Raw genomic sequence first — 57671 nt, 5'->3', positions numbered from 1 at the left:
TCGGTGTCGACCGCCTGGAGGACACCATCGGCGGGCAGTTGGCCAACCTGCTCGCCGAGGGCCCGACCGGCCGCCGGGTGCACCTGTCCAGTGTCGGTGTCTCCGGGTCCCGCTCGACGGACCTCGCCACCCAGGTGGCCCGGGCCCTGCTCGGTGAGCGGCCGGACGTGGCGTTGATCCTGATCGGCGCCAACGACGCCACCGGGTTGCGCCGACCCTCCGACGCGGCGGCCTATCTCGGCGCTGCTGTGCACCGGCTGCGCGAAGCGCGCGTCGAGGTGGTGGTGGGCACCTGCCCCGACCTCGGCGCGGTGCGTGCGATAGCGCCTCCGCTGCGCCAGGTGGTCGGCTGGTCCGGGCGTCGGGTGGCCCGCGCGCAGACCACGGCCGTGCTGGAGGCGGGCGGCTCGGTGGTCGACCTGGCCACCGAGACCGGGCCGGTGTTCCGGGCCGACGCCGGGACGCTGTGCCAGGACGGCTTCCACCCCTCCGCCGACGGCTACCGGGTGTGGGCGCACGCTCTGCTGCCCGCCATCGTCGCCGCGGCGGCGGCCACGACCCGGCGCTAGATCGTCCCCGGCCAGGGTGACATTTCCCGCCGCGCCGGCTTCTTCCGCGCCATGTTACCGGCGGGTTAACGTTGGTCCATGCCGATTGAGTCGTCCCGCGACGCCGTCATCGTCGCCACCGCCCGCTCCCCCATCGGCCGGGCGCACAAGGGGTCCCTGCGCGACGTCCGCTCCGACGACCTCGCCGCGACCATCGTCCAGGCCGCGCTGGACAAGATCCCCGCTCTCGATCCGACCACGATCGACGACCTCTACCTCGGGTGCGGCCTGCCCGGCGGCGAGCAGGGCTTCAACATGGCCCGGGTGGTGTCGACCCTCCTCGGTCTGGACACTGTTCCCGGCGCCACGCTGACCCGCTACTGCGCCTCCTCGTTGCAGACCACCCGGATGGCGATGCACGCGATTCGGGCCGGCGAGGGCGACGTGTTCGTCTCCGCCGGGGTGGAAATGGTTTCCCGCTACGCCCGGGGCAGCTCCGACGGGCTGCCGCCCGAGGCGCAGGCAGTGGTCGGCGGCGGCTGGGAGAACCCCCGCTTCGGGTCGGCCGGCGAGCGCTCGAAGCGCCGCGCGCAGGGCGGCGCCGAGGTGTGGACCGACCCGCGTGAGGCCGGCGAGCTGCCCGACATCTACCTGACCATGGGGCAGACCGCGGAGAACCTGGCCCAGGTGCACGACGTCACCCGCGCCGACATGGACGAGTTCGGCGTACGCAGCCAGAACCTCGCCGAGAAGGCCATCGCCGACGGTTTCTGGGCCCGGGAGATCACCCCGGTCACCACGCCGGACGGCACCGTGGTGAGCACCGACGACGGGCCCCGGGCCGGCGTCACCCTCGACGCGGTCTCCGGCCTGAAGCCGGTGTTCCGCCCGGACGGTCGGATCACCGCTGGCAACTGCTGCCCGCTCAACGACGGTGCGGCCGCCGTGGTGGTGATGAGCGCCCAGCGGGCCGAGGAGCTCGGGCTCACCCCGCTGGCCCGGATCGTCTCGACCGGCGTGACCGCGCTGTCGCCGGAGATCATGGGTCTCGGGCCGGTCGAGGCGTCCCGGCAGGCGCTGCGCCGAGCCGGCATGACCATCGACGACGTCGACCTCGTCGAGATCAACGAGGCGTTCGCCGCGCAGGTCATCCCCTCCTACCGCCAGCTGGGCATCCCGGAGGAGAAGCTGAACGTGATGGGCGGGGCCATCGCGGTCGGCCACCCGTTCGGCATGACCGGCGCCCGGATCACCGGCACCCTGCTCAACGCGCTGGAGTGGCACGACAAGACCATCGGCCTGGAAACCATGTGCGTGGGCGGTGGCCAGGGCATGGCCATGGTGCTGGAACGGCTCAGCTGAGCCGAGCCGCCCTCAGAGCGCGCCGCGGGTCGCCGTCACCTCGGCGGCGGCCCGGGTCAGCGCCTCGGCCCCCGGGTCGGCGGCCAGCAGGTCCGCCGCGACAACCCGCAACTGGTCGGGCAGAGCCAGGTCGTTGTCGAGCCGGGGCACCACCCGACGGGGCTCCCCCTCGGCGTCGGCGGCCAGGTTGGCGATCTCCTGCACCAGACGGTGCACCAGGTCGGCGCGGGACACGTTGCCGGCGGTCGCGGCCGCCGCCCACCGGGGCTGCTGCCAGTGCGCGATCTGACGGACCAGCAACTGCACGGCCTTGTCCAACTCCGCTGCGCTCATCGCCGCCGAGTCTACGGCCGACAACGACCGCGCCGGGTCGGGCCGGTCAGCGGCGCAGGTAACTGAGCAGCCGCAGCAGCTGCCAGTAGAGGAAGACCAACCCGGTGAGCAGGCCGAACGCGCTCAGCCACGCGTACCGACGGGCTCGACCGTCGCGCACCGACCGCTCGACCAGATCGAAGTCGAGGATGAAGCTGAACGCCCCGGCGATGATGGCCACCACCGAGAAGGCGTACGGCAGCCAGCCGACCTCCCCGCTGACGCTGTAGACCGCCAGGCCCGATCGCCCGGTGATCAGGTACGACACCAGGTTGACCACGCTGAGCACGGCGATGCCGAGCAGGGTGCCGGTCACCAGGCGGGCCAGCCGGGGCGTCGCCCGGATCACCCGGGCCCGGTAGAGCGCCGCCATGCCGAGGAAGACGCCGAAGGTGCCGGCCACCGCCTGCACCACGATGCCCGGATAGACCTGCTCGAAGGTGCGGCTCGCCACCCCCAGCAGCAGCCCCTGGAGGATGGCGTAGCCGACGATCGGCACCGGATTGGTGATTCTTCGCAACGAGATGACCAGGACCAGCGCGATCGAGGCGAGCGCACTGCCGGCCAGCGCGGCGCCCAGCCACACCGCGTCGGGGATCACCGCCCAGGACACCGCCGCGGCCGCGCCGGTCACCAGCAGCAACCCGACGGTACGGACCACCACGTCGTCGACGGTCATCGGCTCGACGTCACGGGCGCCGAGCACCCGGGCCTCCACCCGGCCGGTCTCGTCCAGCCGGTTGAGCACCGGGTTGTTGCTGCGCACCGCCGCCTCCTTCGCCCGCGTACCCCCCACGTCACTCTGCCCCGGGCGGACCGGCGGCGGCGGGCAAACGGCGCGGACGACGGCGCCCGCCCCCACCGGAGTGGGGACGGGCGCCGGTCGGCAGTGCGGACGAGGTCAGTCGTCGCCCTGGAAGTAGCTCAGCAGGCGCAGGATCTCGATGTAGAGCCAGACCAGGCTGACCAGGATGCCGAACGCGGCCACCCAGGAGTAGCGCTGGGGCAGGCCCATCCGGACGCCGTCCTCGATCTCCTTGAAGCTGAGCACGAAGCTCAGCGAGGCGACCACGATGCAGACCAGGCTGAAGCCGATGGCGAGCGGGCTGCCGTCGCGCAGGCCGGTGTTGACGCCGAACAGCGCCAGCACCAGGTTGATCATCATGACGGCGAAGAGGCCGACCATCACGGCGATCATGCCCTTGACGAAGGCCGGGGTGGCCCGGATGACCTTCGCCCGGTAGAGCATCGCCATCAGGAAGAAGATGCCGAAGCTGGCTGCCGCGGCCTGGAGCACGATGCCGTCGTAGGCCGTCTCGAACGCCTTGCTGACCATGCCGACGAAAACACCCTCGACGACCGCGTACGCGATCACGAGCGCCGGGTTGGCCATCCGGGAGAACGAGATGATCAAGCCGAGGACCAGGCCGACCACCGCCGCGCCGATCCAGGCGGTACCGACCAGCGCGTCGGGCACGAGCACCCAGGCGGCCGCGGCGGTGATGCCGAGAATGCCGAGTAGAGCGACCGTCTTGACGACCACGTCGTCGACGGTCATCGGCGCCACGGTCGGCGGCGCGGCCGGGTAGTCGGCCTGGGACGGGTACTGCTGGGGAATGCCGGGCTGTCCGTACGGCCCGGCCGGGGCGTACCCGGCGGAGCGCTCCCGCTCGGCCGCTTGGCCGAGCCGGGCGAGCACCGGGTTCGAGGTCTTCACTGTCTGGCCTCCCTCAGGGGGTCGTTTGCACGTGAACGTGCCCTCCAAGAGTAAACGGCAGAGCCAAGTCCTGGAGATCACGAATGAGAATGTGTGAGTCGACCGGTGCCCGGGGCGGGGGTCGAACCCGCACGCCTTTCGGCAGCCGCTTTTAAGGCGGCCGTGTCTGCCTTTCCACCACCCGGGCGAGTGGCACCGGCGCGCCGACACGCCTGGTGCAGTGTCACCGTAGCCGGTCTACGGTGACCCGGCGTACCCCGCCAGCCTGGCCACATTAGGGTCGATGCCGTGAGCAGCGCAGCCCCCACGGCCCCCGACGCCGCGCCTGAGCAGGCATTCCGCCTCGCCGATCAGGTCAACCGCCGACCCCGGGCCACCCGGCTGCTGGCCGCCGTCCGCCGCCACCGGGCGGACCTGCTGGCCGCTCTGATCTTCGCCGTGCTGGCCGGCTGGCTCACCCACGGGCTGTGGCCCGACCCGGGTGGCCGCATCCTGGCGCTCAACCCGGAGGACCAGGCCCTCTACGAGTGGTTCCTGGCGGTGGACGCCCGCGCCCTGCTCGGCGACTTCGACCTGCTCACCGGCCGGCTCAACGCCCCCGACGGCGTCAACCTGATGGCCAACACCACGGTGATCGCCCTCGGCGTCCTCTTCGCGCCGGTCACCCTGCTGCTGGGTGCACCGGTCACCTTCGCGCTGCTCGCCGCCGCCAACCTCGCCGGCACCGCACTCGCCTGGTACCTGCTCTTCCACCGGACGCTGCGCGTCCGCCGGGTGGCCGCCGCACTCGGCGGCGGGCTGTGCGGATTCGGACCCGGCATGGTCTCGCAGACCAACAGCCACCTGCACATGACCGCCCAGTGGCTGGTGCCGGTGATCGTCTGGCTGGTGGTCCGGCTGTTGCGGGCGGCCGACCCGGGGCCCGGCACCCCCGACGAGGCCGGCCGTACCCGAGCCACCGGCCCGGACCGCCGTCGACTCCTCACCTCCGCGGCGGGGCTGGCCGGCGCGGTCAGCGCGCAGGTCTTCATCGGCGAGGAGGTGCTCTTCCTCGCCGCGATCACGCTGCTGGTGATGGCGATCAGCTACGCCGTGGCCGACCGGGACCGGGCCCGCCGGGCGCTCCCCGGGTTCGCCGGCGGGTTGGCGATCGCCGCCGGGCTCGCCCTGCTGGTGCTCGGCTATCCGCTGTGGTTCCAGTTCGCCGGGCCACAGGGAGTCGCCGACGGGATGTTCACCCCGGCCTACTTCTCCGCCGACCTGAGCAGTTGGTGGACGCTCTCCCCACTGTCGGTGGCCGGCAGCGACGAATCCGCCCGGCTGACCACCGGCCCCGCCGAGTACAACACCTTCCTCGGCTGGCCACTGCTGCTGGCCGCCGCGGTCTGCGCGATCTGGGCCGGGCGACGCCGGCTGGTCTTCGCCTGCGTCGTGGCGGGCCTGGTGATGGGGGCGCTCTCGCTCGGCCCGGAGGTGGTGCTCGGCGGCACCAGGACGGCGATCCCCGGTCCGTATGCCCTGATCGGAGGGCTGCCGGTGGTGGACGGGGCGTTGCCGATGCGGTTCGCGCTGGCGTTGCTGCCGATCGTCGCGACGCTGCTGGTGCTCGCTGTCGACCGGGCCCTGCGCAGCTCCGGTCGGGCACGACGACTGGTGCCCCTGGCCGTCGGCGTGGCCCTGCTGCCGATCTTCCCGACGCCCCTGCCGACCGCCGGACGACCCGCCGTGCCGGAATTCATCACCGGTGGCCACTGGCGGCAGTGCGTGACGCCGGGCGGGGTGCTGGTCCCGGTGCCGCTGCCCACCCCGAAAGAGCCCTGGCCGATGCGCTGGGCGACCGCCGCCGACGCCGGTTTCGGGCTGCCGGAGGGCTTTTTCATCGGCCCCTACGGGAGGGGCGGCACCGCGGCGATGGGCACCTTCAAGCAGCCCACCTCCGCGCTACTGGCCGATGTCGCCCGGCGCGGCGACCAACCGGCCATCGGCGACGAGCAGCGCCGCCAGGCCGTTCGCGACGCGGACTTCTGGGGCGCCTCCTGCGTGGCGTTGACCGACGACGCCCCCCACGCCGAGGCCCTGCGCGCCACCCTGGAGCAGCTCTACGGCCCACCCACCCGCATCGCCGACGCCTGGACGTGGCGGGTCTAGACCAACCAAAACCCCGCCGATCTTGCACTTTCTGTCCGGACAAGACGCACCAGAAGGCGCATCACGGCATCCGGAAGTGCAAGATCGACGGGGTCAGCGTCGGTGTCTGGTCAGACGCGGGGCGCGCCCACCGGCTGGGATGCCTCCACGAACTCCTCACGCGGGTCGTGCAGCTGGCCCAGGGCGACCACCTCACGCTTGAGGAAGAACGCCAGGGACCAGTCCACCACCACGCGGACCTTCCGGTTGAACGACGGGATCCGGCTCATGTGGTACGTCCGGTGCATCACCCAGGCCGGCCAACCGGTCATCTTGATTCCGTACACCTGGGCCACGCCCTTGTGCAGGCCGAGGCTCGCCACGCTGCCGACGTGCTTGTGCTTGTAGTTCACCGGCTCGCGACCCCGGATCACGGCCGTGATGTTGTCGGCCATCCGGGCGGCCTGGCGCACCGCGTGCTGAGCGCTCGGCGAGCAGAAGTTGCCCGGCTCCTTGGTCAGGTCCGGTACTGCGGCGCAGTCGCCGGCGCTCCAGGCGCCCTCGAGCACCTGGTCACCGTCGACCACCTGGAGCGTGGGCAGGCAGGTGATCCGGCGACGGTCGTCGCGCGGGAAGTCCGTCGAGTCCAGCATCGGCGACGGCTTCACACCGGCCGTCCAGACGATCGTGTCGGAGCGGAAGCTGTCACCGTCGGAGAGCTTGACCACCCCGTCGACGCAGGACTCCAGGCGGGTGTCCAGCCGGATGTCCATGTTCCGCTTCAGCAGCTGCTGCACGGTGTACGCACCCATGTCCCGGTCGACCTCCGGCAGCACCCGCTGGGTGGCCTCGACCAGCACCCAGCGGACCTCGTCCTGCTTGAGCTCCGGGTAGTAACGCAGGGCGTCGCGAGCCATGTCCTCCATCTCGGCGAGCGCCTCGATGCCGGCGTACCCACCACCGACGAAGGTGAAGGTCAGCGCCGACCGGCGGACGTCCGGATCCGGTGTGGCAGCCGCCACGTCGAGCCGATCCAGCACGTGGTTGCGCAGGTAGATCGCCTCGCCGATGGTCTTGAAACCGATGCCCTGCTCGTGCAGGCCGGGAATCGGCAGGGTGCGGGAAACCGAACCCGGAGCCACGATCACGTGGTCGTAGGTGATCTCCCGGGCCGGGCCACTGATCGGCTGCACAGTGGCCACCTTGCGGTCGTGCTCGATCCGCGTGACCGTACCGGCCACCATCTTGCACCGGCGCAACTCCCGCCGCAGCGGCACCACGGAGTGCCGCGGGGAGATGTTGCCCGCCGCCGCCTCGGGCAGGAACGGCTGGTAGGTCATGTGGGGTTGGGGGTCAACCACCATGACCTCAGCCTCACGGGAGCTGAGCTTCTTCGACAGGCGCAGGGCCGCGTACAGACCGACGTGCCCGGCACCAACCACAAGGATCCGCTTCGGATTCACGTTGTCTATCATTCCCCGGCCGGCTCAGGTAATCCCGCTCGCGCCCCCCATCTGTGACGGAGCACAACCCATGTGACCTGCGTAACCCTCACTTCGCAGTGGTCACCGACGTCGCAGCAGCCAGCCCAGCAACGCTGCCAACCCCACCGCCACCAGCAGCCCCAGCACCGTCACCCACTGGTATCCGGCACCTCCACCCGTCCCCGCCGCCTGCAACAACAGCACGCCGAGCACGGCGGCACCCAACAGCACGGCGGCCGACCGCATCAACCAACGGGTGATCAACTCGGGGTCCACCACCGCGTCGTAGGGCAACAGCGCGGCCAGCGCGCAGAGGGTGTGCCCCAGATAGAGCAGGGCCGCGACGGCGAGCAGCCGCCAGAGGGCGACCGGACGGCCGTACCCGTCGGTGGCGAGCAGCCAGCCGCCGACCGTTACCAACGCCGTGAAGGTCGCCCAGACCTTGCGCGGCCCGACCGCGGGCAACAGGGCGGCCACCGCCAGGAAGAGGATCGGCCGGCCGGAAAGCACCTCCGCGGGGAACGCCAGGGCGAACCCGGCAAACACGATGACGAAGATCCCCGCCCGAACCAGCAGCGGGGCCGCACTGATGCGCGTGACCGCATACTGGGCCGCCCGGACCCGCTCCACGAAAGCGCTCACCGAGCCCGCCTTCCGTTCGCGACTGCGGGGCTCGCAAGCTCACTCCTCGCGCTCACCGAGCCCGCCTTCCGTTCGCGACTGCGGGGCTCGCAAGCTCACTCCTCGCGCTCACCGGCCACCCACCCTTGGGGCCGTCGCCAACCGAGCCACGTCCCGCAACACCTGGTCCAGGCTGCCGGCGCCGGCCCAGCGCACCACAGGTACGCCGTGCTCCCGGAGCTGCCCGATCATGATCTCCCGATCCAGGCGCCACAGTCGGTACGCCACCTCGGCCCAACCCTGGTCCTTCGGCGACGCCAGGTCGGTCGGCAACGTGTCGACCGCCACCACGAACCGCCCGCCGCGGGCCAGCCGGGCGAGCATCTGCGCCGACCGTTCGTCCAGCAGCGGGGTGAGCACCACCACCAACGCGTCCGAAGAGAGCAACTGCGGGCCGAAGACCTGGTCGTACGGCTCGTGCGCGGACGCGTGGACCCGGACGTCGAGCAACCACTCCAGGACGGTCAGGTACTGCCGTCGCCCGGCGGCCGGCCGGAGCCGGCGGGCGGCCGGCCCGTACTCCAGCAGCGAAACCCGATCACCTCGGTGCAGGTAGTGCTCGGCGATCGCGGCGGTGGCCCGGACGGTGGTGTCCAGCACCGAGGCAGCACCGTCCACCCCGCCGGAGCGGCCCGCCTCGGCGAGCACGTCGAGCAGCACCACCACCTCCGCGTCCCGGTCGGAGAGAGTGGCGGCCACGTGCAGCTGCCGGGCCCGCAACGAGACCCGCCAGTCGATCCGGCGCAGCCGGTCCCCCGGGGCGAAGACGCGTACGCCGGCCAACTCGCCGCCCTCACCGGGTCGGCGAGAGTGGTGCGCCCCGACCAGGCCGGCGGCGCGGGGCATCGCCTCGACCGCCTCGAACGGCTCGGTACGCGGGTACACCCGCACCCGGACCGGCTCGGTGATCACCGCGCGGGAGACCAGCAGACCGCCGGCCGTGGCGACCCGGGCACCGGCGGGGCCGATCGAGTGCCGGCCCCAGCGCAGGGCCTTGCCGGCCAACTCCAGGTCCACAGCGGCGCCGATCGGCACCGAGGTCACGAACGGCCGGTCCGCGACGGAACGGCGCGAGCTGTTGCCCTGCGCCGACGCACCGGTCGCCGGGACGGCACTCGGCTCCCCGGCGTCGACGGCCTCGTCGCGGGCGAAGCCGGCCCGGTCGATCCGCAGCCACGGCGACACCCGTGACCGCATCACCACCAGGTCGTAGTCGACAGTGTCCGGGTTACCGACGCTCACCGCCGCCGCCACGTCACCGCCCTCGACCAGCGGCCCGCCGTCATCCTGGGTGATCCACACCTGTGGCAGCGCCGTGGGCCGCCGACGCAGCGCGTACGCGGTGCCCAACGCGAACGGGGCGGCGAGCACGATCAGGTCCACCCGACCCAGCAGCACGCCGGCCACCAGCAGCAGGCCGGCGAGCAGCACCGCGCGGCCGAGCGCCGGGGTGGGCGCCCAGCCGGCAGCCGGTTCCGCTTCGGTGGCCGTCGGCACTGTCGGTCCGGTCATCAGTGCCGGGGCCCGCCGGCGGCGTAGCTGGGCAGCGCGCCACTGGCCGGGGCGGGAGTCGCCTCCAGCACCTCGCCCACCACGAACGCAGGGTCGACCCGGCGCAACCACATCTCCGGGCGCAGGGTGATCCGGTGGGCCAGGGCGGGCGCCGCCACCGACTTGACGTCCTCCGGCACCACGTAGTCCCGTCCGCCGAACACCGCGCGGACCCGGGCCAGCAGCAACAGCGCCAACGAACCGCGAGGTGAGGCGCCGACCAGCACCGACGGGTGCTCCCGGGTGGCCGCGGTGAGCGACACGATGTAGCGGCCGATGGAGTCCTCCACCACCACGTCCTCCAGGGCGGCCTGCATGGCCCGCAGCGTCGCCGCGTCGACCACCGCCTTGATGTCCGCCTCCTCCCGGCGACGGCTCATCCGACGGCGCAGCACCTCCCACTCCTCTTCGTGCTGCGGGTAGCCGAACGAGACCCGCAGCAGGAACCGGTCCAGCTGCGCCTCGGGCAGCGGGTAGGTGCCCTCGTACTCGATGGGGTTGGCGGTGGCCAGCACGTGGAACGGCTCGTCGAGCTTGTAGGTCACACCCTCGACCGACACCTGCTTTTCCTGCATCGCCTCCAGCAGCGCGGACTGGGTCTTCGGCGGCGTCCGGTTGATCTCGTCGGCGAGGAGCAGGTTGGTGAAGACCGGGCCGGCCCGGAAGGTGAAGTCGCCGTTGCGCTGGTCGTAGAGGAATGAGCCGGTGACGTCGGCGGGCAGCAGGTCGGGGGTGAACTGCAACCGACGGAAGTCCAACCCGAGGGCCTGGGCGAACGAGCGGGCGGTGAGCGTCTTACCGAGCCCCGGCAGGTCCTCCAGGAGCACGTGCCCGCCCGCGAGGATGCCGGCGAGGACCAGCTCCAACGCGTCCCGCTTGCCGACCACGACGGTGCCGACCGCGTCCAGGACCGCCCGAGCCAGGTGCCCGACCTCGGCGGGGGCAATGCTCCGGTCCACGTCGTTCATCAGATGCTCTCCAGTTCGGCGACGATCACCGCGAGGTCGCGCGGCGACGGGGTGCGGCGAGGCGGGGTCTCCAGGAACGTCCACAGGCGGTCACCCAGCAGGACGCGAGCGCGGGCGGGATCCGACTCACGGGTGACGCCGTGTTTCAGCCGCATCCGCTCGTCGGCCAGTTCACCGATCCGGGGCAGCACCGTCCCGGTAAACCGTTCGGGTCGGGTGGAGGACCAGTCCAGGGGCCATTCCCACCGGTTGATCGCGCTGCGCAGCGCGTCCCGGGCACCCCAGTTGTAGCTGCCGTCCTCCTCGCCCGTGCCGACCCGACCACCGCCGGGCGGCGGGGGCGGCGGTGCGAGCAGGGCGGTGACCCGGCGGACCGCCAGCACGGCGAGCACCCCGGCGATCAGTACGGGCAGCGAGACCTGGAGGCCCACCGCGCGGAGACCGACCAGCAGGACCGCGACCAGCGCGGCGGCCCACGCGAGCGAGCGCAGCAGCGGACGCCATCGGGAGTCGCGCGCCTGCGGACCGGCCGGTGCCGCCTCCTCCTCGAACGCGAGCAGGTCGTCGATGCTGGTGCTGCTCATGAGGTCACCACCGCTGTGAGTTCGCCGCGCAGCCGGCCGAGCGCGGCGCGGGCCTGGTCCCGGGTGCGTTCGCCGACCGGGTGGGTGGCGTACCGGGCCTCCCGGTAGACGTGCGCGAACTCGGCCAGCACGTCGGTGCTGGCGATGGCCGGCACGCCCGCCTCAGGATCACCCTGCAACAGTCGGCTGACCAGGTCGGTGGGGGTGTCTCCGGCGAGCCTCGGCACACCGGCCGCGGCGGCGGTCTCCTCCAGGCGCACCCAGCAGGCGATCACCGCCACCCGGGGGTCGGTGTCCCGGTCGTCGAGCTCCACCAGACCGGCGTCGAGGGCGGCGACCACCTCGCGGGCGGTGCCCTCGGCGGTACGGCGGGCCCGCTGCGCGGGTAGTGCCCGGGTGGTGCGGCGCAGCGCGCCCCGGATCAGGATCCAGGTGAGGTAGCCGAGCGCGGCGAGGATGGCCAACCCGAGCAGGACCACCGCCACCGTGCCGACCCACTGCGGGATGTGCGCCTGGGTGGCCTCGCCGGCGTCGCGCGGCTCGATCGGGATGGACGGCGACGGCTCGACGGTCGGGTACTCGGGAACCCAGGGCACGTTGTCCGCGGCCGGCGGAATCCGGCTGGCCCCGATCGACGAGTGCGCGGACGCCAGCGCGGCACCGGCGAGCAGGGCGGCGACCGCGCCGACCGGCCACCACCGGCGGAACAGGCCGAGCACCTGCCGCAGCACACCCGGCTCGGCGGACGGTACCGGTGTGGGCGGGCGTGGTCCGTCTGTCATCGCCACCACCCCACGCGTCGTCTCAGTCCACTCCGGCCAGCTGTTTAGCCTGGCCGAAGACGTCGTCCAACATCTCTGGTGTCAACCGCCCGGTGAAGGTGTTCTGCTGACTGACGTGGTAGCAGCCCAGCAAGTCCGGAGCGTTCGTGCCGGACCAGTGTGCCCCATGACCGAACGCCGGTCGCGGGCTGGGCGGGCGCTGCTCGTACACCGCTCGGAGCACCGGCCACCACGCGGCCCAGGCGAATGCGCCCAGCGCGACCACTACCCGCAGCGTGGGCCGGATCACTGTGACCTCGCGGTGCAGCCAGGGTGCGCAGGTGTCCCGTTCCAGTGGCGTCGGCTTGTTGTCCGGAGGCGCACACCGGACGGCCGAGAAGATCCGCAGGTCGCGCACTGTAAGCCCGTCGTCGGCGGCGACGCTGGTCGGCTGGTTGACCAGCCCGGCCCGGTGCAGCGCGGCGAACAGCACGTCACCCGAGCGGTCACCGGTGAAGATCCGGCCGGTGCGGTTGCCACCGTGAGCGGCGGGTGCCAGCCCGAGGATGGCGATCCGGGCGTCACCGGTGCCGAGGCCCGGCACCGGCCGCCCCCAGTACTCCTGGTCGCGGAAGGCGGCCCGGCGGGTGCGGGCGACCTCCTCCCGCCATTGGACCAGCCGCGGGCAGGCGAAACAGTCGCTCACCGCCGCGTCGAGGTCGGCCAGGTCGGTCGCCCGCGCTGCGCGGGCGACCACCTGTGCGGGGGTACGCGTCTCAGCCAAGCTTGGCCCGGAAGAGTTCCAGGGTGCGGGCCCAGGCGCTGGCGGCGGCGCGCTGATCGAACGCCTCCGGCCGGTCGTCGTTGAAGAAGGCGTGCGAGGTGCCCGGGTAGTCGTAGAGGTGGCAGTCGCCGCCGGCCTCCTCAATGGCCCGGCGGGCGGACTGTACGCCCTCGTTGGCCGAGGTGCCGTCCTCTTCGGAGCAGTGGATGACCGCTGCCTTGCCGGCGTAGTCGGCCCAGTCGGGGCGCATCGACTCCCACGGCAGCACGGGATAGAAACCGGCGGTCGCGACGATCCGCTCGGAGATGGTGGCCGACCACAGGGCCAGGCTGCCACCGGCGCAGAAGCCCACGGCGCCGACCTTTCCGGTGACCTCGGGTCGCCCGGCGAGATAGTCGGCCGCGCCGGCGATGTCCTTCGCCGCCTCGTCCATCCGCATCGCCAGCAGGAGTCGCTGCGCCTCGTCCGGCTCGCTGGTCGTCTCACCGTGGTAGAAGTCCGGGGCGAGGGCGACGAAACCGGCCTCGGCGAACCGGTCCGCCACCGACCGGATGTGCGGGACCAGGCCCCACCATTCCTGAATGACGATGACGGCGGGGCTGGCCGTGCCGCTGGCGGGTATCGCGAGATACCCCTCGCTCGTGCCCCCGTTGCTGCGGTAGCTCACCATTTCGCCCATGGGCCGTCCTCCTAGCGGTCAGTCATCGTTGGCTGGTCGCCCAGTGGTCCTACGTGCCGGTAGCCTGCCACGCCACGCGGCCGTCGGGAAGACGCCGGAACAGTGGCATTCACCTCCCGTTCGCCCCCCGGTGACTCCGGGTACGCCGACGGCGGCGGGGTCTGTCCCCGCCGCCGTCGATACCGCGCTGTCGCTGCGGTCAGACCTTCTTGGTCAGGCAGAGCACGTAGCCCGTCTTGCCCGGCTCGATGCTGGAGAAGACGTACCCCTCCTCGCCCTCCTTGAAGAACTGGGTGCAGGTGGTGTCGGCCTTGGCCTGAGCCTCGCTCTGGCCGTCCACCCGACCGACCACGTTGTACGCCGCGTCGGTGGAGGTGCACTCGACGACCTTGGCGCCGTCGACCTCCTCCTGCTCGGTGCCGGTGATTTCGGGCAGCTCGGCGATGCAGTCGCCGGTCTTGGCGGCTGCGGTCTCGTCCTTGTTGAAGTAGTTGCCGATCGCCGAGACGACGCCGAACTTCAGGCCGGCGATGACGACGACGGCGAGAATCGCCCCGACGATGCCGAGGGCCTTCTTCGCACCGGACTTGTCCGCCTTCGGCTCGGCCGGCTGGGGCGCGGCCGGCTGCTGCGCGGCGGGCTGCGGCGTCTCGGCGGCAGGCTGCGGCTCGGCCGACTGCTGCTGCTGCGCGGCGGGCTGCGGCTCGGCCGCTCGCGGCGTCTCGACGGCCGGCTCAGGGGTTGCGGCGTCGGGCGCGGGGGGCGGTGCGACCTGCTCTGGCACTGGGGTTCCTTCCGAGGGGTTGATGAGCAGACGACACCGTAACGATCATTGATTCCCGGTGCCGTCCCGCTCGCCTCGTCCGTTCAGTTATTTCCCAGCTTCACCTGCATGATCCAGTTCACACCGTGGTTCAGCTCGTCGGGGTTGGGGTGGGTGCGTCACTCGGCGTCGCGGTTTGACCTGCCGTGGGCTGGCCAGTGGCCGTTCCGCTTGGCGTCGACGTACTGGTCGGGGCAGGGGTACTGGTCGAGCCAGGGGTGTTGGTGGTCGGGTCTGGGGTGGTGCTCGGCGCCGCAGGCGGGACGGGCATGCCCGGGCCGCGCGGCCCGAAGGGCGCCTGATCCGGGCAGTACGGGTACGCACGCAGCAACGGCTGGCCATAGACGTCAAGCGGGCTCGGGCAGTCTGGGTGGTAGCCGAGCCGGATCGGATTGCCGTTCTGGTCGAAGAGCCGGGCGTTCTCCACCAGCCGCCCCTCTCCGTCGTAGACGAAGACGTCCCGGACCTGGCTGTACTGACTGTCGACCGAGGTCTGGTCGTAGTAGTAGTCGTTGTTGCGCCCGTCCTCCGCGTTGACCAGCGCGGCGAGCGCGAAGACCACAAGAACCGTGCTGCCCACCTGGACCGCCGAGCGCGGCCAGCGGGTCAACCGCCCGGAGCGGTGGCCGATCCAGATGGAGGCGAGCACGAAGCCGACCAGCATGATCATGCCGGCGAGCAACTCACCACCGAACCTCGGCAGCAGCCCGAAGCTGCCGCCGGTGCTGATAACCGTGACCAGCATCGCCGCCAGGTAGCCCCGGAGCACCCACCAGCCGGGGCGCAGCAACTGGAGGAAGTCGCTGGCCGTCGCGTACCCCAGGGGTGGGCCGAGACGGGTGTCCATGGCGCGCAGCCGGCCGCGGACCCGGGCCACCGCGCTCGCCACCCGCTGGTCGAGGTTGCGCCCGCTGCCCGGAGCGGCGCCGGCTGCGGCGCGCAGCTCGGCGGCGTACGTCTCGGGCTCGCCCAACCGCTCGACCAGGGTGCCCTCGGACTCGGCGGCGACCTCGGTGAGGTGGTCGGCGAGATCCTCGGTCAGCTCGTCGCGTTGCCCGGGCGGCAGGTCGGCCAGAGCGGCTCGAACCCGCGCCACGTAGTCGGTGATCTCCTGCTGCGCGACGGTCATGCCGCCATCCCCCGATCGTCGAGCAGACTGTCCATTGTGGTGGCGAACGAGCGCCAGAGCTTGCCGGAGCGGGTCAGCTGGTCTCGCCCCGCGGCGTTGAGTGAGTAGTACTTGCGGTGCGGCCCGGATTCGCTCGGCACGACGTAGGTCGTGAGCAGGCCGGCGGCGAAGAGGCGGCGCAGGGTCCCATAGACCGAGGCGTCACCGACCTCCTCCAGGCCGGCCTCGCGCAGCCGGCGCAGGATGTCGTAACCGTAACCGTCCTCCTCTCGGAGCACGGCCAGGACGGCCAGATCGAGCACGCCCTTCAGCAACTGTGTGGTGTCCACGCATTGCACGCTACTGCGTAATGCGCAGTAGCGTCAACGGAACGCCCCGACACGCCGAGCCGCGCTCCGGGGGGCGCTGATCGACTCGGTTTTCAGGAAGTCGGGGCATCCGAAGTACTTGGACACCGCGACTTCAATGAAGGCGAGTCGATCAACCCGTCAGGGGTGGCTTACTGGAGGCTCCAGGCGATGCCGTCGAGGATGTCGTGCTCCGAGGCGACCACCGACGGCATCCCGGCCCGCTCCATGATCACGCGAAGCACCAGCGCGCCCGCGCCGATCACGTCGGCCCGGCCCGGGTGCATCACCGGGTTCGCCAACCGCTGCGCACGGGTCTGACCCAGCAGCTCGGCGGTCACCCGGGCGACCTCGTCGTAGGACACCCGGGCGTGGTGGATGCGCTCCGGGTCGTATTCCCGCAGGCCCCGCGCCAGGGCGACCACTGTGGTGACCGACCCGGCGAGGCCGACCAGGGTGGCCGCCTCGCGACCGGGCACCACGGCGAGCGCCCGGTCGACGGCCGCCACGATGTCGGTCTGCGCCGCCGCGACCTGCTCGGGCGTCGGCGGGTCGCCGGGCAGGTGCCGCTCGGTCATCCGGACGCAACCGATGTCCACCGAGATCGCCGACCGCACCCCGGCAGCCCGGTCACCGACCACGAACTCGGTGGAACCACCACCGATGTCGACGACCAGGAACGGCTCCTTCGCGTCAGCGGGCAGCCCGCGCACCGCGCCGGTGAACGACAGCCGGGCCTCCTCGTCGCCGCTGACCACCTCGGGCGCGACACCGAGGGTGGCCTGCACCATTTCGGTGAAGTCGGCGGCGTTGGCGGCATCGCGGGAGGCCGAGGTGGCACACATCCGCACCCGCTGCGCGCCGAGCTTCTCGATGTCGGCGGCGTACGACGCCAACGCCACCCGGGTCCGCTCGATCGCCTCCGGCGCCAGTCGGCCGGTGCGGTCCACGCCCTGCCCCAAGCGGACGATCTCCATCCGCCGGGTCAGGTCGACCAGCGGCGCCTGCGGCCCGGCCACGGCGTCGGGCAGGTCGGCGACCAGCAGTCGGATCGAGTTGGTCCCGCAGTCGATGGCCGCCACACGCGTCGTCACGGCAGCAACCTTACGGCAGGACTGGCGGCCACCCGGCTGCTCGGCCCGCACCTCACCGACTGCCCTCGCCAGGGCCGATCACAGGTGCAGCAGCATCCGGCTGTTGCCCAGCGTGTTCGGCTTGACCCGCTCCAGATCCAGGAACTGGGCGACACCCTCGTCGTACGACAGCAGCAACTGCTCGTAGACCGGCTGGGGCACCGGAGCGCCGTCGATCTCGCGAAAGCCGAACGAGCCGAAGAACCGTGTCTCGAAGGTGAGGACGAAGATCCGTGCCACACCCAGCTCCCGGGCCGCGTCGATCAGCTCGCCGACCAGCCGGTGGCCGATCCGCCGGCCCTGGAAGGACGGATCCACCGCCACCGTGCGGATCTCGGCCAGGTCCTCCCACATGACGTGCAGCGCACCGCAGCCCACCACGGCGTCATCCTCGGCCCGGACCGCCACCCGGAACTCCTGCACGTCCTCGAAGAGGGTGACGGTGGCCTTGCTCAGCAGCCGCCGGTCGTCGGTGTAGGTGTCGACCAACCGCCGGATGCCCCGTACGTCCCCCGTGCGGGCTCGCCGCACCAGGATCTGACTCTCGGCTGCCGAGGACCCGTTCGGCGCGCTCATTCGCCCGCCGGTACGTCCACGCACGGCCCCGCCGCCCACCAGCGCTCGACCAGCTCCAAGGTCTCGTCGCCGAACGGGTTCACACCGGGGCCGGCGCCCAGCGCGTGACCCAGGTGCACGTGCAGGCACTTCACCCGGCCCGGCATCCCGCCGGCCGAGATGCCGGCGATCTCCGGCACCTCAGCGATCGCCTCCCGGCGGGTGAGGTAGTCCTCGTGCGCGGCACGGTAGTGGGCGGCCAGCTCCGGGTCCGTCGTCAGCCGGTCCGCCATCTCCTTCATCAGCCCCGCCGACTCCAGCCGGCTGCACGCCGCCGTGGCGCGGGGGCAGGTCAGGTAGTACAGCGTCGGAAACGGGGTGCCGTCGGCGAGGCGGGGGGTCGTCTCCACCACGTCGGGAAGGCCACACGGGCACCGGTGGGCCACCGCGCGGGTGCCCCGGGGCGTCCGGCCGAGCTGCGCGGCCACCGCGGCCAGGTCGGCCTCGGTGGCCGGCTCGTGCCGCGGCAGGGGAACGGATTGCGCCGCCGGCTCCGACGGTGGTACGACAGTCACGGTGCCCATCTCTCCTGGTGTGCTGGTCGGTGGATCACTGGCCCGGCTGCTGGCCGTCCGCAGCCCGCACGCTCGACCAGAGCGTGTCGTACCAGGTCACCGGCCCGGCCGGCGGGGCCGAACCGGCCGACTTCCCGGCGTCCCGGGCGGCGCCCTCCGGGTCGTGCAGCACCACCATCATCTTTTCGCCCGGCTCGCCCATGAAGAACCGCTCCCGGGCCTGCGTCTTGATGTACTCGTCGTCTTTCCAGTTGGCGGCCTCGGCGGCGAGCTTGGCGATCTCCCGCTCCTGCACCGCCTGGGCCGCCTCCATCCGCTCGATGTCGGCCTGCTGGTCCAGGTAGACCCGGACCGGATAGGTGTAGGCCAGAGCGAGCGCGATCAGGACCGCGAACAGCACTGTGGCCCGACCGGTGAAGCGACGGGGGTTGGGTGCGGCGAGCCGCTTCACGGCACCAGCGGCGGCGGTACGCCGAGCGGCAGCGGGACGATTCGCGGAGCGCACGCCTTCGGCGCCGCGGGCAGCACCCGGCGCGCGGCCGGCGGCGCGCGGCTCGGCGCGTACGCCGGCCTCCCGGACCGATCCCCGCGTGGCGCGACCGCCGCCCGGCCGACCGGACTGACCCGGCCGGCGGGCGGGACGCTGACCACCCGGTGTGCGGCGCTGCTGCATCGTCACACCCCTCCCCCGAGGCTTCGTGCGTCTCAGGCCGAACGGTAGCGCGGGAACGCGCCAGCGCCGGCGTAGCGCGCCGCGTCGGCCAGCTCCTCCTCGATCCGGAGCAGCTGGTTGTACTTGGCGACACGGTCCGAACGGGCCGGGGCGCCGGTCTTGATCTGGCCGCAGCCGGTGGCCACCGCCAGGTCGGCGATGGTGGTGTCCTCGGTCTCGCCGGAGCGGTGGCTCATCATGCACTTGAAGCCGGCCCGGTGGGCCAGGTCCACCGCGTCCAGGGTCTCGGTCAGCGAGCCGATCTGGTTGACCTTGACCAGGACCGCGTTCGCGGACTTCTCCGCGATGCCGCGGGCGATGCGCTGCGGGTTGGTCACGAACAGGTCGTCACCGACGATCTGCACCCGGTCGCCGATCGAGGCGGTCAGCGTCTGCCAGCCGCTCCAGTCGTCCTCGGCCAGCGGGTCCTCGATCGACACGATCGGGTACTCGTCGGCCAGCTTGGTGTAGTAGGTGCTCATCTCCTCGGCGGACTTCGCGGCACCCTCGAACGTGTAGGTGCCGTTGTCGAAGAACTCCGTGGCGGCCACGTCGAGCGCGAACACGATGTCGCTGCCGAGCCGGTAACCGGCCTTCTCGACGGCCTCGGCGATCAGGTCCAGGGCCGCCGCGTTCGTCGGCAGGTTCGGCGCGAAGCCACCCTCGTCGCCGAGCCCGGTGGAGAGGCCCTTCTTCTTCAGCACCGACTTCAGCGCGTGGTAGACCTCCGCGCCCGAGCGCAGCGCCTCACGGAAGGTGGGCGCGCCGATCGGCGCGATCATGAACTCCTGGATGTCGACGTTCGAGTCGGCGTGCGCGCCACCGTTGAGGATGTTCATCATCGGCACGGGCAGGAGGTGCGCGTTCGGACCACCCAGGTAGCGGAAGAGGCTCAGCTCGGCGCTGCCGGCAGCCGCCTTCGCCACCGCCAGGGAGACCCCGAGGATGGCGTTCGCGCCCAGCTCCGACTTGCTCTCCGTGCCGTCGATGTCGAGCATCTTCTGGTCGATCAGCCGCTGCTCGCTGGCCTCGTACCCGATGATCTGGTCGACGATCTTGTCTTCGACGTTGGAGACCGCCTTCTCCACGCCCTTCCCCTGGTAGCGGTCGGCGTCACCGTCGCGCAGCTCGATCGCCTCGAAGGCGCCGGTGGAGGCGCCGGACGGCACGGCGGCGCGGGCTACCGTGCCGTCGTCCAGACCGACCTCGACCTCGACCGTCGGGTTGCCCCGCGAGTCGAGAATCTCCCTGGCGACGATTCCCTCGATGGTTGCCACTAAGTCGCTCCTCGTTGTTGTGATCCGGTCCGTGGGTGGGCCGCGACGGTGCGGCTGAGGCAGGTGTTGAACGCAGCGTATCGGGCGACGCGAACGGGCACGGCGTCGCCCGCGCACCCGGGTCGCCCCGCGCTGACGGACATTCCCGGATTTCCGGGCGTCAACCGGCAACGGGTTTGCGCTGCGCGGACCAGATCCACCAGGCTGGTCGCCATGCCCGCCGCCTCGACCACCCTCCGCATGCTCGCCGTGTCGGTCATCGCGTCGCTCACGGTCACCGGCTGTCAGACATTCGAGGACGCCGGAGTCGCCATGGGCCGCTCGGAACTCGTCAACGACCTCGCCGCCCGGCTCGATCGGGCGCTGGAGTTGACCTACTCGGCCGACTACCAGTTGCCCGGCGGCCAGCGCGCCGCGATCGTGCAGGCGCAGGACCCGGCGCGATCCACGTACACCTATCCGGGCGGCCAACTCACCGTCACCCCGGAGTCCATCACCCGGTGCACGACGACCGGCGCCCGCCCGCAGTGCACGCTGATCACCCCGCCCACCCCGGGCAGCAAGCCCACAGTGACGCTGTTCGGCGAGGCCAACCAGCAGGGCCTCGTCACGCCGCCGGTGGTGGTCGGGCTGCTCACCGCCGCCGCGCTCGACCCACAGGCGGTCATCAAGCAGAGTGACACCACAGTCGCGGGGCACCACGCCGCCTGCGTCGCGGTGCAGAGCTCGTCGTCCGGCGACTTCACCGCCTGCGTGACCACCGAGGGCGTGCTCGGCAGCTTCACCGGGCCGGTCGACGGCAAGCCGATGGAGCTGGCACTGAGCAACTACTCCGCGACGGTCGACGAGGACGCGTTCGAACCGCCCGCCGGCGCCGACGTCGTCGACCGCCGCCCCGGCGGCTCGTGACCGACCCGCCGGCCGCGCTGCCCGGCGGGTTCCTGCCCGGGGCCGATCGGAGCCGGCCTCCCGGCCCCGGCGACCTGGCCCTTCCGGTGGCCGGCGCGAAGCTGCTGACCGGCGTCGACGGCCAACCCCTGCGGGTCGCCGACCTGCCCGCCGACACCGAGTGGGTGCCGCTGGGCACGCTCGACGGGGTGCCCGCCTGGGGCACCGACCTGACCACCGCCGGCGACCTTCCCGGCCGGGCGCGAGGCTGGGCGTCGCTCGCTGCCGAGGTGCCGGAGCCGCACGCCACGCTCGCCGGCCGGGCGTTGGCGGTGCTGACCTGGCGGCGTACCCACCGGTGGTGCGGCGCCTGCCGAGCGGAGCTGACCGACCGACCCGGCGAGACCGCCCGCCAGTGCCCCGACTGCGGCCTGTACGTGCCGATGCAGCTCTCCGCCGCCGTGCTGGTAGCGATCACCCGGCCCGGCCCGCCCGGACGCGCTGACGAGCTGCTGCTGGTCCGGCACGCCACCGGTCCGACCGGGCTGTGGGCGCTGGTGGCCGGGTTCGTCGAGGCCGGCGAGACACTTGAGGCGGCGGTGCACCGGGAGGTCGGCGAGGAGGTCGGGCTGCCCGTCGACCGGCTGGCCTACTTCGGCAGCCAACCGTGGGCGATCTCCGGCCCGGGTGTGCTGCTCGCCGGCTTCACCGCCCGTGCCGCCGACCCGCAGGCCGAACCGGTGGTCGACGGGAGGGAGCTGACCAGGGCTCAGTGGTTCGGCCTGGATGCGCTGCCGGCGCAACTGCCGCCCGCGTACTCCATCTCGCGCTGGCTCATCGACGCGACGGTGAGCGCCGGGCGGCGCTGAAACCGCGCGGCCCGGCGTTCCTCCTCAGAGACCGAGCAGGGTGCGCAGGTGGCGCGGAGGCGGGCAGTCGTGGGCGAGCATCGCGTCGTGCCAGTCGCGGACCGACACCCCGTCCGGGCGGGCGGCGGCGATCTCGGCCACCTCGCTGTACCCGACGAAGTAGGTGGAGAGCTGGGTGGAGGTCAGTTGCGCGCGCCGCCACTTGCCGGCCGCCTCGCCCTCCTCCTGGAAGCCGCGCCCGGTCATCAACGCCATGGCCTCGGCCTCGGGCAGGTCCTCGGCGTGCACCAACTGGTCGAGCAACGCGTTGATGGTCATCCGCAGTTGCATCTTGAGCTGCTGCAACCGCACCGGCAGACCGCCGAAGCCGAGCCCCGTCATCACCTCCTCCGCGTAGACCGCCCAGCCCTCGATGAACGGGCCGGACTCGGCCAGCGCACGGACCCGCGTGCCACCGACGTAGCGGCGGGCGTGGGCGAGCTGGAGGAAGTGCCCCGGCATCGCCTCGTGCACCGTGAGGTTGCGGATCATGTGGTCGTTGTACTCCCGGTAGAACGACTCGACCCGCTGCGCCGACCAGTCCGACGGGGTCGGCGCGATGCAGTAGAAGGTCGGCAGGGCGGCGGTCTCCAGCGGGCCGGGCGCATCGCAGTACGCCACAGCGACCCCCCGGGCGAACTCCGGCATCTCCTGGATCACGCACCGGTCGTCGACCAGAGTGACCAGGTCGTGCGCGCGGACGAAGTCGGTCGCCTCGTCCAGTGTGACCCCGGCCAACTCGACGATCGTCGCGTCGTTCGGGTGCTCGGCGGCGAGCAGGTCCAGCGCCCGACGTACTGTCGCGTCGTCGGCCGGGCCACCGACCAGCTCGACGGCCGCCTCGCGGATCTCCGCGGTGACCCGATCCAGGTTGGCCCAGGCGCGACGCTGGATCTCGGCGGCGCCCAACTCGGTGTCGAGGGTGTGCCAGAGCCGGGCCTCCCAGCGGCGCCGGCCCAGTCGCGGGTCACGGCCAGGGCCGGCATCGGCGGCCAGGCCGGTGCGCAGCCAGGCGACGAACTCCTCCAGCGCGGCGATCGCGGCGGTGGCCGCCGGCTCGACCCGGTCGAGGTGGCCCGGCGCCTGGGCGAGCAACGGGGGCAGCTCGTCGCGGATCAGCGCTGCCGTGCCGGTGAACTGCCCGACCGCCGTCTCCGCGTGGATGCGCGGCATGTCCCGCAGCGTCGCGCGGGCGGTGGCGAGGGCGTCCGGTACGGCGGCGAGCCGGCCGGCGAGTTGGGTCAGCCGCACCTCCGCGGGGGCGTACGGGCGGGCCAGCAGCGGGTGCAGCAGCGGGCCGGGGTTGTGCCGCAGCGGATCCCACTCGTGCGACCGGATCTCGGTCAGCTCGAACAGCTCCCGATCCACGAATGAGGCGAGCAGCGCGTGGTCGACCTGCTCGTCGACGTCGAGCGAGTCCGGGTCCAGTTCGGACAGTGCGTTTGCCGCGTCGGAGAGCATCGCCCGATCGGCTGTCAACCCGTCGGCGGACAGGTCCGGCAGCCGGTCGTCGAACCGGTGGTCCCCGGCGGCGGTGGCAACCCCCGGCCGCGACTCCAGTAGAGCCTCGACAACCCGCTCAGCCAGCACTCCAAACGCTTCCACCGCCCCACCCTACCGACCGCCGTGCGCCCCGCCGCCGGTTCCGCCCACTCCGTCGATCATGAAGTTGTTGCCATCCACCTCGGCGTGTCGGGGCAACAACTTCATGATCAACGCAGGCTGGTGGGTGGGGCTTCGGCTTGGCGGATGGCTTCGGCGTGGGCCAGGGTGGTGCGGCGGAGGGCTGCTTCGGGGTCCATGCCCGCCTCGCGGGCGGCGGCCACCCTTGCCAGCAGGTCGGCGCCCAGCCTTGCCTCGGCGTCCGGCTGGGTGTCAGGCGGCGGAGGTGGGATCTTGATGCCCCTGCGGGCGGCCCGGTCCAGGATCTGCGTTGCCAGGGCCAGCGCGGGCTGGCTCAGGGCCACACCGTCCAACACCGAGTGCCGCGCCTTCTCCGCGCGCTTGATCCGCTCCCAGTTCTCGGTGATCTCCTCCAGGGTGCCCGCCTCGGCACCGGCGAAGACGTGCGGATTGCGCCGGATCATCTTGTCCACCAGGCCACCGGCCACGTCGTCGATGGTCCACCGCTCGTCCTCGGGCAACTCCTCGGCGAGCCGCGCGTGCAGCACGACCTGCAACAACACGTCGCCCAACTCCTCGCGCAGCGCGTCGGTGTCGTCGGCGCTGATGGCGTCGTACGCCTCGTAGCTCTCCTCCAGCAGGTAACCGGCGAGGCTGCGGTGCGTCTGCGCCCGCTTCCACGGGTCGCCACCCGGAGAGGCCAGTCGATCCAGCACTGCCACCGCGTCGAGCAGCCGGGCACCCGGCGGATCCCACGAGCCGTACATCAACTCCATCTCGGCCAACCCCGGCTGCCGGGCCAGCCGCAGACCCAACTCCCGGGCCAGCGCCTCGTCACCCGCCGGACCGGCCAGCCACACCGCAGTGCCGTGCGTCGCCACCGCGTCCAGCAGCGGCTGCGTCGCCGGGCCGTCCACCACTGTGACCTCGGCGCCCGCCTGGCGGATGGCACTGGTCAACTCGCTGTCCGCGCCGGTTAACACCGGGTGCTGGCGTACGACGTCCCAGGCCGCGGAGGTCAACAGGCCGGCGGGCAACCGGGGTGAGGTGACCAGGAGGACGATCCGTGCGGTCATGCTCAGCTGGCCGTGCCCTCGGCCTCTGGCGTGGCGGTCGGCCCTTCCGGGGTGGAAATGTCGGTGACCGCGTCGGAGCCCGGCTCACCCAACGGCACGCTCACCGCAGGCACGTCATCGCTGAAGCTGAGCAGCGGGAACTCGAGCGGACGGTACCGAGGGCTGACGGTGACGTCGTAACGACCGACCGCCTCGGCCAGGATCCTCTTGGTCGCCAGCGCGCCGCGCAACTGCTCGCCGTCGAGCTGTTGGACGGCGGCCTCATCGGTCACCTCGGCCGGGATCTTGCCGGCCACACGCCCGGCGGCGATCACGTCGGCGAGCTCCTCCTTGGTCGGCTCGACCGGCTCGGCCGGCAACCCGGACAGGCAGGTGAAGAACTTCGCCACCTCCCGCACGTGCCCGGTCTCCGGGGCCAGGGTGAGCTGCTGGGCGGCCTGCTCGGCCGTCACCTGGCCGCGCGGCTGGTAGTTCTTCTCGGCGGAGAGCTTCTCGCACACCTTGGTCAGCACCATGGCCCGAACCACGTCCGCCACAGTGGGCAGGGTCGGTTGCGGCGCCGCGGGCTGCCCGCTGGCGGCGGAGGACTCCGGCGCCGGGTTCATCGTCCGCAGGTCCTTCATCGCGGCGGTGACCTGAACGTCGGTGATGCGCTGGTCACCGACGTAAGCGGCGATACCAGGCTCAGCACGGCAACCGGAGAGGGCGACGAGGCCGAGCGCCACAGTGGCGACGGCGGCAAGACGGCGAGCACGCATAGCCGTCACTCTCTCACGCCGTCACCCGGGGTTGTGACGCCCCCCACCTTCGCCGATCCCCCGACCAGGGACGGCGTCGACGCGCGACCGCCCCTGGTCCAGAGCACACCGCAGGCTCAGGCGCTCGCGCCCGCCGCGACGGTGAGCGGGGCGGGGGCACCGAGCACATCGGAGAGCAGTTGCGCGCACCACTGGAGCAGCGCCTGGTCACGCAGCGGCTCGCCACCGATCCGACGGGTGGTCGGTCGGGGCACGCTGACCTGGTCGGTGGCCTGCTTGTAGACGGCATCCGGGTGGTAGCGCTTGAGCCGCAACTGCTTCGAATCCGGTAGGGGCAGCGGGCCGAACCGTACGTGCTTGCCCTGCACTGACACGTCGGACAGGCCGTAGCGGCGGGCCAGCAGACGGAACCGGGCCACCTCCACCAAATTCTGCACCGGGGCCGGCGGCTCGCCGTACCGGTCGGTCATCTCGGCGATCACCTCGCCCAGCCGCTCCTCGTCGCGCGCCTCGGCGAGCTTGCGGTACATCTCCAGGCGCAGCCGCTCCACGCTCACGTAGTCGTGTGGCAGGTGCGCGTCGACCGGCAGGTCGATCTTGACATCGGTCTCCTCCTCCGGCCGCTCACCCTTGAACGCGGAGACCGCCTCGCCGACCATCCGCACGTACAGGTCGAAGCCGACGCCCTCAATGTGCCCGGACTGCTCGCCGCCGAGCAGGTTGCCGGCGCCCCGGATCTCCAGGTCCTTCATCGCCACGTACATGCCGGCGCCCAACTCGGTGTGCTGGGCGATGGTCGCCAACCGCTCGTGGGCGTGCTCGGTGAGCGGCTTCTCCGGCGGGTAGAGGAAGTAGGCGTACGCCCGCTCCCGACCCCGGCCGACCCGGCCCCGGATCTGGTGCAGCTGGGACAGGCCGAGCAGGTCGGCCCGCTCCACGATCAGCGTGTTGGCGTTCGGGATGTCGATGCCCGACTCGACGATCGTGGTACAGACCAGGACGTCGTACTCCTTCTCCCAGAAGCCGACCATGACCTTCTCCAGGGCGTCCTCGCCCATCTGGCCGTGCGCCACAGCTACCCGCGCCTCGGGCACCAGCTCCCGCAGCCGCCGTGCCGCCCGGTCGATCGACTCGACCCGGTTGTGCAGGTAGAAGACCTGCCCGTCGCGGAGCAGCTCACGGTGGATGGACGCGGCCACCTGCCGGTCGTCCTGCGCGCCGACGAAGGTGAGCACCGGGTGCCGCTCCTCCGGCGGGGTGGCGATGGTGGACATCTCCCGGATGCCGGTGATCGCCATCTCCAGGGTGCGCGGGATCGGGGTGGCCGACATGCTGAGCACGTCGACCGACGCGCGCAGCGTCTTCAGGTGCTCCTTGTGCTCGACACCGAAGCGCTGCTCCTCGTCCACGACCACCAGACCGAGCTGCTTGAACCGGGTCGCGGTCTGCAACAGCCGGTGCGTACCGATGACGATGTCGACGGTGCCGTCGGCGACCATCTCCAGCGTCCGCTCGGTCTCCTTCGGCGTCTGGAACCGGGACAGCTGCCGGATCTGGACCGGGAACTGGCTCATCCGCTCGGCGAACGTGTTGTAGTGCTGCTGCACCAGCAGGGTGGTCGGCACCAGCACCGCCACCTGCTTACCGTCCTGCACCGCCTTGAACGCCGCCCGGACCGCGATCTCGGTCTTGCCGTAGCCGACATCACCGCAGATCAGCCGGTCCATCGGGACGGTCTGCTCCATGTCCCGCTTGACCTCGTCGATGGCGGCGAGCTGGTCCGGCGTCTCCTGCCAGGGGAAGGCGTCCTCCAGCTCCCGCTGCCACGGCGTGTCCGGGCCGAACGAGTGGCCCTTGGACGCCTTTCGGGCGGCGTAGAGCTGGATGAGCTGCGCGGCGATCTCCCGGACCGCCTTGCGGGCCCGGGCCTTGGACTTCTGCCAGTCCGAGCCGCCCATCTTGTGCAGGGTCGGCTGCTCGCCGCCCACGTAGCGGGAGAGCTGGTCGAGCTGGTCGGTCGGGACGAACAGCCGGTCGCCGGGCTGGCCCCGCTTGCTGGCCGCGTACTCGAGAACGAGGTATTCCCGGCTGGCGCCGTTGACGGTGCGCTGCACCAGCTCGACGTAGCGGCCGATGCCGTGCTGCTCGTGCACCACGTGGTCGCCGGTCTTCAACTCCAGCGGGTCGATGGTGTTGCGCCGACGGCTCGGCATCTTGCGCATGTCCCGCGTCGAGGTGCCCCGACCGCCGGTCACGTCATTGCCGGTGAGCAGCACGAAGCGGGACGCCTCGTCGACGAACCCGCTGCTCAGCGCGCCACAGGTGACCACCAGCTCGCCGGGGACGGGCGCCGTCGGCACCTCCTCGGTCAACCGGGCACCCAGGCCGGCGTCGCGCAGCACCTCCACCGCCCGCTGGGCGGGGCCGTGCCCCTCGAAGACCAGCGCGATCGACCAACCCTCGCCGGCCCAGCGCTTGAGGTCCTCGACCACCCGCGAGGTCTCGCCGTGATAGAGCGGCGCCGGTTGGGCGGCCAGGGTGACAGCGATGGCGTCGTCCGGAGTGACGGCGGCCTGCTCCGGCGCATCTTCCCAGGGCTGCCGCGTCTCGGCCGTCTCCCCCTCGACGAGACCGAACGGGGACAGCGTCCACCACGGCTGGCCGAGCTTGCCCGCGGCGGCGCGTACCTCGCCGAGGGTGCGGAAGGCGGCGGCGCCGACGTCCACCGGTGCCTGGCCGCCGACCGCGGCGGCGGCCCAGCTGGCCTGCAGGAACTCCTCAGAGGTACGCACCAGGTCGTGCGCCCGGGTGCGAATCCGCTCCGGGTCGCAGAGCAGGACGTGGGTGCCGGCCGGCATGGCGTCCAGCAGCAGCTCCAGCGAGTCGGGGCCGACCAGCACCGGGGCCAGCGACTCCATCCCCTCCACCGGGATGCCCTCGGCCAGCTTGTCGAGGATCTCGGCCAGCTCGGGGTGCTGCTCGGCGAGCGCGGCGGCCCGGTCGCGGACCGCCGGAGTGAGCAGGAGCTCCCGACAGGGCGGCGCCCAGAGCAGCGGAACCTGCTCGATGGTGCGCTGGTCGGCGACGGCGAAGGTGCGGATCTCCTCCACCTCGTCGCCCCAGAACTCGACCCGGGACGGGTGCTCGTCGGTGGGCGGGAAGACGTCCAGGATGCCGCCTCGTACCGCGAACTCGCCGCGCTTGGTGACCAGGTCGACCCGGGCGTACGCCATGTCGATCAGCCGGCGGGCGACCTCTTCCAGGTCCGCCTCCTCGCCGGCGGCGAGCTGCACCGGCTCCAGATCACCGAGCCCCTTGAGCTGGGGCTGGAGCAGCGAGCGGACCGGGGCCACCACCACACGCAGTGGCCCGGTGCCGCCGTGCGCGTCGGTCGCCTCCGGGTGGGCCAGCCGGCGAAGCACGGCCAGCCGCCGGCCGACAGTGTCGGAGCGGGGGGACAGTCGCTCGTGCGGCAGCGTCTCCCAGGAGGGGAAGACAACGACCTGCTCGGCCGGCAGCAACCCTCCGAGCGCGGCGGCCAGGTCGTCGGCCTCCCGGGTGGTGGCGGTCACCGCCAGCACCGGTCGCCCGGCACCGTCGTTGTCCGCGGCGACCGCCGCGACGGCGAACGGGCGCAGCGCCGCCGGAGCGGTGATGTCGAGGCCGTCGACCTGGGCGGCACCGGAGCGCGCCAGGTCACGCGCCCGGGTCAGCCCGGGGTCGGCCAGTGCGGCGGTGAACAGACCGGTGAGCAAGGGAAACCTTTCGGGGAGTCGACGCACACGACGGCGGCCCCTCGTCCAGCCGGACGGGGGGTGCACGACAACAAGCCTAGCCCCGTCGACCGACAGTCACCCCCTTCTGCCCAGGTCCGCACCGCGCGCGTCACCCCGCATCCCGGCGAGATCGTGCTCGATCCAGGATGTAGTGGTCGCATCGACGCAGCGAGGCCACTACATCCTGAATCTTGAGCGATCTCGCCGGGGTCGAGCCCGGCCGCTGCCAGGGGATCTTGACCGCCGCCGGCAGTCGTGGTCGGGTTTCGGTATGGGTGAGCAGTGGCGGGCACAGTTCGACGCGGAGGTGAGCTTCGCCAACGGCGGCAGGCTGCGTACCGAGGGGTTCCGGCTGGACATTCCCGGCCGGGAGATCACCGACGACGACCTGGCGGCGTTGTTCGTCCGACACCTCGGGCTGCTGATGGTCGCCGACGTACGGATCAGCGCCACAACGATCATCGAGGAGCCCCACAAGGGCGGCCGGGGTGTCGCTGTCGACGGCACCGAGTTCCAGGTGGCCCGGATCGACATGATCGCCAACACCGGCACGTACCTGGACACGCCCGCCCACCGCTGGTCCGGCCGGAACGACCTGACCGGGGTGTCGCTGGACCGTCTCGCCGACCTACCGGGAGTGGTGGTCCGGGTGCCGACCGGCATCCGCGCTGTGGACCGGCTGATGCTGGCCCCGTACGAGGTGGCCGGCCGGGCGGTGCTGCTGCACACCGGGTGGGATACGCACTTCGGCACCCAGCGGTACGGCGCGCCGGAAGCGCCGTACCTGACCGGGGACGCCGCCCAGGCGCTGGCCGACGCGGGGGCGACCCTGGTCGGCATCGACTCGATCAACATCGACGACATGAGCCCGACGGCCGCCGGCGTACGCCCCGCGCACAGCACGCTGCTCGCCGCCGGCATCCCGATCGTCGAGCACCTGACCGGCCTGGACGCGTTGCCGCCGAGCGGGTTCCGGTTCACCGCGGCCCCGCCGATGGTGGCCGGCATGGGCACCTTTCCGGTTCGCGCCTTCGCCGTCGTCGACGCCTGACGTCATCCGCGACGCCGTCGACGCACGGCCGGCCTTCGTAGCGATCCCCGCCAGCCGCCCGGCCGACTGGTTCCGCCCGGCCATCCACAAAACGGACCATAGGCTGGCAACGTGGACAAAGAATCGCTCGGCACAGCTCGCGACTGGGCGCCCCGCAGCATCGGACTGCTCCTCGGCACCCTCGCGCTGGCCACGGCGTTCATCGCGGCCTACGTCGGCGCGTTGCACCAGCCCACACCCCGCGACCTGCCGATCGGCGTCGTCTCCGGCGACCAACGCGCCCAGGCGACGCTCGACGCCGTGCGCGGCCAGACCACAGTCCTCAAACCCGTTGGGTACGACGACCCGGCCGCCGCCGAGCACGGACTGCTCAGCCGCGCGGTGTACGCCGTCCTCAGCACCGGAGGAGACAACGGCCTCCTCCTGACCGTGGCGAGCGCCTCCGGCCCCTCCGCCACCAGCGCGATCAAGGAGGTCCTCGGCACCGCCACCGGCCGCACCGGCACCCCGTTGCAGATCGTCGACAAGGTGCCGGTCACCCCGGCCGACCCGCGCGGGGTGGTGCCCTTCTACCTGAACGTCGGGTACGTGCTCGGCGGCTACCTCGCCTCGACAGTGCTCGGGATATCCGCCGGCACCACCCCCCGTACGGCGCGACGCGCCGGACTGCGCATCGCCGCCCTGGCGGTCTACAGCGTGCTGCTCGGCATCGCCGGCGCGGTGGTGGTCGGACCCGTCCTGGACATCTGGCACCACGACGTACCGACGATCGCCGCCATCGGCGCGCTGGCCGTCTTCGCCGCCGCCATGTTCGCCGGCGCCGTCCAGGGCTGGCTCGGTGTCGCGGGCACCGCGCTGGTCATCCTGCTGCTGGTGGTGCTCGGCAACCCGGGCTCCGGCGGCATCTACGCGCCCGAGTTCCTGCCCGGGGTGCTGCGCGGCATGCACCGCTGGAACATCCCCGGGCTCGCCAACGACCTGACCAAGGCCGCTGTGTACTTCGACTGGCGGTCGGCCGGCTGGCCGGCTGCCGCGCTCGGGATCTGGACCGTGCTCGGAGGGCTCGGGTTGGTCAGCGCGAGTCTGGTCCGGGGTCGCCGGGCCGCACCCTCCAGCCCCGGAACGACCCACCCCGGCCCCTCGCCGGACCGCGACGGTGGTTGAGATCACCCCGGAAAACACCCTCCCGGGAGCAGTGGATCACCAGGGGGCCCTCCAGACACCCCCTGCGCGTGGATACCATCCAGTAAGTCGGACAGCGCTGTCCTTCGTATCCACGCAAGGGAGCGCATCGTGACCGACCAGCACGACCATGACGGCCCCGACGCCGCACTGCGCGCCGACATTCGCCGACTCGGCACCCTGCTCGGCCAGACCCTGGCCCGCCAGGAGGGTCGCCCGCTGCTCGACCTCGTCGAGGAGATCCGCGCCCAGGTCCGCTCCGACGCCCCGGCGGCCGCCCAGCGCCTCGGCGGGCTCGACGTCACCACCGGCACCAAGCTGGCCCGTGCCTTCTCCACCTACTTCCACCTGGCCAACATCACCGAGCAGGTGCACCGGGCGCGAGATCTGCGCCGCCGCCGCGCGGTGCAGGGCGGCTGGCTGGACCAGGCCGCCAAGATGATCGCCGAGCGCGGGGTGCCGGCCGAGGAGATCGCCAACGCGGCCCGCCGCCTGGCGGTGCGACCGGTCTTCACCGCGCACCCGACCGAGGCGGCCCGTCGCTCGATCCTGTCCAAGCTGCGCGCGATCGCCGACGAGTTGGACACCGAGACCGCCAACGCCATCCTCTACGGCGCCAGCGACGAGGGCCCGGCCAACCGCCGGCTGGCCGAGTTGCTGGACCTGATGTGGCAGACCGACGAGCTGCGGCTCGACCGGCCGGACCCGACCGACGAGGCCCGCAACGCGATCTACTACCTGCGCGACCTGTACGCCGAAGCCGCACCGCAGGTGCTCGACGACCTGGCCGACACGTTGCGCACGCTCGGCGTGGAGACCTCACCGACGGCCCGGCCGCTGAGCTTCGGCACCTGGATCGGCGGCGACCGCGACGGCAACCCGTTCGTCACCCCGGCGGTCACCCGCGAGGTGCTGACCATCCAGCACGAGCACGGCATCGCGGCCACCGAGAAGGCGATGGGCCACCTGATCAACGAGGTCTCGGTGTCCCGCCGACTGCGCGGGGTGTCCCTGGACCTCTCCGCCAGCCTCGCCGCCGACCTGGACGCGCTGCCCGAGGTGGCGCAGCGCTTCCGCCGGGTCAACGCGGAGGAGCCGTACCGGCTCAAGGCGCGCTGCGTGAAGGCCAAGCTCGCCAACACCCGGCTGAGGTTGCGCCAGGGCACCGCGCACGTACCCGGCCGCGACTACCAGGGCTCCGCCGAGCTGATCGCCGACCTGGACCTGCTGCGCGCCTCGCTGGCCCGCAACTCCGGGCAGCTCACCGCGGTCGGCCGGCTGGCCTCCACCATCCGTACGGTCTCCGCGTTCGGCCTGCACCTGGCCACCATGGACGTCCGGGAGCACGCCGAGGCGCACCACGCGGTGCTCGCGCAGCTCTACGAGGCGGTCGGCGAGGTCTCCGACTACCCGGCGCTGACCCGGCTGGAACGCACCAAGTTGCTCGCCGACGAGCTGACCGGCCGCCGTCCGCTCTCCACCGTCGACACCGCGCTCACCGAGCCGTCCCGCAAGACGTTCGACGTGTTCAGCACCATCCGGGAGGCCCAGGACCGGTTCGGCGCGGAGGTGATCGAGTCGTACATCATCTCGATGACCATGGGCGTCGACGACGTGCTGGCCGCCGTGGTGCTGGCCCGCGAGGCCGGCCTGGTGGACGTGCACAGCGGGCGGGCCCGGGTCGGGTTCGTGCCGCTCCTGGAGACCCCGGCCGAGCTGAACGCCGGCGGCGAACTCCTCGACGAGCTGCTGTCGCTGCCCGCGTACCGGGCGCTGGTGACGGCCCGGGGTGACGTGCAGGAGGTCATGCTCGGCTACTCCGACTCGAACAAGGAAGCGGGGATCACCACCAGCCAGTGGTCGATCCACCGCGCGCAGCGCGCGCTGCGCGACGTGGCCGCCCGGCACGGTGTGCACCTGCGGCTCTTCCACGGCCGGGGCGGCACCGTCGGGCGCGGCGGCGGCCCGACACACGAGGCGATCCTGGCGCAGCCGTACGGCACCATGGACGGCGCGATCAAGGTGACCGAGCAGGGTGAGGTGATCTCCGACAAGTACACCCTGCCCTCGCTGGCCCGGGAGAACCTGGAGCTCACCCTCGCCGCGGTGCTCCAGGCGACCCTGCTGCACACCGCACCCCGGCAGCCGGCCGAGATGTTGGAGCGCTGGGACGCGACGATGGACGTGGTCTCCGAGTCGGCGTTCCGGTCCTACCGGTCGCTCGTCGAGGACCCGGACCTGCCCGCGTACTTCTGGGCGTCCACCCCGACCGAGCTGCTCGGCGCGCTGAACATCGGCTCCCGGCCGGCGAAGCGCCCGAACACCGGTGCCGGGCTGTCCGGGCTGCGGGCCATCCCGTGGGTCTTCGGCTGGACGCAGACCCGGCAGATCGTGCCGGGCTGGTTCGGCGTCGGCTCCGGGCTGGCCGCCGCCCGCGAGGCGGGGTTGGCGGACGTGCTGGCCGAGATGCACCGCAACTGGCACTTCTTCCGCACGTTCCTGTCGAACGTCGAGATGATGCTGACCAAGACCGACCTGAGCATCGCCCGCCGGTACGTCGAGACGCTGGTGCCGGAGAAGCTGCACCCGATCTTCGAGCAGATCGAGCAGGAGTACGAGTTGACCAAGCGGGAGGTGCTGGCGGTGACCGCCGCACCGGCCCTGCTGGAGAACTCGCCGGTGCTCCAGCGCACCCTGGCCGTCCGCGACACCTACCTGGAGCCGCTGCACCATCTCCAGGTGGCGCTGCTGCGGCAGTACCGGGAGTCGGGCGCCGCCGGGCGGGCGATCGCCACCGCCCCGGGCGGCCGACGCGCGCCGAGCGACGGCACCGCCCTGGAACGCGCGCTGCTCACCACTGTGAACGGCATCGCCGCCGGGATGCGCAACACCGGCTGATCAACACCTACGAGAACGGGCCCCGGTCGCTGTGACCGGGGCCCGTCTCCGTACGTCTGAACGACTGTCAGAAGTCGCCGCCGCCGAAGTCCCCACCCCCGAAGTCGCCGCCGCCGAAGCCGCCACCACCGAAGTCGCCGCCGCCGAAGCCGCCACCACCGAAGTCCCCACCGGCGTAGTCGCCGCCGCCGACGTCCCCACCCTGGTCGCCGCCGCCGAAGTCGCCGCCCTGGTCACCGCCGTCGCCGCCCTGGTCGACACCGTCACCGAAGCCCTCCTGGTAGCCGGCGTCGTAGCCGTACCCCGGGTCGGCGAAGGCGGGCGAGAAGAGCGCGTCGGCGATCAGGATGCCGCCGAGCACACCGGCGCCGGCACCCAGCGCCGTCTTCCACCAGGGCGTCGAATACCAGCCGGCGGGCACCGGTCGACCCTGATACCGCCCACCGGGGTAGTAGTAGGGCGTTTCCCGGCCGGGTTGCGGCCCGGCCCGGAAGGTCTGCCCCTGCACATCGACCTCACGCTCCCTGGTGAGCTGCCCCACGCCGCGGGCGGCGGCCAGGGTCGGCACCTCGGGACCCGGGTCGATGCCCAGCGCCGTGCGCGCCGCCCGGATGTACGCCAGACCCTCCAGCGCGGTCTCCCGGGCCAGCCCGAACTGGTGCGGCGTCGACGCCTGCTCCAGCTGGGAGCCCGCCGCGTTGTACCGCTCACCGGCGTCGGCCAGCGCCTGACGTACCGCTGGTTCCTCGCCGTGCAGGTTCATCAACTGGCCGCCGAGGCGCTCGTACCACCGCTGCGCCTCCGCGCGGGCGTCGCCGAGCTCGGTGCGCCGACGGGCACCGGCCTGAGCGCGGATGAGCGCGGCGGCGCCGAGCGCACCGACCAGCACGACGGCGAGGCAGAGCACAAGTTCCATGTCATCGAACGTACCCCCGCCTCGCACGTCGTATCCGTCTGGCAAGCTCCGGTGATGGACGTCTCGACACTGCTCCTGGTGATCGTGTGCCTCGGCGCCGGCGGGGCGGTGGGCTGGCTCGCGGCCCGGTCCCGGTCGGCGGTCGACATCGCCCGCCTGGATGCCACCCTGGCCGCCACCCGGGAGGGCGAGGGTCGGCTGGAGCAGTCCATGCGGGCGTTGAGCTACGAGGCGACCGCGCAGTCCCAGGAGGCGGTGGCCCGGGCGGTCGCGCCGCTGCACGACACCCTGCGCCGCTACGAGCAGCGGGTGGCTGAGCTGGAGCACGACCGCGTCGACGCGTACGCCGAGCTGCGTGAGCAGGTCCGCTCGATGAACGCGGTCTCCGGTGAGCTGCGCACCGAGACCAAGCAGTTGGTGGCGGCGCTGCGCGCACCGCAGGTGCGGGGCCGCTGGGGCGAGCACCAGCTGCGCCGGATCGTCGAGGCTGCCGGCATGCTGGAGCACTGCGACTTCTCCGAGCAGGTCACCGCCGCCACCGACCAGCAGGTCGTCCGACCGGATCTGGTGGTCCGCCTGCACGGTGGTCGCTCGGTGGTGGTGGACGCCAAGGCCCCGTTCGACGCGTACCTGACAGCCATGGAGGCCCGCGACGAGCGCGGCCGGGACACCCACCTCGACGCGCACGCGCGGCATCTGCGCGGGCACGTCGACGCCCTGGCCGCCAAGTCGTACTGGTCGGCGTTCGACAACTCACCTGAGTTCGTGGTGCTGTTCGTCCCCGCCGACCCGTTCCTCGACGTCGCGCTCCAGCGCGACCCGACGCTGCTGGAGCACGCCTTCACCCGCAACGTGGTGCTCGCCACGCCGGCCACGCTGGTCGCCCTGCTCCGCACTGTCGCCTACTCCTGGCGGCAGGAGGCACTGGCCCGCAACGCGCTCGCCGTGCACACCCTCGCTCGCGAGCTGTACGGCCGGCTGTCCACCCTGGGCGACCACGTGGGCAAGCTCGGGTCCTCGCTGGCCGGTGCGGTGACCGCCTACAACCGGGCGGTCGGCTCACTGGAGGCCCGGGTGTTGGTCAGCGCTCGCAAGCTCGCCGAGTTGGGCGTCTCGGACGACGAGTTGGCCACGCCGGCCCAGGTCGAGCTGACGCCCCGGCAGCCACAGGCGCCCGAGCTGGCCGATCCGGCCGACGAGGTCTCGGCCCGCCAGCCGTCTATGTGACAGTGCGTATGCCTGCATGTCACGAAGTGGTCACAAGGGACTGACCAGTAGTGACAGTGCTCATCGACACCCCGAAAGATTCTGCTCACCCGAGCGCCCTTCTCTGAGGGGCCCTGTTCTCTGGAGGTAAAGAGAACGTGAGCAGACTCCGAAACCTGAGCCGGCGCACCTCAGCCGCGCTCTTCGCGTCGGTCCTGGCGGCGAGCGCCATGACGACCATGGGTGGTGCCGCCACCGCGGCCGCCGCTCCCGCCACCACACCGGACGCTTCACCGGCCACCGCCGCCGAGACGCTGGGCGCCCACGACGCCAAACTGCTCAGCGAGGCCCGCGCCAAGAAGGCACCGACCGTCACGTTGATCGTCGCCACCGAGAAGGGCGAGGCAGGGGACGTCGCCGACAGCCTCACCAAGCTCGGCGGCACCGTCAGCCAGCGGCAGGAACGGGTCGGCTTCGTGCTGGCCAAGGTTCCGACCGACCGGGTCCTCAAGGCGGCACGCCTGCCCGGCGTCTCGGCCGTCGACCTGGACGAGGTCATCCAACTGCCGGACCCGGCCCCGGAACGCACCCCCGCCGGCACCGCCGGCGCGAAGCAGGCCGCCGTCGCAGCGCCGGGCGAGACCACCCCGGCCGACAACCCCTACATGCCGACGAACGAGACCGGCGCGGTGGCGTTCACCGCGGCCCACCCCGCGTGGGACGGCCGGGGCGTCACGATCGGCATCATGGACTCCGGTGTGGACCTGGCCCACCCGGCGTTGCAGCAGACCACCACCGGCGAGCGCAAGATCGTCGACTGGGTCACCGCGACCGATCCATTGGAAGACGGAAGCTGGCTGCGGATGAGGGATGCGGTCAACGGTCCGTCCTTCGCGATCGAAGGCGGCACCTGGACCGCGCCGGCAGGCGCCTACCGGTTTGCTCTATTCCGCGAGTCGATCACCACAAACAGCGATGCCCGCGGTGACGTCAACCGCGACGGCGACCGGACCGACACCTGGGGTGTGCTCTTCGACCCGGCTACCAACAACATCCGGGTGGACGCCAACCAGAACCTCAACTTCACCGACGACCCGGTCATGCGGCCGTACAAGGAGAAGTACGACATCGGCTACTTCGGCACCGACAACCCGGCCACGCCGGTCGCCGAGCGGCAGCCCTTCGTCGTCGAGTTCCGCAAGAACGTGAACACCACGCCGATCGGGCTGCCGGGCACCTACGACTACGTCAACATCGGCATCGTCGAGAGCACCCACGGCACCCACGTCGCCGGCATCACCGCCGCCAACGACATGCTCGGCAACGGTGCCTTCGACGGTGCCGCGCCCGGCGCCAAGCTGGTCTCCGCCCGCGCCTGCTCGTGGGGCGGCGGCTGCACCGCTGCGGCCCTCACCACCGGCATGATCGACCTGGTTGCCAACCGTGGCGTCGACATCGTCAACATGTCGATCGGTGGCCTTCCGGGCCTCAACGACGGCAACAACGCGCGGACGAACCTCTACAACGAACTGATCGAGACGTACGGCGTGCAGTTGGTCATCTCGGCCGGCAACTCCGGCCCGGGTCTCAACACCGTCGGCGACCCGTCCGTCGCCAGCAACGTGATCAGCGTCGCCGCCAACATCAGCAAGGACACCTGGCTGTCCAACTACGGCTCGGTCGTCAAGAAGAAGAACGCCCTGTTCAACTTCTCCTCCCGTGGCCCGCGAGAGGACGGCGGCTTCAAGCCGAACATCGCCGCCCCCGGCTCGGCCATCTCCACCGCACCGACCTGGCAGCTCGGCGCGCCGGTCCCCGAGGCCGGATACGCGCTGCCCCCGGGTTACGCGATGCTGAACGGCACCTCGATGGCGTCTCCGCAGACCGCCGGCGCCGGCGCGTTGCTGCTGTCGGCCGCCAAGGCCACTGACCGGGGCGTCAGCCCGGCGGCGTTGCGGCGGGCGCTCTTCAGCTCCGCCAAGCCGATCGCGGACGTGCCGACGTACGCGCAGGGCTACGGCATGGTGAACGTTCCGGGCGCCTGGCAGCTGCTGCGCCAGGGCGTCGAAACCCGGTCGTACGTCTCCGACGCGCCGGTCTGCAGCCCCCTCGCGGAGCAGCTGACCATCTGGAACGGTGTGAAGTTCGTGCCGAACCCGGGTCGGGGCACCGGCGTCTACAACCGCTGCACCTCGGCCGAGGGTGGCCACAAGGTCGGCCAGAGCAAGACCTACCCGGTCAAGCTGACCCGCACCAGCGGCCCGGCCGGCACCATCAAGCACGACATCACGCTCCAGGGCAACGACGGCACCTTCAAGGCGCCGAAGACCGTCGCGTTGCCGCTCAACAAGGCCGTCACCATCAGCGTTACCGCCAAGCCGGCCACCGAGGGCGCGCACGGCGCGATCGTGCGGATCGACGACCCGGCCACCAACGTGGTCGACTTCGAGGTGTCCACAGTGGTGGTGGCCTCCAACGACGTGAAGAAGCCCACCTTCTCGTACGCCAACGAGGGCTCGGTCGACCGGAACGGCTTCACGTCGTACTTCGTCACCGTCCCGGAGGGCGCCAAGGCCCTCCAGGTGAACCTCTCCGGGATCGCCACCGGTTCGCAGACCCGCTTCATCGCGATCAACCCGTTGGGTGTGCCGGTGGAGGCCACCACCAGCACCGTCTGCTACACCAACTTCTCCGACGTCAACGTCTGCAAGCCGCAGGAGCGTGACTACCAGAACCCGCTTCCCGGGGTCTGGGAGATCGAGGTGGAGTCGCGGCGGACGTCCCCGGCGCTGAACAACCCGTTCAAGCTCCAGGCGCGGGTGCAGGGTCTGACGGTCGAGCCGGCGCTGGTCGAGCTGCCCAGTGTCGAGGCCGGCGAGCCGACCCCGGTGAGCTGGAACGTCACCAACGCCTTCGGCCCGGTCTCGGTCAGCGGCCGCAGTGGCGCGCTCACCGGTGTGCGTACCGAGCGTCCGACCATCACCGAGGGCGGCCCCAATCAGGAGTGGACCGTCGAGATTCCGGCGGGCACGTCGACGTTCACCGCCCGGATCGGCAACCCCGCCAACGCGGGCGCCGACCTGGACCTGTTCGTCTATCGGGGCGCCACCGAGGTCGGTCGGGCCGCCGACGGCGACTCGGAGGAGGCGGTCACGCTGACCAACCCGCCCGCCGGCACCTACCGCGTCGTGGTGGAGCCGTACGGGGTCGACGGGCCGGGGACCAGCACCGCCTACGACTACTACGACGCGTTCGCGTCCGCCTCGCTGGGCACGATCACCGCTCCGACCGTCGCGGTGCCGCTGATGCACGGCGAGTCGGCCACCATCACCGGCACGGTGACCGCCGTGGCCGTTCCGGCCGACGGGCGTCAGCTCTCCGGTGAACTGGCGATCGTCACCACCGAGGGTGCGATCGTGGGTCGCGGCAACGTGACCATCGGTGCCGTGAACTGATCCGCTCTTAACACCGGCGGGAGCCCGTCCCCACGTTCGGGGGCGGGCTCCCGCGTGTCAGGCGTGAGTGGTCAGGACCGGTGGGCGGCCGTGACGACGAACGGGGTGCCCTGCTGGCAGGTGGTCATCATGCCGGGCTCCACCCGACCGGTGACCTCGACCCGCGCGCCCGGCGTCAGCACGTCACGCGGGCCGCCGAGCAGCAGGTAACCGTCGAGCAGTACGCAGCCGGGCTCCACGCCGCCCTGGAGGGTGCCGCTCAGGGTGGTGGCCCCGACGCCCGGCGGCGTGCTCGGGCCGCCCGGCTTCGGAGTCTTCACCCCGGACGGCGCGGAGGGGGTGCCGGTCGTCGGCGGGGCGGTCGGGTCGGGCGTGGGCTGGCTGGTCACCGGCTGCGCTCCCGTCGGTGTGGGGGTGGGTGTGCCGCCCCCGACACCCTGGCCGCCGCAGGCGCTCAGCGCCACGCAGACGGCCAGCGCGGGAACGGCGAGCCGAAGAGTCCTCATGCCGAATCTGACGTACGCCGACCCGGGTTCGTTCCCACGCCTCAGCCGCGCGCCGCGGCGGCCTTCATGTCCCGCCTCAGCTCCTGCGGAAGCGAGAACGTGAGCCGCTCGTTGGCGGTGGTGATCTCTTCGACGTCGGCGAAGCCGCGGGCGGCGAGGTGGACCAGCACCTCCTGGACCAGGTCGTCCGGGACGCTCGCACCCGAGGTCAGGCCGACCGTGGTGGCCCCCTCCAGCCAGGCGTCGTCGATCTCGTGCGCGAAGTCGACCAGGTGACCGGCGCGGGCGCCGGCGTCCAGGGCGACCTCGACCAGGCGGACCGAGTTGGAGGAGTTCGTCGAGCCGACCACGATCACCACGTCACAGTCGGCGGCGATCTCCTTGACCACGTGCTGCCGGTTGGAGGTGGCGTAGCAGATGTCGTCGCTGGGCGGGGACTGCAACAGCGGCAGCCGCTGCTTGAGCCGGGCCACCGTCTCCAGCGTCTCGTCGACCGAGAGCGTGGTCTGGGAGAGCCAGACCACCTTCTCCGGATCACGTACGGTGATCTTGTCGGCGCCGTCCGGGCCGTCCACCAGCTGGATGTGCGCGGGAGCCTCACCGGCGGTGCCGATGACCTCTTCGTGCCCCTCGTGGCCGATGAGCAGGATGTCGTAGTCCTCGGCCGCGAAGCGCCGCGCCTCGTGGTGCACCTTGGTGACCAGCGGACAGGTCGCGTCGATCGCCTTCAGCGAACGCGCCTTGGCCTGCTCGTAGACCTCCGGCGCCACACCGTGCGCGGAGAAGATGACGGTGGCGCCCTCGGGCACCTCCTCGTTCTCTTCCACGAAGATCGCGCCCTGGGCCTCCAGGGTCCGCACCACGTGCTTGTTGTGCACGATCTGCTTGCGCACGTAGATCGGGGCGCCGTAGAGCTTCAGCGCCTCCTCCACGGTCTGCACCGCGCGGTCGACACCCGCGCAGTAGCCGCGGGGCTTGGCCAGGAGCACGCGCTTGCCGGTCCGGTGAGTCGCCTGAGCCTCAGTCACCACCCCATCGTACGTGCCACCCCTCCACCCGCCACCGCCCCGCAACCCACCACTCGCCGCGTTGATCATGAAGTTATTGCCGCGACACGCCGGCACGGAGGGCAATAACTTCATGATCGACGGGCCAGGTGGGGGTGGTCCGTAGGGTGGGCGGGTGAGCGAGGGTGGGCGGGTGGGTAGCGGCGGGGGCGGCGGGGGTAGTAGCGCTGAGGAGCCTTGGCCGGTACGGGTGGTCAGCCAGAAGGTGGGGGCCTGGATCGCCAAGCTGGGCTGGGTGTGGGTGGACGGGCAGGTGGCGCAGATCAGCCGCCGCCCCGGAGCCAGCACTGTCTTCCTCACCCTGCGTGACCCGTCGGCCGACCTGAGCCTGACCGTCACCACCAACCGGGACGTCCTGGACGCCGGTGCGCCGGAGCTCCGTGAGGGCGCCCGTGTGGTGCTGCACGCCAAGCCGGAGTTCTACGCCGCCCGGGGCACGCTGAGCCTGCGGGCCGACGAGATTCGCCAGGTGGGGCTCGGGGAGCTGCTGGCCCGACTGGAGAAACTCAAGAAACTGCTCGCCGCCGAAGGGCTGTTCGACCGCGCCCGCAAGCGTCGACTGCCGTTCCTGCCCGGCCGGATCGGGCTCATCACCGGTCGCGCGTCGGCGGCGGAGCGGGACGTCCTGACCAATGCCCGTCGGCGCTGGCCGGCGGTGGAGTTCCGGACGGTCAACGTGGCCGTGCAGGGCCCGTCCGCGGTGCCACAGATCATCGACGCGCTCAAGGTGCTGGACGCCGACCCGAGCATCGACGTGATCATCATCGCCCGGGGTGGCGGCGGCATCGAGGACCTGCTGCCCTTCTCCGACGAGGCGCTCTGCCGGGCGGTGTTCGGCTGTCGTACCCCGGTGGTCAGCGCGATCGGCCACGAGGCGGACGCGCCACTGATCGACTACGTCGCCGACGTCCGCGCCTCCACCCCGACCGACGCGGCGAAGCGGGTCGTCCCCGACCTCACCGAGGAGGTACGCCTCATCGGGCAGGCCCGACACCGTCTCGAACGGGCGGTGCGCAACCTGGTCGACCGGGAGACGCACCGGCTCGACGGGCTGCGTTCCCGGCCGGTGCTGGCCCGACCCCAGGTGATGGTGGAGCATCGGGCGACCGAGCTGACCGCGTTGCGTCAGCGGGCCGGCCGCTGCCTGGAGCACCGGCTCGCCGCCGCCGAGGATGACCTGCGGCACACCCTCGCGCGGTTGCGCGCCCTCTCCCCCGCCGCCACCCTCGACCGGGGGTACGCGATCGTGCAGCGCGCGGACGGCCACGTGGTCCGCGCGGCGGCGGAGGTCGGCAAGGGCGACCCGCTGCGGGTACGACTGGCCGACGGTGAGCTGGCCGCCACCGTCGATGGCTGAGTGGCGACGCGGCGCGGTGGGGAGTGGTGTGCTGAGATGAACGCGATGACTGACGACACGAAGGCCGGGCCGGACCAACGGCTCAGTTACGAGCAGGCCCGCGCCGAGCTGGCCTCGGTGGTGGAGCGGCTGGAGGCCGGCGGCACGTCCCTGGAGGAGTCGCTGGCGCTCTGGGAGCGCGGTGAGGCGCTGGCGGTGATCTGTCAACGCTGGCTGGATGGTGCGCGGGCGCGGATCGACGCCGCCCGGCAGGAGCCCGCTTCCTGACCAACCGAGGGTGGGGCAGCCGAAGCCGCCCCACCCGGGTACGTCAGTTGAACAGGCTGTACAGCTCGGCCGGCGCCTCGACGACCTGGGCCGCCGGCGGCTTCTGCGCTGCGGTGGCGGCACCGTAGTCGGAGTAGGTCATCTTGATCTCCTGGGCGGCAGTCTGCCCGGCGGCCGGCAACTGCAGCACCAGCTCGCTGAGCCGGCCCTGCGGGTCCACCTTCGCGGTGAACGGGACGGTCTTCGCCTGGGTGCCCAGCGCGGCGATCGTGGCGGCGTTCAGCGAGCCCGCCTCGGCGGCCTTGGTGACGTCGATGGTGCCGGCGTACGCGCCGGTGCCGGTGCTGCGGACCTCGGTGATGCCCTGGGTGAGCACCGCGCTACCGGCAGGGTCGACCTTCTCGAAGTCGAAGCCGAGGTTGCGGTTGCCCTTGATCCGGTTCTGGTCGAGGTGCTGGTACTTGCCGAGGTTGAGCTGCTTGATGGCGGGCAGGCTGTCGGCGGTGGGGCCGGTCAGCTCCAGCTTGACCCAGCTGTCCGGCTTGTAGTGGACCACGTCGAGCTTCATCGCCAGGTCGGACGAGGGGCCACCGATCGAGATCTTCATCGCCGCGCTCTGGCTCGGCTGGTGCACCAGCCCTTCCGCCGTCGAGCTGGCGCCGGCCAGGGTGAACCGGAAGTTCCCGTTGCTGATCTCCTTGGTGGAGTCGAGCAGGGCCTGCTTGGCGTCGCCCGCCACCGGGGCTCCGGACGGGCTCGCCGTGCCGGACGCGCTCACCGTCGGGGACGGCGTCGATCCGGTGGTGCCGGTTCCGCTGGCGCAGGCGGCCAGTGCGGGCGTGATCAGAGCGGCGGCTACCAGGCCGGCGCCGAGTCGTCGAACAGTCATACGTGTCTCCCAAGGGGGTCACCCGACGACCTGGACGGCGCCGGAAACTCCGGCGACGCAGCAGCACCGTCGGCTGCGTCGCGCGATCCGGGCCGAGCAGCGCGCCCGGATCACCCCCTCCTTGTTCCCTGTCGACACGTCGGACAATCACTCTTCGGCCCGGTTGCCCAGATTTGGTGCCAGCGGGGTCAGCGACCACCGGGTCCGGTCAGCGCAGCGAGCTGGCCAGTTCGCGGAGTTCGTTGTCCCGGGCGTCGCCCACGATGATCACCGTGCGGGTCGGTTCCAGCAGGACCAGCGCCTGCTGGTTTCCCCGGGCCGTGTAGAGCTGCCAGGTGCGCCCGGCCAGCTCGGTGGGGCCCTGCGGCTGGCTCTGACTGGTCAGCTCGGCGGGGAGCAGACGGTCCGCCGGGACGCTGCTCTGCAGCAGTTGGACGCCCCGCCCCTCCGGGGTGAGGTAGCCGAGGCGCAGGTTCGCACCGCCCTCGACGGTCTGGTAGCGGGCGCTGACCGTCGTCCAGTCGGAGCCGAGCCCCTGCGGCTGACTCACCGGAAAGACGTTCGCCGAGCGGGCCTGCTCGATGGCGGGTGCCGGATCGACTGTGGTGGCCTGGTCGCCGCCGAGGAATCCCCGGTAGAACGCCAGCAGCAGCGCGATCGGGACGAGCAGCACCAGCAGCGAGATCGCCATGTCCTTCGGCGACCGCTCGGACTTGCCGGACGCCGCCGGCGGCGGTGGGGTCGGATCGGTCGCGGCGGGCTCACCACCGCGGTCGGCGGGGACGGCGGCCGGCGGCTGACCGTCGGGCGGCGTGCGGTCGGCGGGTACGCGGTCGGCTGGCTGTGCGGGTTCCACCCCGCTATCTTCGCAGCCGCCCGACCGGCGGTATCCGGGCCATCACCGCCCCGCGCCGACGCCCTGTCGGCCATCGTGTGAGGATCAGCGACAAAGCCGGCAGTGGGGGCCTCCCCGCCGCCGGTCGTCCCCGCACCGTCGCGAGGAGGAGTAGCCGTCATGACGAACACCAGGACGCGGATCCCACAGGATCTCGACCGAAACCTTGCCCTCGACCTGGTCCGGGTCACCGAGGCCGCGGCGATGGCCGCCGGCCGGTGGGTCGGTCGGGGCGACAAGGAGGGCGGCGACGGGGCCGCTGTCGACGCGATGCGCAAGCTGATCAACTCGATCCAGATGCGCGGTGTGGTGGTGATCGGCGAGGGCGAGAAGGACAACGCCCCGATGCTCTTCAACGGCGAACAGGTCGGCGACGGCACGGGCCCGGAGGTGGACGTCGCCGTCGACCCGGTGGACGGCACCACCCTGATGAGCAAGGGCATGCCGAACGCGGTGGCGGTGCTCGCCGTCTCCGAGCGGGGTGCGATGTTCGACCCCAGCGCCGTGTTCTACATGGAGAAGCTCGCCGTCGGGCCGGCGTACGCCGACGTAATCGACATCAACGCCGGTGTGGCGGAGAACCTGCGCCGGATCGCCAAGGTCAAGGGCACCGACATCTCCGAGGTGACCGTCTGCGTACTGGACCGGAGCCGCCACGACGACCTCGTCGCGCAGATCCGCCGGACCGGTGCGGGGATCCGGTTCATCTCCGACGGCGACATCGCGGGCTCCATCGCGGCGGCCCGGGGCGAGTCGGACGTCGACGTGCTGATGGGCATCGGCGGCACGCCAGAGGGCATCATCTCCGCGTGCGCGCTGAAGTGCATGGGCGGTGCGATGCAGGCCAAGCTCTGGCCGCGCGACGAGCAGGAGCGGGAGAAGGCGATCGCCGCCGGGCACGACCTCGACCGGGTGCTGGGCACCGACGATCTGGTCACCGGCGACAACTGCTTCTTCGTGGCGACCGGGGTCACCTCCGGCGACCTGCTGCGCGGGGTGCGTTACCGGGCTGGCGGCGCGTACACCCAGTCGATCGTGATGCGCTCGAAGAGCGGCACCATCCGGGTGATCGACTCGTACCACCGGCTGGAGAAGCTGGCGCTCTACTCGGCGGTCGACTTCGATGGTCGTCCGCTGGCCGAGCAGGAGTGACAGCCGCCGACACGGCGACCCCGCAGACCCTGTCGGCCGCCCGCCGGATCACCGGCGTCGCGCTGGCGTCGGCCTCCGGGGTCGCTGTGGCGGTGCAGTCGCGCATCAACGGCGAGCTGGGGGTACGCCTCGACGACGGTTTCGCCGCCGCTGTCGTCTCGTTCGGCATCGGCCTGCTGGTGCTGCTGGTGCTGGTGCCCGCGACCCCCGGTGGCCGGCGAGGGTTGGTCGCGACGCGGAAGGCCCTGCGGACGGGCACGCTACGGCCGTGGCAGTGCCTCGGTGGAATGTGCGGGGCGTTCCTGGTGGCCACCCAGGGACTCACCATCGGCACGTTGGGCGTGGCGGTCTTCACAGTGGCGGTGGTCGCCGGCCAGACCGGCAGCAGCCTCGCCGTGGACCGGGCCGGGATCGGGCCGACAGGCCGGCAGCCGGTCACCCGGCAGCGGCTGGCCGGCGCGGTGCTCACGGTGCTGGCGGTCGGCCTGGCGGTCGGCGACCGACTCGGCGACCCGGGCGCGTTGACGCTGGCCCTGCTGCCGCTGCTCGCCGGGGTGGGCATCGCCTGGCAGCAGGCCGTCAACGGCCGGGTCCGGGCGGCGGCCGACAGCGCGTTGACCGCCACGCTCGTCAACTTCGCCGTCGGCACTGTCACCCTGCTCGTCGCGTTCGCGATCGACATCGCCGTACGCGGCTGGCCCGGCGGCCACCTGCCGACCGAGCCGTGGCTCTACCTGGGCGGCCCGATCGGCATCGTCTTCATCGCGATCGCCGCCGCGATCGTGCGCTTCACCGGTGTGCTGCTGCTCGGCCTGGCCACCATCGCCGGGCAGATCGTGGGCGCCGTCCTGCTGGACCTGGTCCTTCCCACGGCGGCCTCGAACCCCGGTGTGAACACCCTTCTCGGGGCGGCGCTGACCATGGTGGCGGTGCTGATCGCCGCGCTGGCGCCACCCGCACGCCGCTGACCACCCGCCCACCGAACGCTCAATGCGGTGGCGGCGACGGGTAGGGCGGGTCAGGCACAGCCGCCCGAGGCGGCAGGTGGGGCGGATAGGCCGGGTACGCCGGATAGGGCCCGTACGGCGGGCGCGGCGGGTACCGACGCTCGAACCCTCGGGCCGGGTCGACCAGCCGGGCGATCCGGACGGCCAACAGCACACCCGGCACCGTGGCCAGGAGGGCGAGCGCGACCGCGAACCGGGTCTGCGCCGGGGTGCCGTACAGCCAACCGATGAGCGGCAGCCCGGACAGGAGCGCGGTGAGCAGGAACCCGGTCAGGACCCATCGGATCCACCGTGGCAGCGCACCCTGGTAGGAAGCTCGGACGATCAGGGCCGTCGCCGTCAGGACACCCACGGGCAGGACGACGAACAGCAGGGCCATGGACGTCCCGCTGTCATCGTCGCGCTCCCACCCCACGGCCAACACGATCCCCGCGACCAGCATCGACGCGCTGCCGGCGATCCCCCACCAGCGCGGACCTCCGCCGTGGCGGATGGCCAGGTGGCCGGCGAGCACGGTGACCGTGCAGCCGAGGGTGAGGGCGAGCACGACGGCGAGCAGCAGGTCCGTCTCGCGGTCCCCGGGTCCGCCGCCGTCCAACGGGGGCGGATCTTCCCAGCGGGGCTCCGCTCGATCCCGCTGGTCGAGGAAGCCGCTCCGTCGCCACCCGCCGTCCGACCCTCGGTGCAGGATGCCGTCCCGACCGTTGGCCACCAGCACCTCGTGGCCGCCGCCGTCGGTGGGATAGACGATCAGGTCGCGGGAGGCGAAGTGCCGGCCGATGTCACCCGGGTTGAACGAGCGTCGGGCCAGCGCCTCACGGCGCGCGTCCGACACCTCCCAGGCCACCCGCCAGGTGACGCCGGCGTCGTCACTCTGCTCCACCCGGAGGTGACCGGCGACCGTGCGGTAACACCGCTGCGGCTCGGTGGGTACGCACGCCTGCCGCTGCCCGACGTCTCGCCGGACCAGCCGCCCCTGCTCGGCGGGTTCGGCGAGCCGCCAGGTGGTCCCACCGTCCTCGCTGACCGACCACTGACCGTCAGCGGGGCTTGCCGGCCAGTCCTGGCTGCTGTACCCGGAGCCGAACGAGACCGCCGGGTGACCGTCGACCAGGGCGGTGCCCACGGCGTAGGGGTAGGTGACCGCACTGGTCGCTGCCACCGCCAGCACCGCCGGTGGCAGCACCACGAGCAGCCGGACCAGCCGGGCGGTCCGTTGGCGCACCGGGCGGCGACGTGACCGCGTCCAACTCCACCAGGCCAGGCCGAGCGCCGGCAGGGTGAGCAGGTCGGTCCAGTCGGCCCGGACCAGCGACGGCCCGGCCAGCACGGTCCAGGCGGAGGAGGCGAGTTCGGCGGCGTACCCGCTGGATTTGACGACCGCGAACCCGGCGCCCACCGCGACCAGGCCGGCCAGCGCGGCGGCCCGGGACGGCAGCCGTGGCACCAGGAGGGTCAGCAGCACCGCGACCAGAGGTGGGGCGAGCACCAGGCCGGCGACGTCGCTCAGCTTGCCGGTCACCAGGCCGGGGAAGGCCGCCTTCAGCACATGGTCGTTGACCAGCAGCAGGACCAGCGCGAACATTGTGGCGGGGTGGCAGAGCCAGGACAGCGTGGTGGGTGCGCCGTCCTGCCGTGCCTCGGAACCCGTCATCCACTCAGGATCCGGTCGACCCATCTCGATCCGGACTCAGGTCGGTCTGGGTCCGATACCGACGCTCAGCCGGCGTCGGAGGAGTGCCCGGGGAAGAGGTGTGCGCTCGGGTCGATGGCCACGGCCGCGTTGTTGACCGCCGTCGCCGCCTCACCGAAGCCGGTGGCGATCAGCCGGACCTTGCCCGGATATTCGGTGATGTCACCCGCCGCGAAGACCCGGGGCAGGTTGGTGGCCATCGCGCTGTCGACCAGGATGTGCCGGCGGTCCAGCCGTAGCCCCCACTCGGCGAGGGGGCCCAGGTCGGCGGTGAAGCCGAGGGCTGCCACCACGATGTCCACCGGCAACGTCTCGGTCGCGCCGCCGCGCACTGTCACCTCGGCACCGGTCACTGTGCCGTCCCCGAGCAGCCTGGTGACCTCGGCGTTGACCACCACCCGCACCGGCAGGGAGAGCACCCGGGCGACTGTCGAGGCGTGGGCCCGGAACTTCTCCCGGCGGTGCACCAGGGTCACCGACCGGGCCAGTGGTTGCAGCGCCAGCGCCCAGTCGAAGGCGGAGTCTCCGCCACCGACGATCAGCACGTCCCGATCGGTCAGCTCGGTCGGCTCGGTCACGAAGTAGACGATCCCCGAGCCGGGGGCGCCGTCGGCGCACGGCAACGGCCGAGGGCTGAAGCTGCCGAGCCCGCCGGTGACCACTATCGCGCCGCACGCGAACTGCTCGCCACCGGCCAGGCCGAGCACCGGGCGACCGTCGGCGTACGCGAGCTTCTCCGCCCGGGTGCCGAGCAGGTACTGCGGGCCGAACGGGGCTGCCTGGGCCACCAGGTTGGCCACCAGGTCGCGGCCCTTGACCGCGGGAAAGCCAGCGACGTCGAGGATCAGCTTCTCCGGGTACATGGCCGTGACCTGACCGCCCGGCTCGGGCAACGCGTCGATCACCGCCACCGACAGCCCCCGGAACCCGGCGTAGTACGCGGCGAAGAGACCGGCCGGACCGGCCCCGATCACGGCGACATCGACCTCGCGCATGGCGTACCGTCGCTTTCCGCTCACGGATCAACGCGTGCTGATCTCGACCGTAAGCGGGCGGCGACGGTCGGGCAAGCACGTCCCAGAGGCGCGCCGGAGAATCGCCTCAGGGCAGGCTGAGGGTGGAGCCCGAGTAGTCCGGACCGTCCACTGCGGGTCGCCGCCGACGGAACAGGATCGCCGCCACCACCCCGCCGAGCAGACCGAACAGGTGCCCCTGCCAGGAGATCCGCTCGTCGGTGGGGAGGATGCCGACCAACTGCCAGCCGTAGAGCAGACCGACCAGGAGGAAGACAGCGAAGTTCCACCAGCTGCGCTCGACGATGCCCCGGGTGAGCAGGATGCCCAGGTAGCCGAAGATGACGCCACTGGCGCCGACGACCACCGAGTTGGGTGAGCCGGTGAACCACACGCCGAGCCCGCTGACCAGGATGATGACCAGTGTCGACCAGAGGAACCGGCGGGCGCCGGCGGCGAGGACGAAGGTGCCCAGCAGGATCAGCGGAATGCTGTTGCTGTAGAGGTGGTCGAAGCCGTGGTGCAGGAACGGGGAGAAGAAGACCCCGTCCAGCCCGTCGATGCGCTGCGGAATGATGCCGGCGGTGGCGTCCAGGCCGAACGCGAGCCCCTGGTCGACGGCCTCGATGAGGAAGAGGAACGGGACCACCGCGCACATGGCGACGAACGCCCGCCCGAGCGCGGCGTAGAACGCCTCGGTGCCGAACCGGTAGGGGTCGCCGCTTGACGGGTGCAGGGTCACTCCACAACTGCTATCAGCAAAAGCGGCCGACCGCCACTCACGTCCCGTCCGGAGTACGCGAAGACGGGGCGGGTGGAGAGCCACCCGCCCCGCCTTCGAGAGCCGTCAGTAGTGCCCGTTGTTCTGGAAGTAGGTCCAGGCGCCACAGGGGGACTTGTACCTGCCCTTGATGTAGCCCAGCCCCCAGATGATCTGGGTGGCCGGGTTGGTGCGCCAGTCGGACGCGACGGAGCCCATCTTGCTGCCCGGCAGAGACTGTGGAATGCCGTATGCACCGGACGAGGAGTTGCTGGCCTTGTGGTTCCAGCCGCTCTCCTTGGTCCAGAGCTTCTCCAGACAGGGGAACTCCGCGATGCCGAAGCCCTTGTCGATCATCAGGGCACAGCCGACCTTGCGGTTGCCGCTGTATTCGGCGCAGGACGCCGGGATCGGCCCGTCGTACGGCTTGGCGGGCGCGTTGGAGGCGGCGCGCTCGCGCTTACGGGACGCCGCTGCGGCTTTGGCCTTGCTGGCCCGCTCGGCGGCTTCCTTGGCGGCCTCCTTCGCCCGCAGCTTGGCCTGGTACTCGGCGGCCCGCTGCTTGGAGAACTGCACCTGGTGGGCGGCCTGCCGCTCGCGCTGGTACGCGAGGTCGGCCCGGTCGACCTCGAGACTGACCTGCTCGGTCAGACCCTGTTGCTGGGTTTCCCGGTCTTCGCCCAGGTAGAAGCCACCGGCAACGCCCACGGAGAGCAGCGCTACAGCAGCCGTACGGGCGCCCAACCGGCTCCACAGCCGACTCACGAAGTGGTCCCTTCGTCGGGAGCAAGGACGTGGCGCGGCGCAGACCACAGGTGGCCGTCAGCCGTGCCACGAGCGCCCCGACCGGTTGCCGGTCGCGCCGACGCACCGACCTTCGCCGATGCCGTCCCTCTCGGGACGAACGATCGCCAACGATCCCGGTGGTGCATGGACGCTCGTGGACACGATTGCGCACAGTGAGGCTGATGGGAAACCAACCTGGCCGTTTGTGATCTGCGCCACATCAATAAGGTGGACAAAAGCCCACATAAGCCCCGTCAGATCGGGATGTCCTCCAGGAGGTCCGTGACCATGGCGGCGATCGGCGACCGCTCCGAACGGCTGAGGGTGACGTGCGCGAAGAGCGGATGGCCCTTGAGCGCTTCGATGACAGCCGTCACCCCGTCGTGCCGGCCGACCCGCAGATTGTCTCGCTGGGCCACGTCGTGGGTGAGCACCACCCGGGAGCCCTGCCCGATCCGGGACAGCACTGTCAACAGCACCCCGCGCTCCAGCGACTGGGCCTCGTCCACGATCACGTAGGCGTCGTGCAGGCTGCGCCCGCGGATGTGGGTCAGCGGCAGCACCTCCAGGATGCCCCGTGAGGTGACCTCCTCCAGCACGTTCTCGTGCACCACAGCGCCGAGCGTGTCGAAGACCGCCTGGGCCCACGGCGACATCTTCTCCGACTCCGAGCCCGGCAGGTAACCCAACTCCTGGCCACCGACGGCGTACAGCGGGCGGAACACGATCACCTTCTTGTGCCGGCGGCGCTCCATCACCGCCTCCAGCCCGGCGCAGAGCGCCAGCGCCGACTTGCCGGTGCCGGCCCGGCCACCCAGCGAGACGATCCCGATCGACTCGTCCAGCAGCAGGTCGAGAGCGATCCGCTGCTCGGCCGAGCGGCCGTGCAGCCCGAACGCCTCCCGGTCGCCCCGGACCAGACGCACCGACTTGTCCGGCAGCACCCGACCGAGCGCGGACCCACGCCCGGAGTGCAGCACCAGACCGGTGTGACAGGGCAGCCCGGCCGCCTCGTCGAGGTCGAGCGTCTCGCCGGCGTACAGCTGGCCGATCTGCTCCTCGCTCAACTCCATCTCCGACATGCCGGTCCAGGTCGGGTCGCTGGCCTGGCCGTGGCGGTACTCGTCGGCACGCAGACCCACCGACGCCGCCTTGACCCGCAACGGCATGTCCTTGCTGACCAGGGTCACCTCCCGCCCCTCGGCGGCGAGGTTGAGCGCGACGGAGAGGATCCGGGCGTCATTGCTCTCGGTGCGGAACCCGGGCGGCAGGACGCCGTCGTCGGTGTGGTTGAGCTCCACCCGCAGGGTGCCGCCGACGTCGTTGGCGGGCACCGGGCGGTCGAGTCGGCCGTGCCGAACCCGCAGGTCGTCGAGCATCCGCAGCGACTGCCGGGCGAACCAGCCCAGCTCCGGATGGTGCCGCTTGCCTTCCAGCTCGGTGATGACCACCAGAGGTAGCACCACCTCGTGCTCCGCGAACCGGTGGAACGCCGCCGGATCGGAGAGAAGCACCGACGTGTCCAGGACAAAGGCCTGGCCGGCTGGTCGTGGCTCCTTGGGGTCGGCCGGCGCGGCGGCCGCCGAACGGCGGCTCCTGGTGGCTCGGCGGGGCGTGGCAGTCGCGGCCGGGGTCTGGTCGGCACCGGCGATGGTACGGCGAGTCGTCACAGGCCTGCTCCGACGGATGGGCACCCGCCACCCGTGTTCCGCCTCCTCCGGTGCCCGGGGACACGGGGTCGGATGCGGAACCCCATGCGCGAGGTCGCAGATCCGGGCGGACCGGCTGGCTCGGGAGAACCCCGTGCCATGCCTAGACGCTAGCCCCGCCGGACCTTCCCGGCTAGAGGCCGAACGTGGATCTCCCAGGACGCGCTCGTGAACAGCGCTCCGTCGACGCCCGCACCAGCCGGAAGGCAGTGTCGCGGGCGCGGCGGAACCGGCCGGGATGCATGCCCCCTGCGCGCATCCCGGCCGGTGGGGCCACCGTCACCGGTCTGACGTGGCCCCGACGGTGCGTGTCCGCCGCGGACGACGCACCGCGTTCGTGGCGCCGGTCGGCGGGGTATCCCCGCCGATCGACCTCAACCGGTACGTCGGACGAGCGTGCCGGTCGGGTGCCGCCCGGTGATCGGGGCGGCCGGCGCGCTGAAGGACGAACCGGTGTACGTGGTGCCGGGGCGTTCGACAGCACCGGCGGAGCGGACCACGCCCGCGGGCGAGACCGACAGGGCCGAGGCGATCGCCGCCTGGGCGTCCCGACGACGCCGGTTCCAGGCGCCCCGGTCACCGTCGAAGTAGCCCTGCCGGTAACCGAAGCGGTAGCCGATGCGGTAGCTGAGCTGCCCGTGCAGCCGGCCGGCCGCGTAACTGGTGGCACCGAGCACCAGGACGAGGAACACCGCGAGAAACGGGCTCATCGGGCAGCTCCGGCCCAGCCGGGACGCCAGGTCATCGCTCCTCCGGCTCGATCGTGGTGGGGTCGGCGACGAGCAGCCGGTCGAGGTCGTCGGTGCTGACCTCCTCGACCAGCTCGACGCTGATCCGGCAGCCGTCCAGCACGACTTCGGCCACCGAGGACCGGCGGATCTCGCCGCCGGCGTCGTAGACCCGGACGCTCAGCTCCGGGCAGCCGAGATGGGTACGCCAGGCGTTCCACTCGGCACGATCACCGACGCTCAGCGACAGGTAGCGGCAGCCTCGGGCCAGGTAGAGGCGCCAGGGGGCGGTCAGCCCCGCGGCGACCCCCTCGGCGATCAGCCCGAAGGCCTGGGCGCGGGTGGCGAGCTCGGTCACCACGACCCCCTGGCACCGGGGGCGTGACGCATGTGAGCACCAATCGTCTCATGCACGTGACACACCGTAGATTGTCCCATGGACGTGACAGTATCAGCTTTTCGTCCGCTTACGTTTGCCACTACGTTCATCTATTCTGCCCGCGTGACACCCCTCAACAGTGGCACCGACTCGTTTACCGGAAATCCGAAGGCATCGTCACGTCTGCGTGACAGTGGCGAGCCGGGGCACGCACCCGCGGCCGGCTGGCCGTACCGTCACGGAGTGACCGAGACGGCCAATGCGCGGAAGATCGCCTTCGCCACCTTCGTCCGACGGGCTCTGGACGAGGCCCGGGCGACCCGAGCCTGGAGCGGCACCGAGGTGTCCCGGCGCACCGGCGTCTCCCGGCAGACCATCAACCGCTGGGTCCGGGGCGACTGGGCCAGCGATCCAGAGGCCGAGCGGGTGGTCGCCTTCTGCGAGGGCCTGGGGTTGAACCCTGCCGCCGCCTTCGCCGCACTCGGCTGGGACCGCGCCGCAGCCGGCCCTCGCACCGGCCAGGCCGCCCCTCCGATGGACCCCGACGTGGAGGCGCTGCTGCGCCGTCTGGTCGATCCACAGGTGTCGGACGCGGAGAAGTTCCACATCCGCGAAACCATCAGATATCTCGCATACCGCCCAACGCTGCCGGTCGATGTCCGAAAAAGGGGCAATCAGGCAGGCTAGTTCCTCAGATAGCGAAAGAACGCCTGGTCAGGTTCATTCGTTTGCCTCCGGGGCTGGAACGGGCACGCTAGCGTCCCTATTCGTACTGCTTGGGCTCGTCATCGGCGGGGGGACGGGACAAGGCCGAACCCAGCCCTGCGGGACAGAAGGAGGGGTCTGTCCATGACCCTGAAGTGGTTGGCAGTCGTGGTCGCAACGGTGTCGGTGACACTGTGGGCGACCGGCAACACAGTGACCCTGGCGGTCGACGGCGGGCAGCTGCCGCTGCTCGTCAACCTCTTTGCGCTCATCACCGCCGGCACCGCGGTCGTTCTGGCCGTCGTCGCCGAGCTGCACGAGCGTCTGAACAACCGAATCAGCGCGCTCACCGAGTTCCTGGTGGGCCGGCTCAACGAGATCGAGAACCACACCGGCGATCGCAACACCGGGTTCGTGGAGGGCTACCTGTTGAGCCATGGCCAGGAGGCGGCAGTGGTGCCGTTCGGCCGGCGCGGACGAGGAGCCGCCGAACGCTGATCGCTTACCGCTCAATGGGTCCGCTCGGCCAGGAATGAGCCTGGATCGCCGGGGTACGCTGACGCGCGTGCCGCCGTTGAATCTGGGCAATCAGCAGCCGAGAACCCCGTTGAACGCCGACCAGGCCTGGCGGATAACCGCCAGCCGGGCGGCCGGGACCGTGCTCTTCTTCGACTTCGACGGCACGCTCGCGCCCGTCGACGACGATCCGACCGCGGTACGCCCGGCTCCCAAGGCGCTGGCCGCGATCGAGGCGCTCGCCCCGGTCGTGCAGCGGGTCGCGATCGTCTCCGCCCGACCCGTCGAGTTCCTTCGGGATCAGCTCGGCGGGCTCGCCGGCGTGGACCTCTACGGCCTGTACGGGCTGGAGCACAGCCACTCCGGCGGGGAGACAGTCACCGAACCGGCCGCGCTGCCCTGGGTGCCGACCATGGCGGAGCTGGCCGACCTGGCTCGGGCGGAGCTGCCGCCCGGCACGCTCGTGGAGTACAAGCGGCTCTCGGTCGCGCTGCACTGGCGTACCGCCCCGCAACTCGGCGCGACAGTGCAGCAGTGGGGGCAGGCGCAGGCCGACCGGCTGGGGTTGCGCTCGCAGGCCGGGCGGATGGTGCTGGAGCTCAAGCCGCCGGTCGACCGGGACAAGGGCATGGTGATCGGCGAGGCGATCAAGGGTGCCACCGGCGCCTGGTACTTCGGCGACGACGTCTCCGACATCAAGGCCTTCGCCGCCCTGCGCGCTCGTGCCGCCGCCGACCCGGACTTCCTCGGCGTCTGCGTGGCGGTGGCCAACCCGGAGACCGGACACGAGGTGGCCAACGCCGCCGACCTGACCATCGAGTCGCCGGCCGCCCTTGGCGACTTCCTCACCCAGGCACTGACCCACCTGCCCTGACCCGACCGAGCTGCGACCGACGGCGTCGCCGCCGGGTCAGACGCCGTAGCGACGTTGTCTGGTGGCGTACGAGCGCAGGGCCCGCAGAAAGTCGATGTGCCGGAAATCGGGCCAGTTGAGCTCGCAGAAGTAGAACTCCGAGTGCGCGGACTGCCAGAGCATGAAACCGGACAGTCGCTGCTCGCCGCTGGTGCGGATGACCAGGTCCGGGTCGGGCTGGCCCCGGGTGTAGAGGTGCTCGGCGATGTGCTCGACGTCCAGCACCTCAGCCAGCTCCTCCAGCGTGCCGCCGGTGGCGGCGTGCTCCAGCAGCAGCGAACGGACCGCGTCGGTGATCTCCCGGCGACCGCCGTAGCCCACCGCGATGTTGACCTCCGCGCCGCCGGTGCGCTCGCGGGTGCGCTCCTCGGCACCCTTGAGCGCCGCCGCGGTCTGCGCCGGCAGCAGGTCGAGCGCCCCGACGATGCGCAGCCGCCAGGGGTTGCCCTCCTCGGAGAGCTCCACCACCAGATCCTCAATGATCTTGAGGAGCGGGTCCAGCTCGGCGGCCGGACGGCGCAGGTTGTCGGTGGCCAGCAGGTAGAGGGTCACGTGCCCGACGCCGGCCTGGTCACACCAGCCGAGGACATGCTTGATCTTCGCCGCGCCGACCCGGTGCCCGTCGTTCGGGTCGACGAAGCCCATCTCCCTCGCCCATCGGCGGTTGCCGTCGCACATCACCCCGACATGCCGGGGCACCGGCTTACCCGCGAGCTTCGCCGTGAGCCGGCGCTCGTACACGGAGTAGATAAGGTTCCGCAGCGTCATCACCTAGCAGCGTAGCGACCCTTCAGCCGGTTCACTGCCTCGGAGCCCCATCCCCGCCGCCCAGACCGGCGCCGATCAGTGCGAGCGTACGAGCGGTGAGGCGTCCGTCACCCAGTCCCAACTCGACCACGTCGTAGAAGACCCGGTCGTCCCGACGGGCGGCCCGGACCGCCGCGTCCACCACCCGACGTCGCCGGGCCAGCCAGGCCGCGACCGAACTGTGCCGCAGGTGAGTGCCGAGGCGGCGACGCAACCCGTCGGCGTAGCGGCCAGCCGCGCCCTCGGGCGAACGGGCCGCCGCCGCCCCGGCGAGCGCGCCGGAGAGCAACGCGTAGAAGATCCCCTCCCCGGTGAACGGATTGATCAGTGACAGCGCGTCCCCGGCCAGCAGGGTGCGCCCTCGCCCCGGCGACGGCCGGTGCGTGGAGAGCGGCAGGTGATGGGCGCGCAACGCGGTCACAGTCGCCAGATCGGTCCCGGGCAGCAGCGCGGCCAGTCGGTCCAGCAGGTACGCGCGGTTCAGCGGCTCACCGCGCAGGACCTCCCCGTACCCGACGTTCGCCCGTCCGTCGCCGATCGGAAACGACCAGGCGTACGCCGGCCAGCGCGCCTTCGAGGTGACGATGAGCTGCTCGGACGGGCCGGGCAGAGCCGG

General features: G+C 71.7%; 54 protein-coding genes and 1 tRNA gene (2 of these 55 only partly in view). 17 read left to right on the top strand and 38 right to left on the bottom strand.

The window, feature by feature from the left end; translation table 11 throughout:
• Together ABZS40_RS02815 and ABZS40_RS02810 are read left to right on the top strand one after the other, a co-directional pair.
• Positions 1-569, top strand: the 3' portion of a protein-coding gene (locus tag ABZS40_RS02815) for an SGNH/GDSL hydrolase family protein (RefSeq protein ID WP_354941234.1). 244 nt of this gene lie to the left of the window's left edge; 569 of the gene's 813 nt are visible here — the last part of the coding sequence; its start codon lies off the left edge, out of view; its stop codon occupies positions 567-569.
• A gap of 78 nt (positions 570-647) precedes the next feature.
• A complete protein-coding gene (locus tag ABZS40_RS02810) occupies positions 648-1910 on the top strand; it encodes an acetyl-CoA C-acetyltransferase (RefSeq protein WP_354941232.1) in 1263 nt (420 codons plus the stop codon).
• A gap of 12 nt (positions 1911-1922) precedes the next feature.
• Here ABZS40_RS02810 and ABZS40_RS02805 read toward each other — a convergent pair whose 3' ends face one another.
• The 4 genes from ABZS40_RS02805 to ABZS40_RS02790 form a co-directional block, all read right to left on the bottom strand.
• Positions 1923-2243 (bottom strand): hypothetical protein, encoded by a 321-nt coding sequence (locus tag ABZS40_RS02805; RefSeq protein ID WP_354941230.1) that lies wholly within the window; start codon positions 2241-2243, stop codon positions 1923-1925.
• 46 nt (positions 2244-2289) lie between these two features.
• On the bottom strand, positions 2290-3048 hold the full coding sequence (locus ABZS40_RS02800; RefSeq protein ID WP_354941228.1) for a Bax inhibitor-1/YccA family protein: 759 nt from the start codon (positions 3046-3048) through the stop codon (positions 2290-2292).
• Positions 3049-3183: 135 nt separating this feature from the next.
• On the bottom strand, positions 3184-3999 hold the full coding sequence (locus ABZS40_RS02795) for a Bax inhibitor-1/YccA family protein (RefSeq protein WP_238679755.1): 816 nt from the start codon (positions 3997-3999) through the stop codon (positions 3184-3186).
• Positions 4000-4105: 106 nt separating this feature from the next.
• Positions 4106-4186, bottom strand: a tRNA-Leu gene (locus ABZS40_RS02790).
• Between the two features lie 101 nt (positions 4187-4287).
• On the opposite strand from ABZS40_RS02790, the gene ABZS40_RS02785 reads away from it, so the two are divergent.
• Complete coding sequence (locus ABZS40_RS02785; RefSeq protein ID WP_354941226.1) at positions 4288-6147, top strand: hypothetical protein; 1860 nt, start codon at positions 4288-4290, stop codon at positions 6145-6147.
• Between the two features lie 110 nt (positions 6148-6257).
• Here ABZS40_RS02785 and ABZS40_RS02780 read toward each other — a convergent pair whose 3' ends face one another.
• The 16 genes from ABZS40_RS02780 to eno form a co-directional block, all read right to left on the bottom strand.
• Entirely contained in the window at positions 6258-7589 is a 1332-nt protein-coding gene (locus ABZS40_RS02780; RefSeq protein ID WP_354941224.1) for an NAD(P)/FAD-dependent oxidoreductase, read from the bottom strand.
• Positions 7590-7691: 102 nt separating this feature from the next.
• Complete coding sequence (locus ABZS40_RS02775; RefSeq protein WP_354941222.1) at positions 7692-8252, bottom strand: hypothetical protein; 561 nt, start codon at positions 8250-8252, stop codon at positions 7692-7694.
• Positions 8253-8360: 108 nt separating this feature from the next.
• Positions 8361-9803, bottom strand: a complete 1443-nt coding sequence (locus ABZS40_RS02770) for a DUF58 domain-containing protein (RefSeq protein ID WP_354941220.1) — start codon at positions 9801-9803, stop codon at positions 8361-8363.
• Positions 9803-10810 carry a MoxR family ATPase gene (locus ABZS40_RS02765; RefSeq protein ID WP_091394243.1) on the bottom strand — a complete coding sequence of 336 codons (1008 nt, stop codon included), beginning with the start codon at positions 10808-10810 and terminating at the stop codon, positions 9803-9805. The genes ABZS40_RS02770 and ABZS40_RS02765 overlap by 1 nt, the downstream gene beginning before the upstream one ends.
• Positions 10810-11394 carry a hypothetical protein gene (locus ABZS40_RS02760; protein WP_354941218.1) on the bottom strand — a complete coding sequence of 195 codons (585 nt, stop codon included), beginning with the start codon at positions 11392-11394 and terminating at the stop codon, positions 10810-10812. Before ABZS40_RS02760 ends, ABZS40_RS02765 begins: the two co-directional genes overlap by 1 nt.
• A complete protein-coding gene (locus ABZS40_RS02755) occupies positions 11391-12176 on the bottom strand; it encodes a DUF4129 domain-containing protein (RefSeq protein WP_354941216.1) in 786 nt (261 codons plus the stop codon). Before ABZS40_RS02755 ends, ABZS40_RS02760 begins: the two co-directional genes overlap by 4 nt.
• 22 nt (positions 12177-12198) lie before the next feature.
• The gene (locus ABZS40_RS02750; RefSeq protein WP_354941214.1) at positions 12199-12912 is read right to left on the bottom strand and encodes a uracil-DNA glycosylase; all 714 of its coding nucleotides are present in this window, start codon (positions 12910-12912) and stop codon (positions 12199-12201) included.
• A 19-nt stretch (positions 12913-12931) separates the two neighbouring features.
• Positions 12932-13618, bottom strand: coding sequence for a dienelactone hydrolase family protein (locus ABZS40_RS02745; RefSeq protein WP_354941212.1), 687 nt, complete (start codon positions 13616-13618; stop codon positions 12932-12934).
• 199 nt (positions 13619-13817) lie between these two features.
• Complete coding sequence (locus ABZS40_RS02740) at positions 13818-14402, bottom strand: hypothetical protein (protein WP_354941210.1); 585 nt, start codon at positions 14400-14402, stop codon at positions 13818-13820.
• Positions 14403-14532: 130 nt separating this feature from the next.
• Positions 14533-15570: a hypothetical protein gene (locus ABZS40_RS02735; protein WP_354941208.1), complete on the bottom strand. Its 1038-nt coding sequence runs from the start codon at positions 15568-15570 to the stop codon at positions 14533-14535.
• On the bottom strand, positions 15567-15899 hold the full coding sequence (locus ABZS40_RS02730; protein ID WP_074316865.1) for a PadR family transcriptional regulator: 333 nt from the start codon (positions 15897-15899) through the stop codon (positions 15567-15569). The genes ABZS40_RS02735 and ABZS40_RS02730 overlap by 4 nt, the downstream gene beginning before the upstream one ends.
• Positions 15900-16069: 170 nt before the next feature.
• Positions 16070-16999 (bottom strand): Ppx/GppA phosphatase family protein, encoded by a 930-nt coding sequence (locus ABZS40_RS02725; protein ID WP_354941590.1) that lies wholly within the window; start codon positions 16997-16999, stop codon positions 16070-16072.
• A gap of 90 nt (positions 17000-17089) precedes the next feature.
• A complete protein-coding gene (locus ABZS40_RS02720; protein WP_354941206.1) occupies positions 17090-17626 on the bottom strand; it encodes an amino-acid N-acetyltransferase in 537 nt (178 codons plus the stop codon).
• The gene (locus ABZS40_RS02715; protein WP_354941204.1) at positions 17623-18180 is read right to left on the bottom strand and encodes a DUF501 domain-containing protein; all 558 of its coding nucleotides are present in this window, start codon (positions 18178-18180) and stop codon (positions 17623-17625) included. The genes ABZS40_RS02720 and ABZS40_RS02715 overlap by 4 nt, the downstream gene beginning before the upstream one ends.
• Before the next feature lie 34 nt (positions 18181-18214).
• The gene (locus ABZS40_RS02710; protein ID WP_354941202.1) at positions 18215-18853 is read right to left on the bottom strand and encodes a septum formation initiator family protein; all 639 of its coding nucleotides are present in this window, start codon (positions 18851-18853) and stop codon (positions 18215-18217) included.
• Positions 18854-18885: 32 nt separating this feature from the next.
• Positions 18886-20169, bottom strand: coding sequence for a phosphopyruvate hydratase (eno, locus tag ABZS40_RS02705; protein WP_354941200.1), 1284 nt, complete (start codon positions 20167-20169; stop codon positions 18886-18888).
• Between the two features lie 213 nt (positions 20170-20382).
• Between eno and ABZS40_RS02700 the strand changes: the two genes are divergently transcribed.
• Together ABZS40_RS02700 and nudC are read left to right on the top strand one after the other, a co-directional pair.
• The gene (locus ABZS40_RS02700) at positions 20383-21078 is read left to right on the top strand and encodes a hypothetical protein (protein WP_354941198.1); all 696 of its coding nucleotides are present in this window, start codon (positions 20383-20385) and stop codon (positions 21076-21078) included.
• The gene (gene nudC / locus ABZS40_RS02695) at positions 21075-21926 is read left to right on the top strand and encodes an NAD(+) diphosphatase (RefSeq protein WP_354941196.1); all 852 of its coding nucleotides are present in this window, start codon (positions 21075-21077) and stop codon (positions 21924-21926) included. The genes ABZS40_RS02700 and nudC overlap by 4 nt, the downstream gene beginning before the upstream one ends.
• A gap of 24 nt (positions 21927-21950) precedes the next feature.
• Here nudC and ABZS40_RS02690 read toward each other — a convergent pair whose 3' ends face one another.
• The 4 genes from ABZS40_RS02690 to mfd all read right to left on the bottom strand — a co-directional run bounded on the left by ABZS40_RS02690 (position 21951) and on the right by mfd (position 29177).
• The gene (locus tag ABZS40_RS02690) at positions 21951-23570 is read right to left on the bottom strand and encodes a DUF885 domain-containing protein (RefSeq protein ID WP_354941194.1); all 1620 of its coding nucleotides are present in this window, start codon (positions 23568-23570) and stop codon (positions 21951-21953) included.
• A 107-nt stretch (positions 23571-23677) separates the two neighbouring features.
• The gene (locus ABZS40_RS02685; protein ID WP_354941192.1) at positions 23678-24664 is read right to left on the bottom strand and encodes a nucleoside triphosphate pyrophosphohydrolase; all 987 of its coding nucleotides are present in this window, start codon (positions 24662-24664) and stop codon (positions 23678-23680) included.
• Positions 24665-24666: 2 nt separating this feature from the next.
• Positions 24667-25422 (bottom strand): hypothetical protein, encoded by a 756-nt coding sequence (locus tag ABZS40_RS02680; protein WP_354941190.1) that lies wholly within the window; start codon positions 25420-25422, stop codon positions 24667-24669.
• Between the two features lie 116 nt (positions 25423-25538).
• The gene (mfd, locus tag ABZS40_RS02675; RefSeq protein ID WP_354941187.1) at positions 25539-29177 is read right to left on the bottom strand and encodes a transcription-repair coupling factor; all 3639 of its coding nucleotides are present in this window, start codon (positions 29175-29177) and stop codon (positions 25539-25541) included.
• Between the two features lie 292 nt (positions 29178-29469).
• Between mfd and ABZS40_RS02670 the strand changes: the two genes are divergently transcribed.
• The 3 genes from ABZS40_RS02670 to ppc all read left to right on the top strand — a co-directional run bounded on the left by ABZS40_RS02670 (position 29470) and on the right by ppc (position 34329).
• Positions 29470-30249, top strand: coding sequence for a cyclase family protein (locus ABZS40_RS02670; RefSeq protein WP_354941184.1), 780 nt, complete (start codon positions 29470-29472; stop codon positions 30247-30249).
• A gap of 111 nt (positions 30250-30360) precedes the next feature.
• Positions 30361-31413, top strand: a complete 1053-nt coding sequence (locus tag ABZS40_RS02665) for a hypothetical protein (RefSeq protein ID WP_354941181.1) — start codon at positions 30361-30363, stop codon at positions 31411-31413.
• A gap of 129 nt (positions 31414-31542) precedes the next feature.
• Positions 31543-34329, top strand: coding sequence for a phosphoenolpyruvate carboxylase (gene ppc / locus ABZS40_RS02660; protein ID WP_354941178.1), 2787 nt, complete (start codon positions 31543-31545; stop codon positions 34327-34329).
• Positions 34330-34396: 67 nt separating this feature from the next.
• Here ppc and ABZS40_RS02655 read toward each other — a convergent pair whose 3' ends face one another.
• Positions 34397-35245 (bottom strand): hypothetical protein, encoded by an 849-nt coding sequence (locus ABZS40_RS02655; protein ID WP_354941175.1) that lies wholly within the window; start codon positions 35243-35245, stop codon positions 34397-34399.
• A 54-nt stretch (positions 35246-35299) separates the two neighbouring features.
• Between ABZS40_RS02655 and ABZS40_RS02650 the strand changes: the two genes are divergently transcribed.
• Entirely contained in the window at positions 35300-36472 is a 1173-nt protein-coding gene (locus ABZS40_RS02650; protein ID WP_354941172.1) for a DNA recombination protein RmuC, read from the top strand.
• A gap of 137 nt (positions 36473-36609) precedes the next feature.
• Positions 36610-39906, top strand: coding sequence for a S8 family serine peptidase (locus tag ABZS40_RS02645; RefSeq protein WP_354941169.1), 3297 nt, complete (start codon positions 36610-36612; stop codon positions 39904-39906).
• Positions 39907-39977: 71 nt separating this feature from the next.
• Here ABZS40_RS02645 and ABZS40_RS02640 read toward each other — a convergent pair whose 3' ends face one another.
• Both ABZS40_RS02640 and ABZS40_RS02635 read right to left on the bottom strand, forming a co-directional pair.
• Positions 39978-40412, bottom strand: coding sequence for a hypothetical protein (locus ABZS40_RS02640; RefSeq protein ID WP_354941166.1), 435 nt, complete (start codon positions 40410-40412; stop codon positions 39978-39980).
• Positions 40413-40453: 41 nt separating this feature from the next.
• Complete coding sequence (locus tag ABZS40_RS02635) at positions 40454-41440, bottom strand: 4-hydroxy-3-methylbut-2-enyl diphosphate reductase (protein ID WP_354941163.1); 987 nt, start codon at positions 41438-41440, stop codon at positions 40454-40456.
• 154 nt (positions 41441-41594) lie between these two features.
• Here ABZS40_RS02635 and xseA point away from each other — a divergent pair, with 154 nt between their 5' ends.
• Complete coding sequence (gene xseA, locus ABZS40_RS02630; RefSeq protein WP_354941160.1) at positions 41595-42836, top strand: exodeoxyribonuclease VII large subunit; 1242 nt, start codon at positions 41595-41597, stop codon at positions 42834-42836.
• A 45-nt stretch (positions 42837-42881) separates the two neighbouring features.
• Positions 42882-43103, top strand: a complete 222-nt coding sequence (locus ABZS40_RS02625; RefSeq protein WP_354941157.1) for an exodeoxyribonuclease VII small subunit — start codon at positions 42882-42884, stop codon at positions 43101-43103.
• A 43-nt stretch (positions 43104-43146) separates the two neighbouring features.
• Here ABZS40_RS02625 and ABZS40_RS02620 read toward each other — a convergent pair whose 3' ends face one another.
• Together ABZS40_RS02620 and ABZS40_RS02615 are read right to left on the bottom strand one after the other, a co-directional pair.
• A complete protein-coding gene (locus ABZS40_RS02620) occupies positions 43147-43992 on the bottom strand; it encodes a hypothetical protein (protein ID WP_354941154.1) in 846 nt (281 codons plus the stop codon).
• A gap of 208 nt (positions 43993-44200) precedes the next feature.
• Positions 44201-44848 (bottom strand): DUF4245 domain-containing protein, encoded by a 648-nt coding sequence (locus ABZS40_RS02615; RefSeq protein WP_354941151.1) that lies wholly within the window; start codon positions 44846-44848, stop codon positions 44201-44203.
• A gap of 159 nt (positions 44849-45007) precedes the next feature.
• Here ABZS40_RS02615 and glpX point away from each other — a divergent pair, with 159 nt between their 5' ends.
• Complete coding sequence (gene glpX / locus ABZS40_RS02610) at positions 45008-46039, top strand: class II fructose-bisphosphatase (RefSeq protein WP_238679725.1); 1032 nt, start codon at positions 45008-45010, stop codon at positions 46037-46039.
• Positions 46036-47007: a DMT family transporter gene (locus ABZS40_RS02605; RefSeq protein ID WP_354941148.1), complete on the top strand. Its 972-nt coding sequence runs from the start codon at positions 46036-46038 to the stop codon at positions 47005-47007. Before glpX ends, ABZS40_RS02605 begins: the two co-directional genes overlap by 4 nt.
• Before the next feature lie 19 nt (positions 47008-47026).
• Here the strand turns inward: ABZS40_RS02605 and ABZS40_RS02600 are convergent, their stop codons facing one another.
• The 7 genes from ABZS40_RS02600 to ABZS40_RS02570 all read right to left on the bottom strand — a co-directional run bounded on the left by ABZS40_RS02600 (position 47027) and on the right by ABZS40_RS02570 (position 54093).
• The gene (locus tag ABZS40_RS02600) at positions 47027-48700 is read right to left on the bottom strand and encodes a hypothetical protein (protein ID WP_354941145.1); all 1674 of its coding nucleotides are present in this window, start codon (positions 48698-48700) and stop codon (positions 47027-47029) included.
• 65 nt (positions 48701-48765) lie between these two features.
• A complete protein-coding gene (locus ABZS40_RS02595; RefSeq protein WP_354941588.1) occupies positions 48766-49734 on the bottom strand; it encodes an NAD(P)/FAD-dependent oxidoreductase in 969 nt (322 codons plus the stop codon).
• A gap of 106 nt (positions 49735-49840) precedes the next feature.
• Complete coding sequence (locus tag ABZS40_RS02590) at positions 49841-50494, bottom strand: rhomboid family intramembrane serine protease (RefSeq protein WP_238679720.1); 654 nt, start codon at positions 50492-50494, stop codon at positions 49841-49843.
• A gap of 105 nt (positions 50495-50599) precedes the next feature.
• On the bottom strand, positions 50600-51277 hold the full coding sequence (locus tag ABZS40_RS02585; RefSeq protein WP_354941142.1) for a lytic transglycosylase domain-containing protein: 678 nt from the start codon (positions 51275-51277) through the stop codon (positions 50600-50602).
• 275 nt (positions 51278-51552) lie between these two features.
• Positions 51553-52968, bottom strand: a complete 1416-nt coding sequence (locus tag ABZS40_RS02580) for a PhoH family protein (RefSeq protein ID WP_238666702.1) — start codon at positions 52966-52968, stop codon at positions 51553-51555.
• A gap of 413 nt (positions 52969-53381) precedes the next feature.
• Entirely contained in the window at positions 53382-53717 is a 336-nt protein-coding gene (locus tag ABZS40_RS02575; protein ID WP_091394339.1) for a hypothetical protein, read from the bottom strand.
• Between the two features lie 31 nt (positions 53718-53748).
• The gene (locus tag ABZS40_RS02570) at positions 53749-54093 is read right to left on the bottom strand and encodes a hypothetical protein (protein ID WP_030328857.1); all 345 of its coding nucleotides are present in this window, start codon (positions 54091-54093) and stop codon (positions 53749-53751) included.
• Between the two features lie 264 nt (positions 54094-54357).
• Here ABZS40_RS02570 and ABZS40_RS02565 point away from each other — a divergent pair, with 264 nt between their 5' ends.
• The 3 genes from ABZS40_RS02565 to otsB all read left to right on the top strand — a co-directional run bounded on the left by ABZS40_RS02565 (position 54358) and on the right by otsB (position 56209).
• Positions 54358-54801, top strand: a complete 444-nt coding sequence (locus ABZS40_RS02565; RefSeq protein ID WP_091394342.1) for an XRE family transcriptional regulator — start codon at positions 54358-54360, stop codon at positions 54799-54801.
• A 162-nt stretch (positions 54802-54963) separates the two neighbouring features.
• On the top strand, positions 54964-55317 hold the full coding sequence (locus ABZS40_RS02560; RefSeq protein WP_354941137.1) for a hypothetical protein: 354 nt from the start codon (positions 54964-54966) through the stop codon (positions 55315-55317).
• 67 nt (positions 55318-55384) lie between these two features.
• On the top strand, positions 55385-56209 hold the full coding sequence (gene otsB / locus ABZS40_RS02555) for a trehalose-phosphatase (protein WP_354941134.1): 825 nt from the start codon (positions 55385-55387) through the stop codon (positions 56207-56209).
• A gap of 36 nt (positions 56210-56245) precedes the next feature.
• Here the strand turns inward: otsB and ABZS40_RS02550 are convergent, their stop codons facing one another.
• Positions 56246-57016: an isoprenyl transferase gene (locus ABZS40_RS02550; protein ID WP_354941131.1), complete on the bottom strand. Its 771-nt coding sequence runs from the start codon at positions 57014-57016 to the stop codon at positions 56246-56248.
• A 31-nt stretch (positions 57017-57047) separates the two neighbouring features.
• Positions 57048-57671 carry the 3' portion of a geranylgeranyl reductase family protein gene (locus ABZS40_RS02545; RefSeq protein ID WP_354941128.1) on the bottom strand. Its footprint extends 519 nt past the window's final position, so the window shows 624 of its 1143 coding nt (coding positions 520-1143); its start codon lies beyond the right edge, outside the window — the gene reads right to left on this strand; the stop codon is at positions 57048-57050.

Source organism: Micromonospora sp. NPDC005324, assembly GCF_040607155.1.
In the GTDB taxonomy this organism is placed as follows: domain Bacteria; phylum Actinomycetota; class Actinomycetes; order Mycobacteriales; family Micromonosporaceae; genus Micromonospora; species Micromonospora trifolii.
Note: the sequence above shows the minus strand (reverse complement) of the source record. Positions and strands in the feature narration are given on the sequence as shown.

Bases quoted from the DNA above. Each gene is read 5' to 3' on its own strand.
- ABZS40_RS02810 (WP_354941232.1), top strand. From the start codon at position 648: ATGCCGATTGAGTCGTCCCGCGACGCCGTCATCGTCGCCACCGCCCGC.
- ABZS40_RS02805 (WP_354941230.1), bottom strand. From the start codon at position 2,243: ATGAGCGCAGCGGAGTTGGACAAGGCCGTGCAGTTGCTGGTCCGTCAG.
- ABZS40_RS02770 (WP_354941220.1), bottom strand. From the start codon at position 9,803: ATGACCGGACCGACAGTGCCGACGGCCACCGAAGCGGAACCGGCTGCC.
- ABZS40_RS02765 (WP_091394243.1), bottom strand. From the start codon at position 10,810: ATGAACGACGTGGACCGGAGCATTGCCCCCGCCGAGGTCGGGCACCTG.
- ABZS40_RS02760 (WP_354941218.1), bottom strand. From the start codon at position 11,394: ATGAGCAGCACCAGCATCGACGACCTGCTCGCGTTCGAGGAGGAGGCG.
- ABZS40_RS02755 (WP_354941216.1), bottom strand. From the start codon at position 12,176: ATGACAGACGGACCACGCCCGCCCACACCGGTACCGTCCGCCGAGCCG.
- ABZS40_RS02745 (WP_354941212.1), bottom strand. From the start codon at position 13,618: ATGGGCGAAATGGTGAGCTACCGCAGCAACGGGGGCACGAGCGAGGGG.
- ABZS40_RS02735 (WP_354941208.1), bottom strand. From the start codon at position 15,570: ATGACCGTCGCGCAGCAGGAGATCACCGACTACGTGGCGCGGGTTCGA.
- ABZS40_RS02720 (WP_354941206.1), bottom strand. From the start codon at position 17,626: ATGAGCGCGCCGAACGGGTCCTCGGCAGCCGAGAGTCAGATCCTGGTG.
- ABZS40_RS02710 (WP_354941202.1), bottom strand. From the start codon at position 18,853: ATGCAGCAGCGCCGCACACCGGGTGGTCAGCGTCCCGCCCGCCGGCCG.
- ABZS40_RS02700 (WP_354941198.1), top strand. From the start codon at position 20,383: ATGCCCGCCGCCTCGACCACCCTCCGCATGCTCGCCGTGTCGGTCATC.
- ABZS40_RS02685 (WP_354941192.1), bottom strand. From the start codon at position 24,664: ATGACCGCACGGATCGTCCTCCTGGTCACCTCACCCCGGTTGCCCGCC.
- ABZS40_RS02680 (WP_354941190.1), bottom strand. From the start codon at position 25,422: ATGCGTGCTCGCCGTCTTGCCGCCGTCGCCACTGTGGCGCTCGGCCTC.
- ABZS40_RS02670 (WP_354941184.1), top strand. From the start codon at position 29,470: ATGGGTGAGCAGTGGCGGGCACAGTTCGACGCGGAGGTGAGCTTCGCC.
- ABZS40_RS02655 (WP_354941175.1), bottom strand. From the start codon at position 35,245: ATGGAACTTGTGCTCTGCCTCGCCGTCGTGCTGGTCGGTGCGCTCGGC.
- ABZS40_RS02650 (WP_354941172.1), top strand. From the start codon at position 35,300: ATGGACGTCTCGACACTGCTCCTGGTGATCGTGTGCCTCGGCGCCGGC.
- ABZS40_RS02640 (WP_354941166.1), bottom strand. From the start codon at position 40,412: ATGAGGACTCTTCGGCTCGCCGTTCCCGCGCTGGCCGTCTGCGTGGCG.
- ABZS40_RS02625 (WP_354941157.1), top strand. From the start codon at position 42,882: ATGACTGACGACACGAAGGCCGGGCCGGACCAACGGCTCAGTTACGAG.
- ABZS40_RS02620 (WP_354941154.1), bottom strand. From the start codon at position 43,992: ATGACTGTTCGACGACTCGGCGCCGGCCTGGTAGCCGCCGCTCTGATC.
- glpX (WP_238679725.1), top strand. From the start codon at position 45,008: ATGACGAACACCAGGACGCGGATCCCACAGGATCTCGACCGAAACCTT.
- ABZS40_RS02600 (WP_354941145.1), bottom strand. From the start codon at position 48,700: ATGACGGGTTCCGAGGCACGGCAGGACGGCGCACCCACCACGCTGTCC.
- ABZS40_RS02595 (WP_354941588.1), bottom strand. From the start codon at position 49,734: ATGCGCGAGGTCGATGTCGCCGTGATCGGGGCCGGTCCGGCCGGTCTC.
- ABZS40_RS02575 (WP_091394339.1), bottom strand. From the start codon at position 53,717: ATGAGCCCGTTTCTCGCGGTGTTCCTCGTCCTGGTGCTCGGTGCCACC.
- ABZS40_RS02560 (WP_354941137.1), top strand. From the start codon at position 54,964: ATGACCCTGAAGTGGTTGGCAGTCGTGGTCGCAACGGTGTCGGTGACA.
- ABZS40_RS02550 (WP_354941131.1), bottom strand. From the start codon at position 57,016: ATGACGCTGCGGAACCTTATCTACTCCGTGTACGAGCGCCGGCTCACG.